We start from the raw sequence: 47,390 nt of genomic DNA on the forward strand, positions 1-47,390 counted from the left end.
CCGGGCCGCGCTGGTCCTCGCGGCTCACCGGGCGAGGCTCGGGTCGCGGCCGCCGTGCCGAGCCGCGCTGGTCCTCGCGGCTCACCGGGCGAGGCCTTCTGTGGGGGAGCCCATCTCCCCCACACCCCCTCTATCGCGTCGGTACCTACGCCTACCGTGTGTCACCTTTTCAAGATTCATGCCCCACCTTTGTATAACGTGTTACTTATTGCTTTGCGTTACCTCTGGCTACTTTTGGTTACTTCGTCTGCCGTTGCTCTAGTTTAGGACGAGGACATGTACCAATGCATAGCCGATATCTGGGGTAAGATCGTCGCCATGCTGCGCATCACTCCGATTTCCGCCGGTGCCGGCGGGGTGGAGTACTTGCTGCGCGCAACGGGGTGCGCGGAGCACGACCACGCGGCGCACACCCGCGAGGCCAAGGACGCCGAGAAGTCGCCGGACGGCGCGGAGTATTTCCTCCGTGCGTCCGGCCACGGCGAGGCCGTTGGGGTGTGGCATGGCAAGGGCCTGGGGATGCTCGGCATCAGCGACGGCGACAAGGTCGACCCGGACGTGATGCGGGCCGTCTACGGGCGCCTGGAGCACCCGGATACCGAGGAGCCGCTCGGCCGTCGCCCGCGCAACTACTCGGTGCTGACCGAGTCGAAGATCGCTGCCGCGCTCGCGAACGAGCCGACCGCGACGGAGGAGCGGCAGGCGGAGATCCGCCGGGAGATGGAGCGTGCGGAGAGGAAGGCGCGTGCGTTCTACGATGTCACCGTCAGCCCCTCGAAGTCGGCATCGGTCTACCGTGCGGCACTCGAAGCCGCGGGTCAGTTCGATCTCGCCGACGCTATGGACGAGGCGCACCGGATCGCCAACGCGGAGATGTTGGCGTTCGCCGAGCGGAACATCGTTTACACGCGTGTCGGCTCGCACACGACGATCAAAGCCACCGGCAAGACGGTCGGCGAGTACGCCGAGATCAAGGGCTTGATCGTCACGTCGTGGGAGCACTCGACCAGCCGCGAAGGCGATCCGCACGCACACATCCACAACGCCGTGCTCAATCGCGTGGAGACGAAAGACGGCAAGATCTACGCGCTCGACGCGCAGGCGTTCAAGTCCATCAAGGGCCAGATGGCCATGGTCTACGAACGCCGCTACGAGGAGGAAGTCACCAAGGCGACTGGCGCCCGCTGGGCATGGCGCCCGGATGGCAAGGCGCGCGAGATCCTCGGCGTCGACCGCGAGCTGTGCGGCAAGTCGTCCGGTCGGTACGCGCAGGTTCAGGCGAACCTGGACAAGCTCCTGGCCGACTACCGCGAGAAGCACGACCGGGAACCGGGCCGGATCGCCATGGCGCGCATGCGCCGCCAGGCCTGGGCCGACGGCAGGCGTTCGAAGTCGCCGCTCTCACCGGCCGCGCAGCGCGAGCGGTACGTCCGCAAGCACGGCGTCGAGACTTTGACCGACGTGGTCACATCGGTGCAGGAAGCCGCCGCGCGGGTCGCGACCGAGGGGCACCCGGACGCGCAGCGCGGGTTCGCGACCGAGGACGAGCTGGTCAAGGCCGCTGTCGAGAACACGCAGTCGCTACACGCGGCCTGGGATGAGACCGCCCTCGCGCTCGAACTCAACAAGCTGGTCGGCGAGGTCTCCTGGGGAGACGAGACCGATGCCGAGATCTCGCGGCTCATCGACCGTGCTCTCGATCCGGAAGGCCCGGCCGGTGTGCTGCCGCTGGTCGGCAACGTGCGCGCGCACGTTCCAGACGCGCTGCGCCACACACCCGGCGGCGACTCGATCTACGCACCCAAGCGCGGCATCATGTACGCCACCCGCGAGCACATGTCCGCCGAAAAGCAGCTGCTTGGCGAAGCCGCGCTCAAGGGCGGCCCCGTGCTCACCGCGGAACGCGCCGCGGAGCTGGAGCTGCAGCTGGCAGAGACGACGTTGCACCCCGACCAGCGCAACGCCGTCATGGGCATCATGACCAGCGGCAGCGCCGCTGACGTGATGATCGGCCCCGCCGGCACCGGCAAGAGCTTCACCGTCGGCAAGCTCGACGAGCTGTGGCGCTCGGAGTTCGGCGCGCCGGTGATGGGCGTCGCGACCTCCCAGCGCGCCACCAACGTGCTCCGCGAAGAAGGCCTCGACGCCCTCAACACCTCGATGTTCCTGCAGGAGTACGGGCCCGGACCCGACGGTCAGGCGCCGAAGCAGACGTTGCCGCGTGGCGTCGCGCTCATCGTGGACGAGGCCGGGATGGCCGACACCAAGCAGCTCGCGAAGATCGCTGAACTGGTGCGCAACGCCGACGGCAAGCTCCTGTACACCGGTGACGACGCGCAGCTCGCCGCCGTCGGGCCGGGCGGCATCCTGCGACTGCTTGCCGCTGACCACGAGCCGTTCGTCCTGGGAGAGGTGCAGCGCTTCAAGGTCGACCCGCTCATCCACACCGAGTACGCCGACGTCCCAGTTCACCAGCTCCCGCTGAGCCCGTGGGAGGGCGAGGCGAGCCTGCGCATGCGTGACGGCGACGCATCCGTGCTCGCCCAGTACGAGCAGGCCGGACGACTGCGCGCCGGCGACATTGCCGAGATGGGCGAGGCCGCGGTGCGCGGCTACATGGCCGACATCATGGCCGGACGCAGCTCCGTCCTGGTCGTATCCAACAACGACCAGGCCGCCGACCTTGGCGGGCAGATCCGAGACGAGCTCGTCGCGCTCGGCAAGGTGGACGCCAAAATTCTCGGAACCCTGCGCGATGAGAACTTCATCGGCGTCGGCGATCAGGTGCAGGCTCGCCTGAACTGGAAGCAGGTACAGTCGACCGACGGCGAGATGCTGGTCAACCGCGAGATCCTTACCGTGCTCGGCAAGAACGAGCGAGGTGATCTGCTGTGCCAGCGGTCCGACAGCGACGCCGTCGTGACCGTGCCCGAAAGCTACTTCAAGCGGCACATGACGCTGGGGTACGCGTCTACGATCCACGCCGTGCAGGGCCGCACTGTCGACACCGCGCACGCGCTCGTTGAGCGCAGCTGGATCCGTAACGGGCTCTACGTGGCGATGACCCGTGGCCGGTACTCCAACATTGCTTACGGCGTGACCGAGGTCGAGCCGGACGCGCACAACCTGGAGCGCTACTCGGTGCAGGCCTCTGACCTGCTGCGCGAGATTCTCTCCTCGGACGGCTCGACGGTCAGCGCCATCGAGTACTGGCGCACCCAGCTCGAATCCGCGGACTCGCTCGAGGAAATGGCGCCGCTGTGGGAGCTGGTCACCCGCGACACCATGGCCGACCGCCACCATGACGTCCTGCTCAGCGCGCTCGGACCCGACCACGTGGATTGGATGACCAAGGAGGACGGCCACGAGCGCCTGCTCAAGGTGCTCCAGCACGTCGAGCTGTCCGGCTACGACGTTCCCAGCGTGGTCAACGCGGTCCTCGGTGACGAGGACCGTCCGCCGCTGAGCAACGCCGAGGACATGTCGGCCGCGCTCGCGTTCCGCGTGCGCAAAGCCATCGACGACCGTGGTCCGCGTCCGGTCCCGAAGTCGTGGCGGGACCGGACGGCGGCCACGCCGGGCACGCGCGGCGAGTTCGTGCGCGAGCTGGGCCAGCTCATGGACGAGCGGGTCGAGATGATGGCGCGCAGCGCCGTCCTGGCGCCGCCGGAGTGGGCGCTGGTGGCTCTCGGACCGATGCCGCCCGAGGACGACGAACGCGCCCGGCTGGGCTGGACGCAGCGTGTCGCGGCCATCGGCGCGTACCGCGAGATGACCGGCATGGACCCCGACCAGATGGGCATCGGGCAGGCTCCCAGCCGCGAGCACGAGCCCGTTCGGCACGTGGCGTGGACGCGCGCCTGGGAGGCACTCGGCCGCCCGGCCGAGACGGCCGACCACCACACCGCGACCGTCGAGGAGCTGCGCGAGCGGATCGTGCGCTGGGAGGCCGAGAAGATCTGGGCGCCGGTGTACGTGTCCGACCAGCTGCAGAAGGCCACCACGCTCGCCGAGGAGTACCGCCGCGAAGCGATGCTGGCCTGGAAGGCCGTCGAGGCCGAACGTCAGATGCTCGGTGACGCCGAGCCGACGCCTGACTTGGCCAAGCTGGTCGCCGACGCCGAGCTCGCGGACCGCCAGTTCGAACGGTTCGCCGAGGCGACCCGGCGCTACGAGCGGCTGCAGACCGCTCGCGATGCGTGGGTAGCACGCACCAGCGACCTGGCCGACTCGGCGGCCTCCGCCGTCGACGAGCTCATCCGACGCGAGGAGGAGCTGGACGCGGCAACGCCGGCGGCCGAGCAGCAGCCGATCTTCGACATCGAGGACGACCGCGTGGTCCTGCCCGACTATGTCGCGCAGGACGCGCTCGAACTCGACGACGGCTACGTCCTGCCACCGGAGCCCGACGCGGAGTACGACGAACCGGACTTCGACGAGCCCGACTACGAGGACACCAGCGAGCAGCCTGTCGAGGACGACCGCACCGTCGACATCCGCGACGAGGTCGAGATTTTCGACGGCGAGCTGATGCCGGTCGAGACCGCCGAAGCGGCCGACGTCGCAGCCCTGCCCGACTACGTGGAGATCGTCAGCGAGGCCCGGAACACCGAGATCAACGACGACGTGGCCGATGACGTCGAGGTGCTCGACGGTGAACTGCTCGACCTCGAACCCGCTGTTCAGGCCGAGCACGACCGCGCGGCCGCCGAGGCGGAAGACCGCGAGATCGTCGACGCCGACGTGATCGAGGAGCACGAGGACACCGCGGCCGAGGTAACCGACGAGACCGACATCCCGCTGCCCCCCGAACCCGAAGTCGACCTCACCGACGAGGTCGAGGAGAACGTCGCGAAGGACGAGACGGCCGAAGCCGAGAAGGACCCCGCCAAGGGCGACTACGGCACCGACTACCGACTCGACATGCCCGAACACGACGCCCAGTACCCGGCGCCGGCCGAGCCGGACGACCCGAACCAGCTGGCGCTGTTCGAGCCGGAACCCACGGCCGAGGACCGCATCAGCGCTGGTCAGGTTCGCCCCGACCTGGACATGACAATGGCCCAGGCCGAGACGCGCGCCGAGCTGAAAGAGCAGATGGCCGGGACGCGGCAGCTGGCCGCCGACTACGCCGCGGCCCGCGACGCCGACACGGACGCCGAACGGCGACGCCAGGAACGGATGCGCGACGACCGCCAAGCTGCGGCGCCCGCCGACCGTACGCACGAGCACCAGGCCAGCGGCGACCGCGAAGCCGTCGCACGCTAGCCGCCCTGCCTATTTGAGCGCACGCAACGTCAGCCGCGCGTTGCGGCACATGAAGATCCGGGGCGTGACCGAGCAGGAAGTCGAGCGGACCCTCATTGCCGACGACGATCCCTGATCGGCGTTTTGTCAGGAGCGAGGCGGCTCATCGGCGGGTGAGGCGAGGCCTTCGGCGACCATCTGCTGCGATACCCGCAGAACGTCTTCAGTAGACATGCCCGCGATGATCGCCAGCTCGTCGGCTGGATACGGCCCGGCACCGTGCTGCTCGACCACACGCCGAATCGCCTGGAAGACGTCCGCGTCATGGATTTCCTTCGTGATCGGCTCCAGCTCGCGCAGCAGCTGGTCCAGCCAGGAGGTGTCCTCGCCGGCGGCCACGCGCCGCGCGCGCTCGATCCGTGTGTTCGCCAGCAGCTCGGCGGCCTGAGCAGCCACGTGGGCAATGAGCCGGTCTCGTTCGGGCTCATCCATGAGTTCCAGGCTGCGCCTCGCTCGCCGAGCTGTCCAGGGGCGTCGCGTCACTTCCGCATCTCTGTGCCGCTTGGTTCCTGGCGCTGCTCGGCAAGTTCGCTGGACAGCAGTTGCAGGCCCTCCACGACGACCTGGTACGCCAGTGTCAGCACCGAGGTCCCGGCACGATCGAGGTGCGCGCGCACGAAATCCTGCGCCTCCGATGGCTGACCGGACATGTGGAAGTGCATCGCCCACCCGATGATGAACGTGGGATCCGGCTTTGGGGTGTAGCGGTAGCCGAGTGGGCTCTTCGGGCTGGCAAACCCGGCCCGCCTCAACGCCTCGCCGAGCAGCCGGGGCACCGCGAACGCGGCCTCGGTGAGCCGCTCCGCTCCCTCTCGGGTGGGCTCAGCGCCGAACAGTTCGACCAGCTGTTCCGACGCGGCGTCCCGATCGTCGATCGCGGTGGTGGCGATCCGGGTCAAGGATTCGTCCAGGGACTCGGGCATCGTCTGATCCTGGCACTCAGTGTGGGCGCTGAGAAGACAGACCGCCCCCGGCCGGTCCTAATCCGAGCCCGCTAGTGAACCCGGTCGAGCGTCGCCTCGGTGCCTACGAGTATCGCGTCGTCGCGAGTTCGCATCCGCTGCGACTCGCGACGCTCCGGGTTCGAAAACAGGCTCTTAGCGAAGTGCCTCACGGCGGCGCCGCTCCTCCGCGTGCAAGGCCTTGATCCGCTCGACCGTGTCGGGGTCGTCGACGACCTGCATGCGACCGTCGACTCGCTTGCGACCCGCCAAGGGCAATCCAGCGCAGTCACGGAGGTGCCGCTGTTGCACTCGGTACTCGTCGCAGATGTAGTCGGCATCGTCGGTTCGGACATAGCGAACGTGCTGGATTCTCCACGCGTTTTCGATCAGGTCCCGCGTTGGCAGAGTCCCGTCCGGCAGCAGGTTGCCGGGCATGATCATGGTCGGTCCTGGCCAGACGAGGTACCGCTCGTCGAGATCACGAGGCAGGTGCGCGTCGTCCGGGATCGTCGAGTAGTCCGGGGTGACCCAGGGCGAGTCGGCGTCGACGTCCGCGGCCGCCGTGTTCGCGGCGTCGACGGTCGAGCGGCGGGCCCAAGGTCCGTCGTTCGGGTCGAACGCTCGCTCGCTGAACGTCACCGGCATATCGCCCAGGATAAGGCCAGGCAGCGGGTACGAACACGCCTTCCGGCGCAGTTCGGCGGGTGAACCCGGGGCGAACCCGGGGCTGCGCTGCAAAAACGTACGTTTTTGCAGCGCAGCCGAGGCGTATACGGCTGATGGCCGCTCGACGGGGTGCCGAGCGGCCATCAGGGCCTTGAGCTGGTCAGTCGTTCGGGTCCGCGCCCACTTCGTCCTCGTACCGTGCGGCGAGTCGGTCGGCCGCTTCTGCTTCGGCGGCGGCTTTCGCCTTCGCCGCGGCTTCCTCTCGTGCTCGACGTTGCCCGATGTCGAGGCGTCGGGCGTGCTCGAAGTGCGGCCACCAGTACTCGGGTTTCGCGAGCTCGCTCGCGGGATCGTCGACCTGGACCGCGCCGGTCATCGGAGTCAGCGGGGCGTACGCGGTCCCCGGCGCAGGCAGGGGCGGAGCCGGATATTGCGGCTGGCCCAGCGGCACCGGCGGGTACGTCGCCGCGCCCTGCAGGGAGGGCGGCTGCAGTGGCGTGCCCTGCTGAGGGGCGAGCGGAGGTGCCTGGCGCGCGCCAGGCAGCGGCTTGCCGAGGTGCATGCCAGGGGAGCACCGCTCCACGGTCGGGGTCAACGTCGAGGCCTCGCGCATGATGGCGTCCCCGATCTCGCGCATGGCATCGGCTCGCCACCGCGTGTACCACTCGGCCGCCATGCTCGGCACGGCGCGCGGCGCCTGCATCAGGTGCCAGTACCGCTTGAGCCACAACAGGTTCTCCACCGCGCCGACGTGTAGAGCCCAGCAGTCAACGAGCTCGCGGCGGTTCGGGTGGAACCGGGCGACGAGGATGTCGCGCACCCAGGCGCCGAGCGCGTCCCAGAGCTTCTCGGCGTCTTCGGCCGGGCAGGTCGCCCAGTTGATGGCCGGGTACTTCGCTTCCTCGGGCTGCTCGGCGAGCAACATGTTGACGTGCTCGCGCATCTCGGCAACCAGCCACGTCAACAGCTCGTTGTTGGGCATGAGCTCGCTCAACATCTGGCCGTGATCGTGCAGCCAGACCTGGTGCCTACCGGTGGTGTCCCGCATCTCCGTCGCGAGGTCGAGCAGCGCGTCGTCGCTGGTCATGCGCTCACCTTCTGCGGCTCAGCCGCGGGCTGGGATGGCTGAGCCGGTCCGTACAGCTGGTTCGAGTCGAGGTAGCCGCGCTCGGGCTCCTTGCCCGCCGCGAGCCGGTCCCGCATCCGCGTCGCCCGGATCTGGCCTTTCTCGTAGCTGACCACGAACGCGCGGGCGCCCGAGGTGATGATCAGGGCGTGCTGCGGTGGCAGCATCCGAATCTCGGCCTGCGGCATGATCCGCTTTTCGCGCTCGGTGGTGTTCTCCGAGACGCTCACGCCGCCGGCGTGCACTGACCGGCCGACGGACTCGATCTCCTCGTCGCGGAACCCGCACAGGTTCGAGATCTTCGTTAGGTCCTCGTCGTTTTTGAGTCCTGCCAGGACAAACAGCGTGCCGAAGACGCTTTCGATCGTGCCCGCGCCGATCGTGCCCCAGCGTTCGCGTAGCTGGTCGAACGTCTGCACCGCCGCGACGAGCCAGATGCCCGCCGAGCGCGCGGTCGCGCCCCATCCCGGCAGGTCGACGGGGGTGATCTTGGCGACCTCGTCGAGGATCATCGCGAAGGTCGGGTCCAAGCGCCGGGCGGGCTGCTCGGCCGCCATGACGGTGGCTTCGCTGTAGATGTAGTTCGTCAAGGCGCTCAGCAGCGGCGCGATGGTGTCGTTCTCGTCCGAGCCGACCAGGTAGAGCGTGCCGCGGTTGCGGATGAACTCGCGCACGTCGAACGTGCTGCCGCTGCCCTTCTGGCACACGGCCGCGACAGCCGGATCGGACATGAACGCCACCGAGGACTGCGCGAGCGACCAGATCGAGCCCCGCATCCTGTCGGCGGGCGAGCGAATCTCCGCCTGCAAGGCGTTGGCCCAGCCCGGCGGCACGTAGGAGGCGAACCGCTGGTCACGCAGCACGGTCAGGGCCTCCTCGTTCTGCACGTCGGCCAGCCAATAGGCCACTGTGGACAGATCGCCGCCGATCAGCCGGGCCGCCATCAAGTACTTCGACAAGATCTCGACGCATTTCTCGCCCCACGAGGCCTCTTGCATGGCCGTGATCGCCTTCGTGCCGTGCACAAGCGCGCGAGCGCGGGCGGTCGCGACGTTGTAGTGCTCGCAGCCGATCACCGGGTCCCAGGTCAACGTGGACGCCACGTTGTCCAGGCGCTGGGGATTGAACAGCAGCACCGGGCCGCGCTCGGCGCGGATCTTCGCGGTGTGCTCGTAGACGTCGAGCTTCGTCGTCGCCGTCAGCACCGCGCCGGGCGCGTCGAGTACCCAGTGGATCAGCTTCGCTGTTTTCCCGGCGCCGGGCGGGCCGATGACCAGGCAGCCCTTCTCGAACGAGCTCCACGCGTCGCGGCGGCGCATCCGCAGGCTCTCGCCGGTCTCGATGCGGCCGAGGTGGCAGCCGTAGTCGGTCGGGCGACGCTTGTAGCCGCCGCGGAACTGCTTGTCGACCAGCGACGGCCGCACCAGGGCACCGAGTCCCCGGTTGCCGCCCTTGACCTTGTTGCTCATGATGACGTTCGCGCCGAGGTGGTCGCGGTAGTCGTTCCAGGTCGCCCAGCCGGGCGCGTGGAACGTGGCGCGGCGCTGGTAGGTGCGGGAGCCGTGCCAGCGGTACTGCGCGACGGCGGCCGCGACGAGCAGCCCGCCGACGCCGGCGCCCGCGCCGGTGACGACCGAGAAGGCTTCGCCGAACCCACCCGCGTAGATCGAGTTCGGGCCGTCGAGCGGAATCTGGTTGAGCGCGACGCATCCCGCGCCCGCGATTCCGCCGACGACGCCCATTTTGACGTCGTCCTTGCGCAGAGACCGGGTGTCCCTGCGAGACTTGTTGCTAGCCATTGGTGTCTCCTCCCCCTTCGAGAGGCCGGTGGTTGTCTCGCCCGGGAAGCACGGACCAGGTGCTCCCGGGCGTCTTACTGATCTAGACCTGCACGTTACGCCTGGTCAGGCGTCAGATGCAGGAGCAAGCGACGTCGCCGCGACCGTGGGCAGCTTCGCCCACCGCGGGTCTCGATAAGTCCGGCTGAGCCCGAATCGGCCCGTCCGGGCGGACTTCCATCCGCGTTGCTGAGCTCGTTGGTCTTCGCCGAGGCCGAGCTGGCGGTCGAGCGCCGCGAGCGCCCGCCGGATCACTGGGCACCGCCCGCGACCTGCGTGCCCTTGATGTGCACGAACGCCAAGAATTCCTGGCCAATCGGCGTGAGCACGAAGAAGAGGAGCGCCAGCACGGTGAGGATCACCGCAGGCGCGGCGTTCCGGCCGAACTTGGTGGTGACCCACGCTGCGAGCGTGAAGGCCCCTGTCAGCCAGTACATGATCGTCATCTCGGTCCCCTTCGGTGTTGCCCTCGCCTTGATGTATCAGACTGTATCAATCTGTATCAGTGATACACAACCCTTGATTCAAAAACTTTCCTGGTCAGTCTGCTGAGGCGAGGTTCACCCTGTGGGCTGTGTGTAACAGCTGATTCAGTCTGATACGGTCTGATACAGACTTGCTGGGGACAAGGGAGAGGGACGCTATGGCCGACGTCATCGAGCTGCAGCGGGGAAACAACAGCGTGCTGGAAGTAGCCCGCATCCTGCGGACCGACATCGAAGCGGGCCGATACCGGCACCAGGAGCAGCTCGCGCCCACGCGCGTGCTCGCCCAGCAGTGCGGAACCAGCATCGCGACGATCAGCCGCGCCCTGGATCTCCTGGTCAAAGAGGGTCTGGTCGTGACGAAGCCCCGCGCGGGCAGCTTCGTCAACATCCCCGGCGCCGACCAGCAGGCCGGCGCCGCACGCGGCCGTACCCGCCAGATCAAGGTGATCGTGGCTGGCTACGCCGGATCCGGAAAGACCGAGGTCGGCCGGATCATCTCCCGGCTGACCGGATGGGCGATGGAGGACAAGGACACCGGCACTCGCCCGGTCGTCGAGGCGATGCTGCGCGCTCTCGGCCGCAGCCCGCACGACCGCGAGTCCGAGGTCTACCTCGAGCAGGTTCGCCCTGCCGAGTACGAGGCGCTGCGCGAACTCGCCCTCGAAAACCTGTCCTGCGGGAACAGCGTTGTGGCCACCGCGCCGTACCTGCGCGAGCTCGCCGACCGACAGTGGTGCCAGCGCGAGCAAGCCGACGCCGACGCCCTCGGCGTCGAATTGCGCGTCATCTGGGTTCGCACCGACGCCGACAGCATGCTCGTCTACCTCAAGCGCCGCGGAGCCGCCCGCGACACCCACAAGCTCGAACACTGGGACGAGTACGTGGCGAACGTGCGCTTTGACTTCACCCCCGAGATGCCCCACCACGTACTGGACAACTCGATACAGGACCCGCCCCTGCAAACCCAGGTCGAGCAGCTGCTGGAACGCTGGGGCGTACCGACCCGCTGATGACCAGCGGGTCCGTTGCGAGGAGGAACCCGCCGTGCGCGTCCTGGTCAGCAGCGAACCCGATGACGAAGCGGGCGCGAAGCTGCTCGCCGAGCTGCCAGAGGTCGAGGTGATCCGCTACGACCCGACCGCCGAGCAGCTCGACGCCGAGCAGCGGACCGCCCACGTGCTCATCCCGCCGTACCGAGGCAGCCACCGGCCAATCCGCCTGCTCACGCAGCTTCCCGACCTCGTCCACGTGCAGCTGCTCACCGCCGGCGCCGACGAATGGTCCGGCGACGTCCCCGCCGACATCCAGCTCGCCACCGCACGCGGCGCCGTCGTCGGCCCCGTCAGCGAATGGGTGCTCTCGGCCGCGCTGACGCTCTACCGGCAATGGCCGAACCTCGTGCGATACCAGGACACCGGCACCTGGGCGCACCGCCGCCCTGGCACGGCCGCCGAGACGGTGGCAGGCAAGAAAGTCCTCATCATCGGCGCGGGCGCGATCGGTATGGGCGTGGCCGACAAGCTGGCCCCTTTCGACGCCCAGACCACGCTCGTCGCCAGCACCGCCCGCGGGCCGGTGCACTCCCCCGACGCGCTCCCCGATCTGCTGCCGCAGCACCAGATCGTCGTGCTCACCCTGCCGCTCACCGCCGAAACGACCGGCATGGTCGACGCCAAGTTCCTGGCAGCCATGCCCGACGACGCGCTGCTCATCAACGCCTCACGCGGCCGCATCGTCGACACCGCCGCCCTGGTCAACGAGCTGTCGACCGGTCGAATCCGGGCAGCGCTCGACGTCACCGACCCCGAACCACTGCCCGCAGACCATCCACTGTGGACATGTCCGGGCGTCATCATCAGCCCGCACATGGCGCGCACCGTGCCCGGAACCAACCGCCTCTGCTACGCCGTCGCCGCCGAGCAAATCAAGGAAGTCATCTTCGGCGGCACGCCCACCAACGTCGTGACTACTCGCCGCACGAAATAACGGCCCGCCAACACAAAGAGCCCCGGAGCACGATGCTCCGGGGCTCTTCTGCTCGACCGACGAGCGGCCGCTCGTCAGCTACTGCGCGGCACGCAAAAGCGTCACCTGCGTAGAAGGCGCCTGGTCAAGCCCTGGCCCGGCGATCTGCAGATCGCCGCGGACGATGGCCTTCATCAGGTCGCGGATCGAGTTGGCGATCGGCTTGGACACCTTGAGGTGCGTGGCGAGCTGGCCGCCGGCGGGAACGCCGCAGCCGTCGGGCGCCGTCGACGGCTGCAGGACGCCCTCCTCCAGCAGCGCGAACGCGCGCTGAGCTTGCCCGAGGAGGACGAGGTTCGTCTCGCTCAGGGCGAACGTCGGCTTTGGCTTGGTGGCCGCCACCAGCGTCAGCGACAGGCTCCTGGTCGACCAGTTGTAGACCCACAGCAGCACGGCCACCGCCAGCGGCGGCACCATGTACTCGAATGCTTTCCCGAGATTCCCGTGCGCAATCTGCGGGATCGTGTTCAGCCCAAGCGAGACGAGCGTCAAGACGAGTTCGAGCGCATAACCGCCGAACCGGCCGAGCCGTCCCGCAGTCCGCTCGTCCACCTGCTGCCAGCGGCTCATCGTCGCCGAGGTCAGCATCAGCACCAGCAGACCGCCGAGCAGCATGCCGTCGATCCCGTACGCGATCCAGTACAACGGTTCGCTCATGTCGTTGCTCGGTACGAGGTTGTGCTGAACATTCACGCCTGACCACGCCATACCGATCGCCACCAACGCGACCAGGGTGCGCTTCGTCCACGCCAGCTGGCGCGCCAGCTGCGCGGTCTTGATGTCATGGCTGGTCAAACGCTCCGACTGAGCCGCCGCTCGGTCACGCCAGCGGTTCATGTCAGCGTCGGCGTAAGCCTGCTTCAACTGCTCACGAGCCTTGAGATTCTCGATCTTCCGCGCCTGGCGATCCTCCGCCCACGCGCGACGCGACGCCGCCCGTGCACGACGACGCCGCTGACCACGCACGAGAGCGCGCTCATGCGAGGTCAGTCGAGATTCCCGCTTCAGCTCCTTCTCAGGCAGCACCTGCCGCCGGAGCTCGACCAGTTCGGGCTGAGCGGCCACTCGGATTCGGAGCTCGGCGAGCTCCTCCGCGAGCCCGACGGACCCTCGTTTGTCCAGTGACTTTCCCTTGGACTCGCCTTCGTCAGCGGCGGAAATGTTTCCGCTGGTAGTGAAGGCCCTATCATCAGTTACGGACATCGTGGAGCACCCTTTCCTTTGTCCACGCTCCGGACCGGTGTGCCTGCACCGGCCCGGAGCATCTCCTCATTACGAACCGCGTTTTTGTGCCCTCGCCGGGACGAGCTTGTAGATCCACGTCGGCGTTACGTTCCAGGCCTTTGCAAGGTCCTCGGTCGAAACTTCCGCAGCTCGGGATTCCTTGATTGCTTGCCGGACATCACGCCTGACAACGTCCTCCAGGAGCTCGGTGAGGCGACGCATCCGTGCGATTGCCTCCCATGACCGCTCTCCCGCTGGTGGAACAGCGAGTTCCGCGATCAGGGCGTTTTCACGACGACTGGCCTCGCTCGCCGTTGGCCCCTCTGCCATCTACCCTCCATTCAACCTGACTCAGGTTATATTCTCTCAAGATCTTCTGCAAGCTGCGTGCGCGCCCTGACGTACACGCGTCAATCTGGCTGTACCTGGTCAGAGCCTGGAAATGGCACTCCGCGATCGGCAAGGTAGTCCTCAAGAGCTGCCGCGACGATGTCCTGGATGTCGACGTCGAAGTCTGCGGCGTAGTGCTTGACCGCTCGTCGGAGCCCTCGCGTCATCTTGCAGTTGAACGAGATCAAGTCGTCATCCGAGACCGGCCCGCGAGCGTTTCGTCGTCGTGCATTCCGCGTGATTGGCGGTGGCGGAGCGCCGCGTCGGCGCCGCGGCCGCTTGACCTTCTCCTCGTGAATTTCCTTCTCGTCTTTCGTGTCCGCGGCCGGGCCGTCATCGTCCTGGTTCGTTGGTCCGGGCGGCACCTGGTCGATGGGCTCCGAGGGCGGGATGGGGTCAGGTTTCGGTTCGACTGCCTCCGGTTCCTCCACCGGCGGAGGCGGCGGAGGCGGCGCGAACAGGTCATGATCTTCAAGCTTCGACTGTCGGCGAGGTGGTTCCATCAGACGGTCAATTCCTCGTCGTGCACCCACCGCGCTACGAATCTGCGGTAACTGCGCGCCAGAACCCGCAGTCGAGCCTCTTTCGACTCATCCATGCCTTTGCCTGCAGACAACGTGGCCTTAATGGAGCTCCAAAGGGGAATCTTGTCCTTATCCCACACCGGGCCAGCCTTGAAGTTGTCCACGATCACCTGGAGCCAGTACTTCTCGGGGCCCGTGTTTCGCCACCTGCTGATCAGCACGCCTGACCAGGACAAACCGGGGTTGTAGTGCTCCTTAGCCGTCTTGACTGTGTCGGCCAGCATGGCGAGGCCATCCGCTGACCACTCGTCGGCTTCGGATACGGCGAACACGTCGTCGGCAGCGACCAGGGCATTCATCAGCAGAATGCCAAGTGCCGGCGCGTTGTCGATGAGTACGAGGTCGTACCTGCCCAGCACGGGCTGAAGTGCCTGCTTGAGCCGACTCTCTCGTCCATAGGACGAGGCGTTGATGAGCTTCTCGGCTTTTGCCAGTGGCTTGAGCGTTGCCGGGGCGAGGTCGACTGAGCCGAATCGCTCTGGCTCGCTGTCCGGTACCTTCACGCGCGACCAGATGGTCTTGATGACGACATCAGCGAGGGCTTCGGGCTCATCCTCGTCGGGCAGGATGGCGTCAGCGATCGTCAGCTGCTTTGGCACGAGAGGTTCCGCGGCAAGCGATGTGGTCGTATTGCCTTGGGGATCGAAGTCGATGACCAAGACCTTCAGGCCACGAAGTGCTGCGGCGCGAGCCAGGTTGAGGATCGTCGTCGTTTTCCCGACGCCACCCTTTTGCATTGCGGCCGCGACCACGCGCGCCCGCTTCAATAAGCCTCTGCTCATCGACGGATCCTCTCCCGTGCGTCAGGCCGCCGTTGCGTCAGGGCGCTGACCAGCCTTGGTGTCAGTGCGCCGTGACAGCTTCGCCTATACGCGCCTCTGCGCCAAGACGCCAAGCCGTTATTACGTCGGGACGTTTTTACCGCTAAACGTCGAAACGTAGAACAACGGACGCGCTTAGCCAGATAGACGCATACACGTCTATCTGGCTGATGCAGGTCAGAGGCGGTTTAGTCGCCCTTGCGCCATCCGCACGCGTCAATGTAACCTGACTCAGGTTGAATAAAATTTCATCTTGCGGCCTCGAAGCCGTGCGGCGAACACAGCTTCGAGGCCTTGAACGTCCGCCAACTTGAATCGAGGACGCCCGTGACAAGTATGCCGTCTGACCAGGTGCTTGACTCCAAAACCAGGCTGACGCTCTGCGTCGAGCTTGCTCCACCCGTGCTGCTCACCGGCACGATTCTCTGGGCTGGGATCGAGTGGTGGGGGCCGTTGTGCTTCGTGGCCACCGTCCCTGCCGCGTTTGCTTTGCGGCAGGTGTTCCGCACTTATCAGGCTGAGCGCCGTTGGAAGATCACCCGTTGGCTCGCCGCGGAGGCGCGGTGGCGGAAGAGTTCGGCGGTTGCCGAGATTGAGAGCGAGAGTCACCGTCCGCTGGTCGTCGATGGCGCCGTCGTTGAACGGGTTCGACCGTGAACGCCCGCGACGCCGATCGTCGCGCACGTCAGCGCCTGGTCAGCAGGGGTGAGTCATCCGCGCAGGCCGAGGTGCCGGCGTCCCGCCCGGCAAACCGCGGCGTAGTTCCTCGCGATCCCGTTGCGGGCCAGCTCGACCTGCTAGCCGACATCGAGCCGCGCCCGCGCTGACCCAAGGAGACTTTGATGTTTGCTTCCTACGTTGTTCCTGACAGGCAGTTCAGCGAGGTCGCCAAGCTAGACAGCTTTGGCCTCATCAACGACGTCGAAATCGCCCAGCTCGACTCTGGCGACTGGCGCATCAGCCCGGGCGACACCGCCACGGCCGCCGAACTTGAAAACCGCTACGAGACCTGGCACCCCGAAGTGCATGGCAGGGACCACGTAGTCGAGGAGTATTTCGACTACGAGCCCGAACTCTAACCTCTTGGGTGCGTGGACGCTGACCAGCTCACACGCACCCAAGAGACTTCGGCGTAGGTTGCAAAAACGTGCGTTTTTGCAACCTACGCCGAAGTTGACGCTCCCGGCGCCTGCACAGAGATGAGCCAGCTTCGCCTGCCGGGCGACGAGATTCACCGGCCGATACGGAGCAAGTTGATCACTCGGAAGTGGACGATCAGGTTCGGCGAGTCGCGGCGCGCCTCCCCATTTCATGTACAGGGAACCGATAGAACAGGCGGCATGGAACGACCTAAGGGTGGGCGGCCGCCGCGGTTCGCCGCCGACGTCGAGTTGAAGTGGGTCAAGGCGCGGATGCCGGTCGAGCTTGCCGATGCGTTCCAGAACGAAGCACGCAAGAACGGCATGACCGTGCAGGACTTTCTTGGCCATCTGGCAGAGAAACTGACCGGTGTGCCTTATGACCCTCAGGGAGGTCTGCCGCTGAGCGCGTAGACGCGAAAACGCCCCGAGGAGGGCCAACTCCGCAGGGCGCTTAGCGCTAATTAAATAACTTTTCAATTTTCACGACGCCGGACTTCTTTTCCCGAGGAGCCACCGGGCTTTGTCGTGTCCTGCCAAGCTGAGGTCACCATACCAAACGACACTCGGCCTGGTACCCCTTTGCTGTCGCGCGACACGCGGCCAAGCATCACGGACCAGGCCACGCTTGTATCCACACCCTGTTTCACCTGCGGTTCTCCCGAAGGGGTGCTGCGGCCGTTGCCGCTGCGCGTCACCTATCCGGAGGCCTGCACGCTGTGCGGGCCGTGCTGGGCCACCATCGGCGGCGATGCGGACGCGAGCGAGATCGGGCCGACGCCCGAGTTCGCGCTTCCGGTCCGCGCTCCGCACAGCCAGGTCGAGTATTCGACCCTGTTCGCGGCCGAGCCCTGGGTGCAGAAGCTACGCCGCGACGCCCGCGAGAAGCTGCTTGCCCTGGTCACAGCCCTGAGGGACTGGGCGGACTGGTCGACCTTCGAGACCTGGCCGACATGGGCGCGGCTGTGCGAAGCGAGCGGCTGGGCCCGTTCGACGATGGCCGGCTGGCTGCGCCAGCTCTGGGTCACGGGCTGGATCGCCCGCATCGAGCCAGGCAGCACGCCCGAGCACCGCCCGATGGGCTCCCCCGAGGCCGCCGAAGGCAACCGGGCCGCCGTCTACGGGCTCCGCATCCCCGCGTCTGTCGACCGCGCTCTCCGGGCCGCTGAGCGGGCCAAGATGGCCGCTGACGCCGACGCGATCGCCGAGGAACTTGCCCAGCTCAGCGCGTCCGGGGAAGAAACCTGGACCCCTTCTTTGTCTTTTGATCTTGAAGAGTTAAAGATAGAACTCAACCACTTACGTACGCGCACGAGCGAACTTGTGGACAACTTCGGTTCCTGTCCCGAGGTGGAAAAGATCGAGGCGCTTCGCGCCCGCTTTGACCGGAAAAACCCTGGCTATCGGTTCTCGGATACGGCTCCCCGCGGTCGCGCGGAGATGCTGGTTGCCGCCTCTGAGCTGCAACGTCAGCACTCGGTGCTGGGTCGGCTGAGTCCGCGCGCCATCCGGAGCCTCGCGCGTCCGTACTGGCGTGCTGGGTGGACGAATCGGTGTCTGCTTTGGGCTTTGCGGTATCAGCCGACCGGCTGGGTGCCGCTCAAGAGCCTCGCCGAATACGCTGTTATACACTCGCAGGGCTGGGTCCGGACGCGGCTTGCCGCCTGGACCGACGAGCGCGGCCGACCCCTGCCCGGCCGCGGCGCGCTGAAGGCGCGACACCACGACCAACCGAGGGAAGAGTTCCGCCGCGACCAGGAGAAATACGGCGTGCAGGGCGCCAAACTCGCGCGAGAAAACAGCTGTATCAGCCCCGACATCGTGGCCACGCACGGCCGCAGGTGCGCCGAGCAGCTGGCCGCCGAGCAGCGCGCTGATCAGGTCCGCGAAGCGGTTGTCGCACAGGCACGCGAAGCCGAGGCCGCCAGAAAGGCCGCTCAGCACGAGGCCGAGGCCGCCGAGCGCGCGGCTCTGCAGGCAGCACTGATCGAGCAGGCGCGCGAGTACGCGGCGCGAGAACAGCCCGACGTGCAGCTGTCCGCCACGTTGCTTGCCCACCTGCAGCGGACGGCACCCGCCGAGCCGGTGGACCCGGCGGAACGGCTCGCTCGAGCCCGCGCCCGTGCCCACGCCGAAGGCCACGGCGATGTCCGCTTCGGCTTGAAGCTCAAGCCCCGGCGAAGCCGCAATTTCCCCTGGTCAGAGTAGACAAGGCAGAGCTGCTCCCCAGGGACGATCGAGTCGGCGCCGGGCGGCTGACGCGGCGCAGGACGCCCGTGTTGGTCAGATCGGGAGCGTGTCGCCGGCACGCGGGGGACTGAGACCTCCGGGTGGGTGGCCTCCCCTCCGGTCACGGTCGGGATGGTCGCCCGCGCCGCTCCGCAGTCCTCACCCAGCGGGAAGCGGCCTATCAGGTCCTGGTGGGGCGCCGCGCACGATCCGCCCAGGTGAACCGGCAAAAGCACCCGGTCCACCCGCCCGGACGACACCTCACCCCACCAGGACCTGATCGAGGGCGGCCAGCAGGTTGACAACTACAGAGCGGCACACGCGGCCCGACCATCCCGACCGCGCCCTGCGGTCCATCCACCCACCCGGAGGTCACTATGTACGACGTCGACACGCTCCCGATCTGCCCTGGTTGCTGCCTCCCTTACCACCCTGACCAGCACGGACTCACCGGCTTGTGCACCACCTGCGGCGAGGCGTACCGCTGGGGAACCCAGCTGATCACCGACGCCGAGCTGCGCTCGATCGAGCGGCACGTCGACCCCGAGGTCGACATCGAGCAGTGCCCGGTCTGCAGCGGCAGCTACACGCCCAGCGGCACCGCGACCGACTTCTGCACCCAGTGCCTGAGCCGGGTGGTCCAAGGCCAGCAGATGACGGCCAGCCTCACCCGCCGGTGAGGCTTCGGCCGCGTGCCGCCCCACCCGCGCGGCGTTTGCTTGCGGTATCGGGCCTGGTCAGAGCGCTAGGTGCAACGCGGCCGTGCGGTTGTCGCACCAGGATGTGACGGTCCATCTCTCCTGATCGAACTCGGCGGCCGCGGCGCCGATGCCGTCAAGCTGGACCTGCTCGACGTCGAGGAGCAGGCCAGGCTCGTGCCGCACGCGGCTGGACATGACCCGGACCGAGAACAGCCGCACCGACATCGAGCGGGCTCCCGGCGCGGTGCGGGCCAGCAGTGCCCGAGCATCAGCTGCGGCGACGACGGGCGCGTCCGGCTCGTATCCCCGGCGCAGACCCAGCGTCACCAGCGCCTCAGCCGGGTGTTCGCGGTGTCGGGGAACCCAGTCATGGACGTCGCGCAGCCGGGCGGCTACGGCGGCCGCCGCAGGTATTTCGACGGTGCCGTGCTTGATCGACAGGTCGCGCAGCAGGATCACCTCGGGCACGGCCCCGCCGCGCCCGAGGATCGCCGCGGTGATCGAGGTGTCCAGGTGGTGGGCGGCGGCACGAATTTGGGTGCAGACCGTGTCGTAGTCGTCGAGCGGCACGCGCAGCGGGCACCACCAGGCGCCCGGCGCCGCCGCCGCTTCCACGTACCGACCCGCTGTGTACCGGCCCGCCGACGTCTCGATGCTCATGGACACCAGGAAACCGTGCCGAGACTGCTCACCGCACGCGTTGACCAGGGGCTGTCAGGTAATTGGCCAAGATCGACGAGCAGACAGGCGCGAGCAGGGCGGCGAAACCGGGCTAGTCCTGGCGACGGCGGCCGCGGCCGGGACGGCCGGCCTCCCAACGCCGAATCTCCGCCTCACGACCGGGCGCCCAGCCTGGTGTTCGTCCGGTGACGGCATCCGGCGACGGGAACGGATGCGTTGCGGCGTACCGAGTTCGCCACAGGCTGACGGTGGCGCCCGCGACGCCGAACCAGGCGCCGATCGTGTTCATGTCCAAGTACCTCAGCACGGTGCCCGGCGTGGCCGGTTCGGCGTCGAGCAGGTAGTCCTGGCCCACCACGGCGGACAATTCGGTGGCGTGACGAATTGCGGTGGCCGATTTCCACTCGCTGCGTTCCTGCGGATCTTCGGGCGGGGGAATGTCGAACATTACGGCCTCCGAAATGGCGTTGTCGAACGTATCGACAACGCTATCGGGTTGCTGATTCTGGTTGCGCACGCCCCAGGGTTCCAGCGCGAACGTTTCTGTGTGTGGGTGGTGGTGTGGTGTCTGGGTTTGGCAGGCTGGGTGCCGTTTTCTCGCTGCGCAGGCAGAGCCGAGCACACCGCACCGGGCACTGCGGGCCATCCAGCAGGGTGAACCGGAAAAGCGTCGGTCCACCCTGCTGGACGACCACTCCGCGCCCGGCACGGCGCGCTCCCTAAACGGTGCGCAGCGAGGAAACGACCCCCAGCCAGGGCCAAACCCTGACACCACACCGAGTTTCAAACACGGGCCCCGAGGGGCCCGACGGGCCTCAGCCCGAACCCGACCAGGGCCAGCCCTGGACCCGCCAGGGCGCTGCCCTGGACCCGGCACGCTCGGAAACAGGGGAAAAACAAAAACAAAGAGCAAAAGCAAACCCGACCAATATGCTTGACGTGTACACGTCAAGTCGCTATAGTGGAACTAACAACGGAACAAGAAGGAGCTGGGAACAATGGCAGGCGACACGGTCATTACGGTTATCGGAAACCTTACTTCGGACCCTGAACTGAGGTTTACCCCGTCGGGTGCGGCGGTCGCGAACTTCACGGTCGCGTCGACTCCGCGCACGCTGGACAAGGCGTCGGGGGAGTGGAAGGACGGCGAGGCGCTGTTCCTGCGCTGCAACATCTGGCGGCAGGCGGCGGAGAACGTGGCGGAGAGCCTCACGCGTGGCGCGCGTGTGGTGGTGCAGGGCCGGTTGAAGCAGCGGTCGTTCGAGACCAAGGAAGGCGAGAAGCGCACCGTGGTCGAGCTGGAGGTCGACGAGATCGGGCCGTCGCTGCGCTACGCCACCGCGAAAGTGAACAAGGCCAACCGGAGTGGCGGGGGCAGTGGTGGAACTCCGGCGGGGGACCCGTGGGGATCGGCACCGGCGCCGGCCACCGGGGGCACCACCTCCGGATTTGCCAACGAGCCGCCGTTCTGACCAGGAAGGACATCGCTCAATGACTGGGTACGACGAGTACGACATGGTTCGGGATCTGCGGTTCAGCCGCGAGGAGGCCGTCCTGTTCAAGGGCTACACCGAGGAGGAGAAGCAGCAGATCCTCGACGCCCGCGCGCCGGGCGGCCGCGGCTACTGGGGACTGCCCGAGGTCGAGCGGAAGCGGCTCCAGGCCGAGTCGGACCGCGCGGAGCAGGAGGTGATCGACCACGACGAGCGTGTGCTCACCGACCGCGAGAACGCGGACGGGCGGGAGATGGAGGAGCTCGAGCGCGAACGGCGACGCCGGGGAGATCCCGAGCCGGAACTCGGCGGGCCCGCACCGGACCCGTGGGTCTAGCAGGACAGCACGGCAAGATGAGGCAGCGGACGAGGGAGGACGACGTGGTGCGGATCTTCGGGTGGACCATCAGCGCGAACAGGCTGACCAGCACAGAAGCCGTGCGCAGAGCGCGCAACGAGGCGGCGATGACAGCGAGCGTCGGCACCGCCGCACTGCCCGGCGCCGGAGTGGCCGCATCGCGGATCCACCAGGACGAGGTGAGCCTGGCCGTCACGATCGTGAGGCAGGCGCAGAAAGGGCAGTGGCGGCGCACCCTGCGCGGCCGCACCGAGCATCAGTACGACACGGAGGCGTTCTCGGCGACCTTGCGGCAGCGGCTCGGCGCCGCGACCGCCGTCGGGGAACCGCAGTTCGCGCCGATCTTCCTGGCGGAGATCGAGATGCTGACGCAGGCCACCACCGACCTGATCGAGATGAGCACGCTTGAGGTCGAGTCTTTGGCGGGCGCCGGCCGTGCGTTGGTGGAGGATCTGCACCTGCGGCTGGGGCACGCCGAGGCGATCGAACATCTCGGCCAGGTGGCGGTGTTCGCGAGCACCGCCACCAGCCAGCCGCGCCTGCCACCACCGGCACCAACCCCATGACCAGGGCCGATATCCACCCGACACGGCGAGCACCACGCAGAGGCGAAGCAGGAGACATGAGCACCACCAGCGCGGCCGCAGGCCGCTACGACGGACAGGCCCAGCTCGACGCCGCGGCCGCCGCGCTGTGGACGGCGATTCGGGCCGGGCATCCGGAGCTGCCCGAGCTGGCGCCGGGGCTCAACGCCCGGTATCCGGCCGAGCCGGTGCCGAGCACCGCCGAGCTGGTCGCGATCTCGGTCCTGCGCGAGGCCGTGCACGAGCTGGCCGCCGTACGCGGGGTGAGCGTGGTCAGCAGGGGCGGGCGCTACCACAACCGCACGTTCTCCGAGATCGCCGCCGAGCTCGGCCTGGTGGCCGAAGGCGACTCGAAGGCCCCACGAGGCTGGGCGACGCTGAGCCTGGCACCGGAGACAGCCGCTCGCTTGCGTCCCGAGCTGCAGCAGGTCGACGAAGTGCTCGCCGCCTACCCGCCGCCGGTCGCGGCCGAGGAACCCGCGAAGCAGAGCCGCGACGGCCGCCGGGTGGCGGCGGTGTGCCACTGCTCGCCGCCCTACCGGGTGTGGCTGGGGTCGTCGACGCTCGACGCGCAGGTGGTGATGTGCGCGCGATGCGCCCGAGAAGGGCGCCCGCCGCTGTTCGTGGACTCGAAAACCCTCGATGTATAACGTCATATTCGGCGAGGCGTTAAGCGTCGCTTAGCTCTGGCTTCCCTTTGAGAAAACCGCTCTGGGTGGCCGCTGACCAGGTCGCTAACATTGTCGTGTACACGTCAAGTGTAAACACTGCAATTTCTATCGAAGAAAGGTGCTGGTCATGACTGTCTACGTTGACGATTTTGGATTACCTGCGCAGGTCGGCAGGGTGCGAGCGCGGTGGTCGCACCTGATCGCCGACAGCCAGGACGAGCTGCACGAGTTCGCCGAGCGACTTGGGCTACGCCGCGCGTGGTTCCAGGACCCGGTGATCAACGGCAAGCCGAAGGCCGAGCCGGGAACCCGCCTTGCGGAGAACTGGCACTACGACGTCACCGAGTCCAAGCGCCGGCAGGCGATGGCCCTGGGCGCCCAACCGATCGGCTGGCGGGAGCTGCCCGCGGTCATCGACGCCCGGATCCAGCGCGACGCGGCCGCGAAACACGGCGCTGACCAGGGTGAACCGCGATGAGCACCGACGCCGGGAAGCTGCAGGCCGCGCCGGACGAGGTCGAGTTCGAAGCGGAGCGGGTTGCCCGGCAAGCCGCGGAGCTCGACCACGAGCTGCAGCTGGAGCCGGAATGGTGATCCTGCTCGGCGGCGCGGGAACGGAGGTGACCTGACAAGGGATGCCCGACGGCGGTCACGACCGCGATTTTCGAGAGCTTCAGATCTTCGCTCAGTAGCAAAAACCCTGGTCAGAGGTGGCCTCACCTTCCACAGATCGACCACCTCCGGCCGGGCCCAACACACTCCCGAAGGAGCGCACGCATGTTTACCACCCTCGTCCTGCTGGCCGACGGCGACAACGACATCGAGGCCCTGGCCGACGCGGTCGGCGTCCTGCGCCGCTGATCACGCCTCCCTCTCACCGCGAGACAACGAGAGGAGGTGAACCGACATGAAAGTGCACGTCCCCGTGGACTGCAGCGTCAGCGGACATCCGTACGCGAGGTACGTCAACGGGCAGTGGATCTGCACCGAGTGCGGTCAGCCCGCACGATTCCACGCCACCGCCGACGCCGTGTTCTAGCGGATGGGCCAGGTCATGACTGGCCCATCCGTCGGCCACGGTACCGGCAAGGCACTGCGGCGGGCGGGGTCATATCCGCCCGCCGCTTCCCGAATTCGTCGAGACGAAGGAACTTCCCCATGAACCGCACGACCGCCCCCAGCCGCGCCGCGGTGCTGATCCTGACCTGGATCGGTGCCACCATCGGCCACGACGGCGGCGACTACCTCGTCCAGCGCGACAGCGACGCCCAGGTCAAGCAGGCGCGGACGCGTGCCGGGCGTACCGCCCTGGCCGTGCACTGCCTTACCTACGGCGCCACCCAGGCCGCGGCGAAGGCCGTGCTTTACCGCGCCGCCGGCGTCCGCGTGCCGTTGCGCGCGCAGCTCGCGGGCGGACTCGCCGAGATCCTGCTGCACGCCGTCATCGACGACGGCCGCCTGCTGCGCGCGTACGCCCGAGTGGTCGGCAAACTGCCGTTCCACGATCTCGCGGCCGCAGGGGTGAACGGCCGCATGCTGCTCGACCAGGCAGCGCACCGCAGCGTGCAAATCCCGGTGGGGACGCTCATCACGACGGCGATGGCCTGCTCAAGCCGCACCTGACCTCGCTTTTCGGCCCGAGACGGTCAAAACCCGGGCTGAGAAACACAAAACCGCTGTTCAAACCCATCTCAAGGCGCGCCGGAACCCCGGCGCGCCTTTTGTTTACGTATCGTCTAATACGAAACGAAATACGATACGTAATACATATTGACGAAACGATACGAAATGTGCGAGAATATGACCCATGGCGACAGATGAAGTGGACGCGACCGATCCGGCGACGTGGGCGGATCCGCCGGAGCGCGGGCGCTGCTGGTTTCTCGGCTGCACCAACGAGGTGCCGTACCAGGGCGGCCGTCCGTCGAAGACCTGCGACCAGTGGGTCGACGGCCTCAAGCACACGCGGCTGAACAAGTCGCTGGCCAAGCGAGGCCGCCTCCGCGTGCCCGCGCCCGGCTCCGGGCCGATCGGTGCACCTGCGGCCCCGGCGGAGGCCGCGGACTCGGCCGAGAGCGGCGAGCGGAAGCCTGTGACGACGGCGCGTCAGACCTACGGGCAGACGCTGCAGCAGATCCAGGCCGTGCTCGGCAGCCTGCCTCAGCTGGTCGACCGGGTGGAGGTGGCCGCCCGCATCGTCGCTGACCAGGAGCAAACCGTCGCCGAGATCGCCGCGGTGGAACGTGCCGAGCGAGCCAAGGTCGACGAGATCGCCGCCGAGCGCGACGAAGCCCGGGTGCGCGCGCAGGCGAGCGCGAATGAGGCTGAGGCCGCGAAGAACGCGCAGGCCGCCGCCGAGGAGGTCGCCGAACAGGCCCTTGAGGCCGAGGAGCAGCTCGCCGCCGAGCGCGACGCCGCCCTGACTGAGGCACGGGAAGCGGACGAGCGCCAGCAGGCCGAGCACGTCCGCGCCGAGAACGCCGAGGCGCGGGCGGCGACCCTGCAGGCCGAGCTGGACCGGGTCACCGAGCGCGGCCGCGAGCTGAACACCGCCCTGGAAGCTGCCCAGGCCAAGGTCAGCGACCTGCACGGCCAGCTGGGCACCGCGACGGAGAAGGTCGCCAACCTCACCGAGACCCGCGACAAGCTGACCACGACGCTCACCGAGACCCGCGACGAGCTGACCGAAGTCAAGGAGCGCGCGGCCGCCACCGAGGAGGCAGCCACTCAGCTGCGCGCCGAGCTGGTCGAGCTCCGGCGCCAGAAGACCGAAACCGACACCAAGCTCACGGAAAGCCGCCAGGAACTCAGCCAGGCACGTCAGCAGCTCGACGACGCGCGCGAGCGGGCGACGAGCGACACGGCCACGATCTCGGAGCTGCGCGGCGAGATGTCCCTGGTCAAGGCCGAAGCTGCACACCAGACGACCCGGGCCGAAACCGCCGAGACGACGCTGGAATCCACGCAGGCCATGCTCGCCGACACCACGGCGAAGCTGACCGAAGCGGCGACGTCGCTCGCCAGCGAGCGCGCGACACTGACCGCGACCCAGGCTGACCTGCGTCGCGAGACCGAACGCGCCGCATCGGCGGAAAGGTCGCTGGAGGCAGTCCGCGGGGAACTGGCCGCGGCCACGGCCGCGCTCGACACCGCTCGCCGGGAGCAGCTCGCCGAGATGCGCGCGTGGACGACCCGTCAGCAGGCGAGCGGCCAGGCCGATGACCAGTGACGATGCCTGAGCGCGGGGGAAGGGGACGGCGGTGTCGCTGACGTCGCAGCTGTATCGCGGTGAGCTGGGGAAGTGGTGCGCGCGCAACCTGCGCACCGAGAACCTGATCGCCGACGTAGCCCGCCACCTGCGCATGGCGGGGAATCCGGAGCCTGTCCGGCCGTCGGGGAAGGTCGAGGCCGGGCACTGGGCGGCGGTGGGTGGCGCGTTCGGCGCCCGCCTGGCCCTGCTGGTGGACGGCGCCCCGCCCTACTACGCGCTACTCGGTGCCGTCCGGGCCGGACTGGCCGGCCGCGCCTGGTGCGAACAGGCGCACCTGCTGTTCCCGACGCACCGGGAGTTCCCGACGGACTCGGCGGCCCGCTGGTCGCAGTACCGGCCGGGCAGCCGCGGCTGGATCGACATGGGCGGCACCATCGACCCTGGTCAGCCCACTGGCCACGAGCCGGTGCTGACCGACTTCCTGCGGCGCACGGTCGCGGTGCTCGAGGAGCACGCACCGCCGGGCGCGCTCGGCTCACCGGGGGTCGAAGCCAGTCTTGCCCGGTCGTGCTGGGTGATCTCCGGCTGGGAGAGCAGCTACCGGGGCGGGCGCCTGCCCGACGACCTGGCGGCCGCGCACGCCCAGCCCGGATACGACGCGACCACGCTGCGCCAGGTGATCACCGAGCCGGTCCTGGCCGAGATGGTCGAGCTGGCGCGGGTCCTGCACACCAGCCGCACCATCGAGCGGTGGCGCGGCCCGAGCGGCGCCGGCGCCGATGGCCCGCTCGGCATCAGCGGGCCGGTGATTGTGCCCCACTGGGCCGACGGTGATCTGGTCATCGGCGGCGGCACGCTGCTCGACGTCAAGACGGCCGTGCGCGTTGACCAGGACGACACCGTGTCGAGGTGGCTGTGGCAGATCCTGGCGTACCTGTGGCTGGACACCCAGGACCTCTACGAACTGACCTCCGTCGGGCTCTACCTCGCTCGCCACGGCGTGACCGTGAGCTGGGGCAGCGATGCCTTCCTGTCGTCCCTGCTCGGCGGGAACGGCCGAGACGACGCCGCGCGCGAGCAGTTCCTGCAGCTCGCCGCCCGCGTGATCCGCGAGGAGGGCGGACACCCGCCTGCCCCCTGGAAACGCCGCACCACCAGGCGGCTGGGCGACGGCTGAGCCATGGCGGCCCATGAATCCCATTCGATCTCAACGGGATGTTTTGGGGTACACTGAGGGGCATGCGAAAAGGACAGGTGTCACTTCGGCTCGACGAGGTCATGCTGGACGCAGTCGAGGGCATCGCGGCGAGCCAGGGGCACGACCGCGCCGACGTTCTCCGCACGGCGGTACACGAGTACGTGCATCGCCACGCTCCGGCGGGCTGGAACGAGCGCTATTTCGCCATGAGCCAGTTCCAGCCCATGCGCCAGGGCGCGCTGGAGATGCTCACGCAGCTTCGCGTTGCGTGGACGGAGCAACTGCGCCAGCCGGACGGCCTGGAGACGGCCAAGATGTTGCAGTGGCTCGGCGCGGTGCTGGTGGAGGTGTGGCTCATCGCTCGGGAGCTTGAGCCGTCCGTGATCGCGCACAGCGAACCAGGCAGCGCTCCAGCCGAGACGCTCGGCGAGGTGATCGCCGCGGTGGACGCGATGAGCAGGCCCTTGTTCAATGCGGCACGGTTGCTTGACCTCGCTGACCAGGACAAACACAGCGCCGACTAGAGGCGGCAGGCACACACCCGCGGTGGCGGCATTGCCCCCCTTTCGCTGGTATCCCGGCACTCCGTCCGGAACGCGCGTCAGCACTCCAGTGCGAAAACGTACGTTTTTGCTCTTAAGGGGGGTTGAATCTCCTGCCCTGGTTCAGCGGGGCAGGGACGAGGGATGCGGCCACGTGCGAACGGCCGCGACGACGTCGGCGACGGTCCCGACCGCCTCTTCCAGCAGGACGGGGTGCTCCACCGGCTCGAAGGGATCGGCGTCGTCGAAGGTGTCGTCGGCGCGGTACGCGGCCGCGTCGTGCTCGCTGTAGACGAGCACGACGTCGGCGAGCTCACGCCAGGCACGGCGGTAGTGCAGGGTCACCGAGCGGCCGTGGTCGCCGAAGATACGCCGGCCACCGAATCCCAGCCGTCGGAGCGTCCGCAGGTCGTCAACCGGGCTGCTCATGGCTGGTCCGGCTTGTGTGTGGCCGGGCGCGGCCGCGCGCCGACTTCCCACTCGACCAGCGCGTGGTCATCGTCCGGGGCGCTGGTGGCCCACAGCAGTGCGAGGCTGACCGGGACGAAGTGATCAGATCTCCGTGCCGGAGTCGCAGACAGGCTCAGCGATCCGGACCACGACCGCGTTGTGGCCGCCGTCGGACAGCGTCACCACGTCGGTCATCGACCCGGTGCTCCGTACCAGCGATTTCTCGCCGCGGTCGTTCAGCGGCACGAGCTGCCAGCCGATTTCGACGGCGTGCGCGATGAGCGAGTCGATGTCTTCTTGCTTCACGACGTGCCTTCATTCTTTTGTACTGCAAGGGTTTTCGCGGCGTCGTCCGCTGTGGTCTCCATGATCTCGGCGGCCGCGTGAGCGAGGGGGTCAGCTGTCGCGCGTAGCTCGAAGGCCCGCGCTCGCATGCGAAGGACGGACTCGGCCAAGGCCGCGCGGTGTGCGACTGCGACCTCAGGCGTCGGCTGGAGCGACGATTCGGTGCCGGGGCGCATCACCGGTCACCGTGATCCTGCGGGTTCCAGCGGGCGGCGCGTTCCTCGCGGAACAGGTCGAAGTAGTCGATGAGCGCTTCGTTCGCCTCGTTGTCGCCTGCGTCGGCGTTGGCGAGGAACTTCTCGACCGCGAGGTCGACCGCGGCCTGGGCGCCCAGGCGGCTGGGGCCGAACAGGCCGTGCGGAAGTTCGTCGGGGTTAACCGGGTCAGGCTCGTCCGGGAAGATGATCGTGGGGTGATCGCTCATCGGGAGACCGCCCGCGCGATCACGAGGGCTTGCCAGCCTTCGCCGGGCAACTTGGAGATGGCGGTGATCTCTCGCCCGGAGTCACCGACGCAGGCGACCGCCAGTGTCACGGCGAAGAAGCGTGCGGCAATGTCGAGCAGGAGCCGCCGAGCCTCTCGGCGATCGTGTGTGGCGTCGACCAGCACGGACCGGCCAGCTTCCAGGTGCGCCGAGAGCTCCCGGTGCAGGTCGTGCGGATCGGTCTGGTCGTCCTTGACCAGGACGACCACCAGGTCGTCGCCCAGGCTCTCGACGACGCGGTTGATCACCGCTCGGCGAGCACGGGCGGTGCCGATGAGGGCTACGAGCACCGGACGCTGAGCGCCGATGGTCGCCGCGGTCGGCTCGACGGCGGAGTGCACCTCAATCATGCGTCGCGGCTCTCGGTGTCGAGGACGAGGACGGCGTCACGGAGCAGTCCGCGCAGGCGTCCGGCCTGCAGTGGGGTCATCTCCGCGAGAACATCGCCGTGGCCGTCGACGAGGACGACCAGGCGCTCGTCGCGCAGGGCTTCGACCCGCACCCCTTGGCACTGCCGGGGGATGCGGGGAGCCAGGGCGCTACTGACGCCGGTGGCGGTGCGTGCGGTGAAAAGTCGCATGGTGCGGTCCCTTGTTCCGCGTGATGGCTTGGAAAGCGACGGCCCCGCTCGTCTGGTCCACAGGCGGGGCCGCCGCCTGAAACACCCCAGCCAGCCGGGGGGAGTCGCCTAGGGGGAGGGGCGACCACGACTGACCAGGGCATATGGTGGAAGGTCTCGTGTACACAACCACCGTGTACAACTGTACCTCGTGTAATTGTACGAGGTACAGAAGCCCAATGGGGTGAACCTGTGCGCGCGCTCTTGCCCCGGAGCGCACACGGGCCCCCGGTTGCCGGGAGGATGAGCGGGTGGAATTCGACGGCACCGCATCAATGCTGGCGTGGTACATCGCGATCGAGCTGCAGCGACTGCGCAGCGAGAGCGGGCACACGATGGCCCAGGTCGCCGAGCGACTTGGCTGCTCGACCAGCCACATCAACCACATCGAGAAAGGCCGCGATCTTCCCAAGCAGCCCGAGATCGAGGTGTTGTTGGAGTTCTACGGCCTGGGCGAGCGCATCCCGTCGTTCCTCGAGCTGCTCAAGGCTGCTCGCCGCGGCGACGACTGGTTCACCGGCTTCGCTGGCGCGTCGCCTGAGTGGTTCGACCTGTTCCTCGGACTCGAAGCCGCGGCCGAGCAGCTGGAGAGCTGGGATCCCGGTGTCATTCCCGGGCGGTTCCAGATTCCCGAGTACACCGAGCATGTCATTCGCAGGCTGCGACCGGACCTCACCGACGCCGAGGTGCAGCGCCGGATTGCGCTGCGCCAGGCCCGTCAGGAGCTTCTGACCAGGCCGAACGCGCCTACCGTGTGGGCGATCATCGACGAGTCGGTGCTGCACCGCGGCATTCCCGCACCGGCGATGCGCCGGCAGTTGCTGCACCTGGACCAGATCGCCGAGCAGCCGAAGGTCCAGCTGCGGGTGTGGAAGATGAGTTCCGGCCCAGCTCCAGGTCTGCACGGCCCGTTCGTGATGATGTCCCTGCCGCACCTGCCCGGACTTCCCGCCGTCGTCTACACCGACGGACCGATTCGCGGCACGTACCACAAGGAGCCGGGCGAAGTCCTGGTGTACCGGAACATCCTGACCCAGCTGCACGCCGACGCCGCTCACCCGGAAGAATCACGAGCGATCATCAGACGGCGAGCTGAGGAGCTGGCGTGACCTACGAAGAGGCACTCGACTCACTCGGTCGAGTACCTGACGAGGGCTGGTTCAAGAGCCCGGCGAGCGACGAAAAAGGCGACTGCGTCGAGGTGTGCTTCCTGGTGCCGGGCTGGGTCGCGGTGCGCGACTCGAAGAACCGCGCACGTCCCGCGCACCTGTTCACCGAATCCGAGTGGAACGCGTTCGTCGCCGGCGTGCAGGCCGGAGCGTTCGACCTCGCGCAAGCGGGCTGACCAGCTGGTTGGTTCCCGTCGCTGCCCGACGTCTACCGACATTGAGGGTTCGGCGGCGCAGCAGCCGACACAGGTTCGGTGCTCCCGCTCGGTGTCGTTGGCGGGGTGGGCGGCTTGGCATCGTCGGACCGCTGGACACCGGTGTGAAGGTTCGTCCTCCTGGCCCGCACTGGGCATGGACTCCCGAAGGGCAGCATGCCCACTACGGGATCCCTTCGGGACCGCCGATGGTTCTGGCCCAGCCGATCCGGGGGACAAGCCGCTTCGCGGTCGGCTTCGCCGATCCCCCCGATCGGCCGAGCCAGAACCCCCGACGGCAAGCCCCGTAGCGGGCATGCTGGGCTGCGCCCGTCCACACCCCGCACAGACCAGGAGGACTCCGATGATCCACACGCGACTGCAGCTCGACCCCGGCGCCCAGATCAGCCTCCGCTCCGGCCGCGACGGCGCCGTCGAGATCGTGGTCCTCGACCCCGCCAGCGAGGCCTTGTGCGTCATCGAGATGTCGCCCAAGCAGCTCGCCGCCCTCTGCGAGGAGGCTTCCGTCCAGTAGCGGAGGAGTCCCGCCCCCGGCCACTCGGCCGGGGGCACTTCACGTGCCGCAGCACGTGGTTGGCCTGGTGGATCGCTCGCGGCACGGTGGTCGACACCGCGCAGAGTGATCGCCGAAAGACCTAGTGACCAGCGTGTTTACTCGGTTACCCTCGATAGTGGAGATCGTGGTCGAGATCGAGGGGGCACGGATGCCGGACAGGCCGGAGGCGAGCGCGGGCGGATACCGCGAGCTGGAGCCCAACGACGGCTATGCCGCCGACAGCTGGCAGGAGTTCACGCCGTGGCGCCCAGGCGACCCGTCGACGGCCGGTGAGGCGCCGGCCAGCTACGCCGCCGACTACCAGGACGACCGGATCTACCGGCCATCCTCCGGCGGTTACAGCGACGGCCGCGGCCCCGTCGACACCGACACCACCAGCGGCAGAGGCGGCACGGCGGACACGCCGAAGCGTTCCTGGCGCTGGAGCGAGGACAGCCGCAAGCTCAAGGCAGGCGACAACGTGCGCGCGACCCGCGGCATGGGCAGCGGCATCTTCAACACCGTGCACGACGGCACCAAGGGTCGGATCGTCTCGACCGAGCACACCCTGCTCAACGGGGAGCGTGGCACCGTCGAGTTCGACAACGGCTACGTCATGCGCAACGTCAACCTCTCCGACGGCACTCTGGAGCGACGCGGCTGGTTCGACTAGCCGGTCGCGCCAGCACCGCCCGGCAAGAGCACGCCGGACCGGAGCACCCTGGAGTTGACCAGGGCTGTTACCTGCGTGGGTGGTGGTGTGGTGTCTGGGTTTGGCAGGCTGGGTGCCGTTTTCTCGCTGCGCAGGCAGAGCCGAGCACACCGCACCGGGCACTGCGGGCCATCCAGCAGGGTGAACCGGAAAAGCGTCGGTCCACCCTGCTGGACGACCACTCCGCGCCCGGCACGGCGCGCTCCCTAAACGGTGCGCAGCGAGGAAACGACCCCCAGCCAGGGCCAAACCCTGACACCACACCGAGTTTCAAACACGGGCCCCGAGGGGCCCGACGGGCCTCAGCCCGAACCCGACCAGGGCCAGCCCTGGACCCGCCAGGGCGCTGCCCTGGACCCGGCACGCTCGGAAACAGGGGAAAAACAAAAACAAAGAGCAAAAGCAAAAGAACCGGAAACCCGCTGGTGTGCGGGAGTGGACTTCCCAGCCCCCAGGAAGCCCACTCGGCGAAGCCGGACGCTAGCTGCGTCTGTTGAGCAGGACCAACGCCACCGTCAGCTGTGCGACGGAGACGGTCAGCGCGGCGACTTGCAGCCAATTTCCGATTGTCATTTCCTCACCCCCTCTGCGTTCTATAACAATGTTATAGAACGCAGAGGGAAAAGTCAATTCTCTTGACAAATTTAAATGTCGCCTTTTTTGTTTGACGTGTACACGTCAAGTCTGGTATGATATTTATATCGGGCGGACAAGGAAAGGGGTTGGACATGGCGAAGCGGGCGAGCGCGTCGACGCTGGTGGAGTCGGTGGCCGGACTGGCCGAGGAAATCCAGAAGGCAGCGGTTGCCGAGACCCGCGAGGACGTCGCGCAGGGGATCGAGGAGCACTTTCTGCGCGAGACGAACCGCCGCACGTACGGCGGTAAGTCCGCGGACGAGTCGATCCGCGAGGCCCTGGCCGAATACCCGTCGCTGCGCGAGGTTCCGCAGCTGCAGGACGCTCTCGCCCGGTTCGAGGGCGCCGAGATCCCGGAGGACTTCCGCGCCGGCGTCTTGTTCGCGGTGAAGCTCGTCGCCGACCTTGACTACGAGTACTGATCACCTGATCGGTCCGGTCGGGGACATCCTGGCCGGACCGCAACTCACCCATTCCCAGAGGAGTAGAAAATGGCATTCATCGTGGTCAAAGGCGCGTACGCCGACCAGATCAACCTGCACGTGTTCGAGGAGCGCGACGGGGAGAACGGCGCCGACCGGTGGGCCGATCGCTTCAACGCCGCGGTGCCCTGGCAGCACGAGGACGACCGTGCCCGTGTCGAGGAGATCGGCCTGACGCGCGCCGGCGAAGTGCCGGATCCGATTCACCCGGTCGTCGTCGACGGCAAGGTCGTCGAGCGAGGCTTCTACATCGAAGGCTGCTAGGGGCAAGCGAAATGGGCTCCCACCTGCGGAAACACTCGTATGGAGGAGCCCATTTTGCTTGCAAAAACGTACGTTTTTGCACTACCATGAAGGGGTGGCGATGACCGAGAGGGGCACGGAGATGGCGGACGCGGCGGCAGGGATGCGGGCGATCGTGACGGAACTGAGCGACCAGTTCTTCGAGCGGGCCGACGTGGTGCGCGCGCTCGCGGTGTCCGTGCTGGCCGGGCAGCACTCGCTGATCCTCGGTCCGCCCGGCACGGCGAAGTCCGAGCTGGGTCGTGAGCTGACCAGCCGGTTCGAGGGAGCGCGGTACTGGGAGGTGCTGCTGTCGAAGTTCACCGACCCCAAGCGCCTGTTCGGTCCGGTGGACGTGGCCGCGCTGACGCGAGGGGAGTACACCCAGGTGTTCGCCGGGCGTGCCACCGAGGCGCACATCGCGTTCGTCGACGAGATCTTCAAGTGCTCGGCGGGCGCGTTGAACGAGATGCTCGCGTTCCTCAACGAGCGGCTCTACCACCCCGAGAACGGCGGAGACCCGATCCCGTGCCCGCTGGTCAGCGCGATCACGGCGTCGAACGAGCTGCCGAGCACCGAGGAACTGGCCGCGGTCTACGACCGGCTGCTCGTGCGCCTGGAGGTCGGCTACCTGACCGACCCGAGCAACTTCGCGAAGCTGGTGCGCTCGGCGGTGACCGCGGCCGCGCCGACGACCCGCACGACCGTCTCGCTCGACGAGCTGCAGCACGCCGTCAGCGTCGAGGTGCCCGCGGTGGACGTGCCGGATGGCATCGTGGACGCGGTGTGTCAGCTACGCGCCGAGCTTCGCCGCAAGGAGCTCGTCATGTCCGACCGGCGGTGGAAGCAGTCGATCCGCCTGCTGCAGGCGTCGGCCTGGCTGGACGGACGCACGGAGGTCACCGACCGCGACCTCGAAGTGCTGCGGCACGTGCTGTGGGACTCCACGACCCAGCGTCCGACGGTCGAACGGGCCGTGTTGATGCTGGTCAACCCGGATGCCCGCGAGGCTCTGGACTTGCTCGACGCGATCGAGGAGCTGGAGGCCGAGCTGAACGCCAAGGTGGGGCAGAGCACCGAGTCGTTGTCGGACTGGGCGGTCAAGGAAGCCAACGGCAAGCTTGCCCGCGCGGGCAAGCGCCTGGACGTGATGATCGCCGACGCGCAGACGGCCGGGCGGTCCGTGGAGACCTTGGAGCGGGTGGCGCGTCGTCGCAAGGCCGTGCACGCGCGGATCATGGTCGAGGCGCTCGGGGTCGACGCCAGCATGGTGCAGGTCTGACATGGGCGCCCTGACCGCACTCAAGGACCTGACCAAGCGCGCCGGCCGTTGGCTGGGCCTGGGCGGCGCGGCGAAGGCGCGCGCGGCCGCGCCCAAGGTCACCGCCGCCGTGCACGGCGACCGGTTCGACGAGATGACCTGGAAGGACACTCTCGGACAGGCTCACCATCTGCGCGAGCTGGCCGACGACCTGCACGAGCGCTACGACTACTCGGCCGACTTGCTGCGTGACGCCTTCCTGGCCACCTACAAGGCCGAGCCGACGCTGCGCGAGCGCGCCGACATGGATTCGTCGCGGCTGGTCAACCACCAGGTGATCAGTGCCCTCATGAGCTCACCGGAGTTCGCCGAGCTTCGGCGCGACACCGTCGGCGACCCGTACGCGGCCGCGATGGCGCTGCTCGCGCAGGAGACCCAGCTGCGGCAGCTGCTCGAGCAAGCCCGCGCCGCGCAGGAGGCTGCCGACGACGCCGAGCAGGCGCGCCAGGACGCGCAGGACGCCGCCGAGCAGGTGGAGCAGGCGATGCGCAACGCCCAGGATGCAGCCGACGAGGACGGCGAGGTCGACGAGGGCACGGCGGCAGCGGTACTCGCGGCGATCGAGCAGGCCGAGGGCGCCGACAGCGCGGCCGGTCAGGCCGACCGCGATGCTCAGGCCGCTCTCGCGGCGGCCGCCGGCGTCGTGCGCGCGCTGGTCCGGGCGGGCATGAAGGAAGCCGTCGAGCAGGTGCAGGCCGAAGTGGCCGCCGCGGCCGCGTGGGGCGTCGAGCCGGGGCAGCTGGACCGGATGTCCTTCGAGGAGCGCGACGCGTTGGCCCGGCGGTTGCAGAACAACCGACTGGCCGAGTTCGCCAGCCTGATCGGACGGTTCCGGCAGATGGCCACCGGCGAGCGCGCACGCAAGATCGAGCACGTGCCCGGCGAGCTCGTCGGCATCACCCTCGGAGACGACCTGACCAGGCTCATCCCGTCGGAACTGGCCAGTCTCGGCGTGCCCGCGCTGCGGGCGGTATTCGCCGCTCGCTACGCCGAGCAGCGCCTGATGACCTACGACTCGCGTGGGGAGACCGAGGCCGGGCAGGGCGCGATCATCGCGTGCATCGACTGCTCCGCGTCGATGGCGGAGCCCTACGTCGCCGCGAGCGGTGAGCACTCCGGGGAAGTGGTCACCGGTGAGGCCTGGGCGAAGGCCTGCGCGCTCGCGTTGCTCGACCAGGCGCGCCAGCAGCGCCGCGACTTCGTCGGCATCTTGTTCGCCAGCGCCACGGAGGTGAAGGTGTTCGAGTTCCCCGCGAACCGCCCCGTCTCGATCCCCGCCGTGCTGGAATTCGCCGAGCACTTCTTCTGCGGCGGCACCGATTTCGAGGCGCCACTGTCCGCGGCCGCCGAGGTCTTGCAGGCCGGGTACAACGACGCCAGTCGAGCCCGTGGCGACATCGTGTTCATCACCGACGGCCTGGCCCAGGTGGGCGAGGACTGGATGCGCGCGTGGAACGAGACGAAGGCCGAGCTGGAGTTCCGCGTCTTCGGCGTGCAGATCGAGAACCGGGCCTACAGCTTCATCCCGGCGCACTACGCCACCGATGTGCTGGGCGCCTTGTGCGACAACCTGCGCACGCTCGACGACCTCACCGACGTCCGCGCCGCCGCCGACCTGTTCCGCGTGATCTAGCCGGGGTGAAACCCGCACGATAAGTAGGGCTTGAGCTGGCATTTCCTGTCCGGCTGGCCTACACTGAGAAGTGCAAAAACGTACGTTTTCGCAACGAGAGGCGAAGTTGATGACCAACCCGGTAGCAGCCGAGGACATCGAGCCGGAGGCCGACGAGCCGCCGACCGGCGACGCGGTTTTCGACCGCTACACCGAGTCGGTCAGCGACGGGACCACGCCGCTGCTCGGGCATCTGGTGCTGTATTCGATCGTGGACAGCGAGGTCACCCAGCCGCAGCTCGCGAACTGGTTTCGCCAGCTCGGGCTCGACCAGCAGATGGTGCCGCCCGAGTTGCGCGCGGTCGACGCCTTTGAGCGGATCACCGGCCGGGACGGCGTCCGCGAGGTGTACGCGCTGGACGGGGAATCCGAGCTCGCCAAGCGCCGCCGGCGCCGCGAGCCGCCGGAACGTCAGGCCACGCTGATGATCCGCAACGTTGCCCGGGACAAGCACCGCATCGAACGGCATATCGTGCGCGAGGTCCGCGACCAGACGGAGGTCAAGCTCAGCTACGACACGCACCTGGGATCGGTGGTGTTCGAACGCGACAACGCGCCGAGCAGCGGACCCGGTGACGGTCAGCTGGTTGTCACCCCCGACAACAAGGCGATCAACAAGCTTCCCGAGGCCGAGCGGAAGATCGTGCGCAAGATGCTCGGCGAGATCGAGTCGAGCTACCAGTGGCACCTGAACTTCCTGACCGGCGACAAGCTGCGATCGATGATCCGCCGCTACATCGAGTCGCTCAGCGCGGTCCGCGTGCGCAAGACCGGCGGGGTGTACTTCGTGTACCACCAGCACTCGGCGACCCTGGGCCGCCTGCGGCAGCTGGTCGAGAAATTCGGGTCAGGCAGTCACCTGGTCCGCGTGCCGCTCGCCGACCAGGACGAGATGCGCGAGATGGTCGTCACCGCGGTCACGACCAAGGCCGCCGAGGACCTCAACAAGCTCAGCGCCGAGATCGCCGCCGCCCAGCGCAACGGCGTCAGCGACGAGGAGATCGCCGAGCTCTACCGGCGATTCCGTGACGTGCAGGCCGCCACCACCGACCACTCGACCCGTCTGTCGACCAGCCTGGACGACACCGAGGCCGCGATGAACCTGGTCAAGGCCCAGCTCGGCAGCCTGCTGGCCACCGCCGGCACCGAAGACGCCGACGAGTCGGCCGCCGCGCCGAGCGTCACCGACGGCCCGCAATGCCAATGGGACACCCATCAGCCCGGTCAGGACCGCGCGGCCAGCGATCGGATCCTGTGGGACAACGGCGGCGCCACCTACGTGTGCGCCGACTGCGCGACCAAGGTGGAGGCCTCCGACCAGGACGGCTACCAGATGATCCCAGTCAGGCCGGGGAAGTAGCCGCCGTCGAGGCAGATGCCACGCGCGGCGGTCGCGACCGCCCGCTCGAATCCGAGAAGATCGCCCAGATGTTCAGCTTCGCGACGAAAGGAACCACGTGACCGGCAACGACGACACCAACCACTGGACCGGAGCCGGATGGCAGGTCCGCCGTACCGCAGGTCAAGGCCAGACGATCTCGGTACGCGTCGACCGCCAGCTCGACCCCGACGAGTCCCGCGCACTCTCGACCGCACTCGGGCACGCCGCCTGGAGCGCCGACGACCAGCCAAGCACCGCCGACTGGACACACGCCCTGCTGATCGCACTGCTCGTGCGCGCCGGGGGAAGCGTCACCCTCAGCCTGGAGGACTTCGAAGCCGACGCGCTCGGCGGCCCCGACGGTCAGCACTACGGCTACACGACCCTGGCCGGTCCCGACGGGCTGACCGTCGCGGTCACTCCCGCACCAGCCCGCAGGAGCTGACCACGACGCCGACACCGGCGAACACGCTCGCCATCGAGATCACGCGGGCTGAGCTGGACACGATCGAGAACATCCTGACCACAGCCTGGAACGCCGAACACCAGTCCATCCGGTCGGATCGCCGCGGCGAGAGCCCAGTCCCGGCGATGATGCGCGCGCTGCACATGCGCGCGGGCGCCGCACGCGCGGCCGCTGAGCACGCCGGCGTCGAGCCGACCGGCAAGATCCCGTTCCTGGAGAACGAGATCGAGACCGTCGAGAACGCCGTGCGGACCCTTGACCGCCTCGGCTGCGGGACGGGCCTGTGGACCGTCAACCGGCATGTGCTGCTTACCCAGCTGCAGGAACGGCTCGGCTACGCCTACGCGGTCGAGCACCTGGGCGGCACGCTGCCGGTCATCCGCAAGCAGGGTGCATGGCTCGGTTACCTAGACCGCGGGCGACTGTCCGCACCTGAAAATTGTCGACAGGTGCTGAGATGCCTCAAATAACCGTGACGTTCGGTGCACGGCAGAATCGAGCAGCATGAGGGATTTCGGGACGCGTCAGTGGTCTGGGCTAGGCGCACGGCTTCACGTGTCCGTGCCCGTGAACGACGCGGTGCGCAGGCTCGCGGCCGTGTACGAGCCGATGCTGGCGACCTACTCCGAGGTTCTTCGCGTGGTGCCACCCGCGCAGCTGCACCTGACGCTGGGGTGGCTGCCATTGCCGCGCGCGGCCGACGTCACCGCGGCCGAGCGCGAACAGGTCCGGAGCGCGCTCGAGCGTGTCTTCACCGAGGACTTCCGCGACGGACTTGTGTGGTGCGGGCCCGCCGTGCAGACCTCCCACGGGGTCCGACTCGATGTCACCCCCGACCGCGTTGTCCGGCTTCGGATGCGCCAGGTCGCCGGCGTCCTGGCCGACGTCTTCGGCACCGAGGTACCCGAACCGCTGCACGACCCGCACATCGCACTGGCGTACGGCACTGCCGACGTGCGCACTGAAGACCTCGCCGACGACCTGCTCCTGACCACCGTGCCGGGCACGGGAATCAGGCCATCGCGGGCGCCACTGCTGTTCACCAACCCCTGCGACGTCGTCATCTACGACGCGGACACGTTCGCCACGCCCCCGCGAGACTGGACGAACGTGATGCCGGTGTACCCGGAACACGTCGGGGACTGCCAGCGAGAAAAGCCGTACCCAGTCGACATGGATCGACAAACCAGCGCCGAAGATCTGCTCGGTGGGTGGCGGGAGGACATCGACTGTGTCAACGCCAATGCCGAGCTTCCGTCGGGTGAACGGCAGGTCGGGCCGCGGTTGGGTCCGATGTTGACCGCGCTCGCGCAGCAGGCCCGGTTTACCGAGATCGCCTACAACGAAACGCCCGATGTCACCGACAACAGAATCGACACCCCGTTTTTGGCTACCGAGGTCGCCCGGACCATGCTGCACAAGGCCTTGAGCATCCACGCCGCGGAAGCCAGCTACGCCGAAATTGACGCCCTCACGGCAGCGCTGCTCGGCCGGATCACGCCCTGGAACGGCGGGCACTCAGTCTGAGTGCTCAGCCGAGCCACTGCACCAGCAACGGGTGCACTTCGTCTCGCTCCTCCAGGATCAGGTACACGAGTTGCCCCGCCTGACCAGGGCCGAAGTGCCACCGGCGGACCGGGCCGTCGGGGTTGTCCGCGTGCTGGGGGTCCCCGTTCCACGGCGTCACCGTAAGGGTTTCGAGCAGATCGGCGAACTCGGCCAAGGCCTCGACGGGCAGCTCGGCAACCTGCGCCAGCACTTCGTCGTCAGGGACGATGCGGTACATCTAGTCGCTCAGTCGCTCCTGGATCGCTGCCTGCAAGTCCGCAACAGGCCGGGCATTCGGATTTTCGCCAGTCTGCAGGATGCGCTCGGCCTTGGCGAGCAGCCGGAAGTAGGCGCCGGGATCCCGCATCTCCGTGTAGGCGATACCGCGCCATTTCTGCAGGAGCCGGTGCACCCCGGCGAGATCCTTGGAGGCCTTCGCCTGGTCGAGCGTGACGTCCCACTCACGATCGAACATGGCGAGCAGCCGCGGCGACAGACAGGCGCGGATCTCGCCGGGGTCCGCCGCCGGCGGGACCGGCACGCCGGACGCCATCGGAGCAGCGGGGGAGGCCATGGGACCACGATAGCGTCCCGTGACCTCCGCGCATGCCAAACCTTTCAAGCCACGATGAGGAATCGGACGGTTTGCCGTAGCGTGAAGGCGTGTCCCGTCGGGGGACACGCAGTACCTACGTTTCCTGTCGGAGGAACACCATGGCTTTAAGCCGTCTTGCTCGGGAATTCGCTGCCGAGATCGCCAATCATGACTGGTCAGATGCCCCATTTCGAGCCGATCGGGCTGGGCACAACCGAGCACACGATAAGACTTCCGCTCCAGTGCTCGACCCTCGTCAGACCGACACTGTTCGAATGAACGTCATGTGGGTAGCTGCGCAGGTTCTCGGGCACGCGGACCCGAAGTTCGATGAGTACGAGTTCGCCGAGGCGTGCGGCGTCGGCATCCTTACCCGCTCAGGGCATCGTGACGGCAGTATCAGCGCCGGTCTCCGCAAAGCCGCTGATGGCCGGTACTGCCGACCTGGAACCTGGGAAGCTCCGCTCGACTGACCTGACGCTGACCAACACCAAGCACCAACGTATAACGCCGTGTACGACGTGGCGGGAGGCGCAGGCGGGCCCGGCTTTCTCACGAACCGGGCCCGCCCTGCTCAGCGAGATCTGGCGCTACGCCGCCAGGTCCCACTCGCGCAGGTACTTCGCCGCCAGCCCGCGCAGGCACGCGCCGAGTGAGCGCCGGTTGGTGTTCGCCCGGAGCCTGAACGCCTTACCGCGGCGGGTGTCCCAGATGACCGGCTTGGCACCCGGAAGCGCCTGATCGATCACCTCTTCCATGAGGCACAGGAGGAAGTCCGCGGTCGCCTGGTCGAGAGCGGGTTCCTTCACGTACGGGAGCACGAGCTCCTGTTCCCCGGTGCGCAGCCGCAGGCCGATGAGGTTCCGGACCACGATGGTCAGGTCACCGTCCGACCAGCGCGGCGTGCGAACCCTGATCCCGGTCGCGCCCTTCGGGAGCAGCTTCAGGAAGCCGGCGGCGCACTCTTCGTACGCCGTCGCCGTCCAATCGGTCCGCGCCGCGGCCCAGGCGACCGCCTTGTCGAGCTCGACCTTTGGATCGGGCGCGTTCACCGCGCGCCGCATCGCGGCCTGGAGGGTGCTGTACGCCGCCCAGGCCATCGAGTCCTTACTCAGGTACCGCTCCTTGTGCTGCTTGGCCAGGTTGACGGCCTCGCGCGGCGTGGCGCGCGCGTAGTCGAGGAACGGCTGTCCGCCGATTTCGACCTTACTGTTTGTGTTCAATTGGTTCCTTTCGGTGTTGTGCCCGGACACCGTGGCGGACCTCACGCCATCTACCAGTCACGATCGGGCTATGTCCCGTCTTGACATACCCCCCGATGAGGGGTTAACTTCAGAGTGCGAAGTCTTCAGTTAGATAGAGTGGCCGGACTTGTAATTATAGAGAACCGGTCTATTATACCGCACGAGCTCGGGCTTGTCAAGGGCCCGAGCTCGTTGCTGTATGCGCGCACCGGACGGGCGTCCGGCTTCGCTGGACTGCCACTCCTCTCGCATAAATGATCAGTTGTGCGAGTTCTGAGAATCCGCCCGACGGCGCGAGGAACCCGCAGGTCGCGATTCGCAAAACGCCTCTCAAAACGATAGGGTTCTGCGACACCCTTTTGAGAGGCTTCGCATGGATCTCACGCCCGAGGACGCCGCCGACAAAGTCGAGCGGAACTCCTGCCCGACGTGCACCGCCCCCGCGGGCAGTCCGTGCCGGACGCGCGCGGGCAAGGTCGCGGCGAAGTACCACACGGCGCGCTTCGTCCTGGTGCCCGCGCTGCGTGAAGATCTCGCGGTCGCCGCACCGGCGGACCGGCGACCCGGAAGCCGGTGGGTGCCAGGCCCGCCCGTCGAGCAGGCCACGGTCCCTGCCGTCGCGGCGCCGGCGGTCCGGATCGGCTACGCCCGCTGTTCGACCGCCGAGCAGGATCTCGACGTGCAGGTCGCCGCCCTGCGCGCGGCCCAGTGCCGCCGGATCTTCTCCGAAAAGATCAGCTCGCGGATCAAGCACCGGCCCGAATTCGAGGCCGCGCTCGCGCTCGCGAGCGAATTCAAGACGGCCGCGCCCGAGCAGGCCGTGATTCTCACCGTGCACGAGCTCAAGCGGCCCGCCCGGCACGGCGCCGAGCTCATGGCGCTCGCGGCGCACCTCGAGGCGCACGGCATCCAGCTGGAGCTGCTGACCGGCCCGCTCGCCGGGATCTACGACCCGAACGGCGTCGGCGCGATGCTGTTCGCCATCCTGGCCACGGCGGCCCAGCTCGACCGCAACTACATCCGCGAGAAGACCATCGAGGGCCAGGCGGCCGCGGCCGCCCGGGGCAACCACGGCGGCCGCCCCAAGGTGATCGACGAGGACTCGCTCACCTTCGCCTTGGCTTTGCGCGACAAGGGTGTGCCGATGCCCGAGATCGCCGGGAAGCTGACCATCAAGACCGGCAAGAACGCGGGCCGGAGCCCGTCCGTTGCCTCCCTGTACAGGGCACTCGCCGACGCCCAGGAGGAACCCGCCTCGTGACACTGGTGGCTCACGCTCACGGCGGCGGTCACGTCGACCCGCCGCCGGTACGGTTGCGAGCGTGACCAGCAAATCCGAGAAGCCTCCGGTGCCCTCTAACCGCGCTCAGGCAGAAACCTTCTTCGGCTACGCGCAGGAGAACCTCGCCGACGCCGAGGAAACAGCGTCCGGCACCCTCGATCAGCTGAGTGAGCTGGGATGGGCACAAGCCCACCTGCTCAAGGCGATCTACTTCGAGCTGCGCCATGGTCACGACCGCGCGGCCGAGACCGCGGCCGCGCTGGACGAGCACGCCGACGCGATGGACCACCTCGGTAGCGACATGCGCGGACTCGGCGACGCGCTCAGCCGCCACCGCTGACCACCGCGCGCCCGGCGAGCGGGTCCGCCCTGGTCAACGCCGGTGCGACTTTGCACGACGTCCTGCCACAGTGATCGAATTGGGCGCATCATGGAGGCATGAGCGACGGGGGCGGAGCCGGGACGACGGCCGCGATCGTGCGCCGCGAGATCCGGTGGCAGGGGTTGCTCGGCTGTGCCGTGACCACGCTCGCGCTGTGGGTGTTGTCGAACTGGGAGATGTGGGGCTGGGTCTACGGGATCGGCGTGATCATCGTGCTCGCGCTACCCGGGATGCGGAAGATCGTGCCGGAAGCGTGGTCGCCGCTGATCGCCCTGATCGTGGTCATGTGCTGGTTGACCAGCGTGACCGAGGTCGTGCAGTGGGGCATCGCGTACGGACTCGGGATCCTCGCGGTCAGCATCGCGAACCTGGTCCGCAAGCGGTTCAGCTGGGGCGAGTGGGTTCCGTACGCGACGCTTGCCATCGGCGCCGGCCTCTTCGTCACGTCGACCACGGTCGCGATCGTGAACGGAGTGCACCACTCCGACGACCTGGCCGCCCAGTACGCCGCCGATCACGAGTACCAGGTGGCGAAGCTGCGCCCGCGCAGTCCGCGCGGGGTCGTCTCCGGCCTGATGAGCGCGGCCGTACAAGACGATCCGAAACGCGGCTGCTTCCTGTTCGATCCGACGTCGGCCGCGCAGTTCGCCGCCGCGCACGGCGCGCCGGACTGCACGGCCGCGATCGGCCACCTGCGGTCCCTCGTGCAGTACCCGAAGGACTGGATCAACAACATGTGGATCCCGGCCGACGCCGAAGCGTTCCCGAGCAAGAACCTGGCCAGGCTCGACGCGTGCCGCCTCACCTTCGACTCGGCCCTGTTCGACTATCACCCGAACCCCGGGCCGCAGCTGGGCAAGTTCACGATGACCCAGCAGTACGGCCAGGGATGGCTGGTCACGGCCTATGAGCCGTGCCCGAAGCAGTAGCCAGCCGAGCGCACTACGTGGCAGCATGCCGGAATGGCACGACGTCGCACTCGCCTTGACTGGCGCGCCCTGCTGGCCGCCGCCGGCGGCCTGGCCGTGCTCCTGGTCGGCATCGACCTTGACTTCGGATTCGTCACCTCCGTGTTCCTCGCGCTGGTCGCTGCGGCCATGGCGTTCGCGGCACTGCGTGCCCGCGGCCGTCCGCGTCAGGTGACGCGCGCGGCCACGCCGAACGCTCGGCCCCGCATCGTCGTTGGGCACGACGTCGTGACACTCTGCCCGGTTGGCGGCGGATCGGTCGACGTGATCCCGCAGGGCAGCCGCGGCCGCGTCACCGGCAGCGGCTGGGGAACGTTCACGGTCGCGTTCACCGTCCACGGCCCGCTCGGCATCCGGGTCGTTCCCGTCCAGGTACGGCCCGAGCAGGTCGACCGGATCTGACCAGCACCGCGCCCCGCCGCCTCCGACCTGGTTACTCTGGTCAGGTGCGCGGCGGACACGCGCACCGACAGGAGGGTGTGACCAGTGGCCACGGCGAAGAAGCAGTCGGCGCAGGCCGGAATTCTCGCGGAGATCAGGAAGAACCAGGCCGCGCGAGCGAGCGCGGAGCAGAAACGGAAAGCGGCCGAGGCGGAGGCGCTCGCTGAGTATGCCCGCGCCGCCGGCGCGGCCACGGACCGGCGCGAGAAGGTCGCGAAGAAGGTCGCCGCGCTCGAAGCCCAGATCGCCAAGGTCAAGGCAGACGCGGACAAGGCCGCGGCCGCCGACGAGCCTGATCAAGCGGCCGCCCTGCGCAGGCTCCGGGATCTGGGAAATGCCGCCGAGGACATCGGCCAGCTGGTCGGGCTCAGTGCCAAGCGGGTCCGCGCGCTGATGAAGGTGGGCGAAGAGAACTCGCCGCCCGCACCGGCGAAGTCGGCGGCACAGAGCGCCGCCAGCTCGAAGCCCGCAGCCGCGAAGTCGGCAGCTGCTCAAGCGCCCGCTGCAGACGACGCAGCAGCTGAGCAGGCGTCTACGTCGAGCGAGCCAGCGACCGCGATCTCGTAGCTACCAGCAGCATCACGTGCCGGGTGTCCTTCGGGGTGCCCGGCACCACTGTTTCCGGCCGTCCGGTTCTATGCGGAATCTGGACTTGCCCAGGTCGCGGGTGAGCGGGCCGCTTGATAGAGCTGTTCGACGTCACCGGGCGCGAGGATCGGGCCGCGAGCGCGCAGCCAGCGCGTCAGGGCGGGCAGCCCGATGACCCGGACGCCGTCGTCGGTGAGGAAGTCGCCGACCTCCCGGTCGCTTGCCAGCACGACCAGTGGCACGACGGGAAGAGTGCGCTCACGTGGGTAGTACGGGGTCAGGCAGCGCCGCGCATACTCGGCCGCTTTCCTCGCGCTGCTTACCTCGGAGGTTCGCGCCACATGACGACCTACCGCAGCCATGGTGAACACCCCAGCCGGGCCGATTACGAGGTGATCGGCTGTGACTCCCGCTGTACCCAGCGGTACGTCATGAAGCACGTACCAGGGACGGTGCGGGGCACGTAGCCGTGACCACCAAGGCCGGGCAAACTGCCCAAGTTTTCGACTCACGCCCGCTTCGGCGCGGGCATGGTTTCGTGCCGCCGTCGCAGCGCTGTCGCGCGAGAAGAGTCGCGCGAGACTCGCGCGGATGGGACGTCGCGCGTCGATCGAGCGCGCGGTCGAGCGCGCTCGCGCGCCCGCTTCGTTGTCGGCCAGGTCGAGGTGCGTGGTCTGCGGCTTCCGGCGCGGTTGGGGGAGCGGCGGATTCGTCGCCGCCGTCGGCGTGGCCGCCGACGGCGGCGACTGCAGCGGGATTCCGGGACCATCGTCGGTGCCCGGCACGAGCGTGCCGGGGGTCACTGGAAGTGGCGTCCACGTCCCTGCGGTGCGTGGGGATGGCTCGGCTGGCGTGTCGAGGTCCAGCTCACCCGTGCCTGCCGGAAGCGCCTCCAGTGGTGGAGGCTTTCCTGGTGTGGTCGTCGGCGTGTCGACCTGGCCCTCGTGCCGCGGATGGGCCGGGCGTGGCTTGAGGAACGCGTCGACGAGCGCCTCGAACTCGGCGCGGCGTGGCGCGGGCACCTGGTGGGACAGGCCGGTCTTGACGTCGAGGTAGCCGAGAGCACGGCCATCGCTGCCGGTCACGTAGAGCCGCTCAGCCCGTCCGCGACGCCAGCGCCGAACCTGGTCACCGGGGCGGCCACGGCTCACCATCGCCGCACCTCTGCGGAGGAGGAAACCTCCCCCGCACCCCCTCCATCCGGCCGCCGTGCCGGGCCGCGCTGGTCCTCGCGGCTCACCGGGCGAGGCTCGGGTCGCGGCCGCCGTGCCGGGCCGCGCTGGTCCTCGCGGCTCACCGGGCGAGGCTCGGGTCGCGGCCGCCGTGCCGGGCCGCGCTGGTCCTCGCGGCTCA

The 47,390-nt window shown here is 68.1% G+C and carries 57 protein-coding genes; 36 read left to right on the top strand and 21 right to left on the bottom strand.

The window, feature by feature from the left end; translation table 11 throughout:
* Positions 1 to 318 precede the first annotated feature (318 nt).
* Positions 319 to 5,268 carry a MobF family relaxase gene (mobF, locus tag ACFV15_RS32180; protein WP_378355055.1) on the top strand — a complete coding sequence of 1,650 codons (4,950 nt, stop codon included), beginning with the start codon at positions 319 to 321 and terminating at the stop codon, positions 5,266 to 5,268.
* Positions 5,269 to 5,394: 126 nt separating this feature from the next.
* Here mobF and ACFV15_RS32185 read toward each other — a convergent pair whose 3' ends face one another.
* From ACFV15_RS32185 to ACFV15_RS32210, 6 genes are all read right to left on the bottom strand, one after another.
* Complete coding sequence (locus ACFV15_RS32185; protein ID WP_378355057.1) at positions 5,395 to 5,739, bottom strand: hypothetical protein; 345 nt, start codon at positions 5,737 to 5,739, stop codon at positions 5,395 to 5,397.
* A 47-nt stretch (positions 5,740 to 5,786) separates the two neighbouring features.
* The gene (locus ACFV15_RS32190; protein WP_378355058.1) at positions 5,787 to 6,230 is read right to left on the bottom strand and encodes a hypothetical protein; all 444 of its coding nucleotides are present in this window, start codon (positions 6,228 to 6,230) and stop codon (positions 5,787 to 5,789) included.
* Positions 6,231 to 6,404: 174 nt separating this feature from the next.
* Positions 6,405 to 6,896, bottom strand: coding sequence for a hypothetical protein (locus ACFV15_RS32195; RefSeq protein ID WP_378355060.1), 492 nt, complete (start codon positions 6,894 to 6,896; stop codon positions 6,405 to 6,407).
* Between the two features lie 181 nt (positions 6,897 to 7,077).
* Positions 7,078 to 8,004 carry a hypothetical protein gene (locus ACFV15_RS32200; protein WP_378355062.1) on the bottom strand — a complete coding sequence of 309 codons (927 nt, stop codon included), beginning with the start codon at positions 8,002 to 8,004 and terminating at the stop codon, positions 7,078 to 7,080.
* Entirely contained in the window at positions 8,001 to 9,842 is a 1,842-nt protein-coding gene (locus tag ACFV15_RS32205; RefSeq protein WP_378355063.1) for a type IV secretory system conjugative DNA transfer family protein, read from the bottom strand. The genes ACFV15_RS32200 and ACFV15_RS32205 overlap by 4 nt, the downstream gene beginning before the upstream one ends.
* A gap of 290 nt (positions 9,843 to 10,132) precedes the next feature.
* Complete coding sequence (locus ACFV15_RS32210; RefSeq protein WP_378355064.1) at positions 10,133 to 10,327, bottom strand: hypothetical protein; 195 nt, start codon at positions 10,325 to 10,327, stop codon at positions 10,133 to 10,135.
* Positions 10,328 to 10,524: 197 nt separating this feature from the next.
* Between ACFV15_RS32210 and ACFV15_RS32215 the strand changes: the two genes are divergently transcribed.
* On the top strand, positions 10,525 to 11,379 hold the full coding sequence (locus tag ACFV15_RS32215; RefSeq protein ID WP_378355065.1) for a GntR family transcriptional regulator: 855 nt from the start codon (positions 10,525 to 10,527) through the stop codon (positions 11,377 to 11,379).
* Positions 11,380 to 11,413: 34 nt separating this feature from the next.
* Positions 11,414 to 12,355, top strand: coding sequence for an NAD(P)-dependent oxidoreductase (locus tag ACFV15_RS32220; RefSeq protein ID WP_378355067.1), 942 nt, complete (start codon positions 11,414 to 11,416; stop codon positions 12,353 to 12,355).
* Between the two features lie 78 nt (positions 12,356 to 12,433).
* Here the strand turns inward: ACFV15_RS32220 and ACFV15_RS32225 are convergent, their stop codons facing one another.
* From ACFV15_RS32225 to ACFV15_RS32235, 3 genes are all read right to left on the bottom strand, one after another.
* Positions 12,434 to 13,597, bottom strand: a complete 1,164-nt coding sequence (locus ACFV15_RS32225) for a hypothetical protein (RefSeq protein WP_378355068.1) — start codon at positions 13,595 to 13,597, stop codon at positions 12,434 to 12,436.
* 431 nt (positions 13,598 to 14,028) lie between these two features.
* On the bottom strand, positions 14,029 to 14,511 hold the full coding sequence (locus tag ACFV15_RS32230) for a hypothetical protein (protein WP_378355069.1): 483 nt from the start codon (positions 14,509 to 14,511) through the stop codon (positions 14,029 to 14,031).
* On the bottom strand, positions 14,511 to 15,374 hold the full coding sequence (locus ACFV15_RS32235) for a ParA family protein (protein ID WP_378355071.1): 864 nt from the start codon (positions 15,372 to 15,374) through the stop codon (positions 14,511 to 14,513). Before ACFV15_RS32235 ends, ACFV15_RS32230 begins: the two co-directional genes overlap by 1 nt.
* 375 nt (positions 15,375 to 15,749) lie before the next feature.
* Between ACFV15_RS32235 and ACFV15_RS32240 the strand changes: the two genes are divergently transcribed.
* The 5 genes from ACFV15_RS32240 to ACFV15_RS32260 all read left to right on the top strand — a co-directional run bounded on the left by ACFV15_RS32240 (position 15,750) and on the right by ACFV15_RS32260 (position 19,461).
* Complete coding sequence (locus ACFV15_RS32240; RefSeq protein ID WP_378355073.1) at positions 15,750 to 16,070, top strand: hypothetical protein; 321 nt, start codon at positions 15,750 to 15,752, stop codon at positions 16,068 to 16,070.
* A gap of 185 nt (positions 16,071 to 16,255) precedes the next feature.
* On the top strand, positions 16,256 to 16,492 hold the full coding sequence (locus ACFV15_RS32245; RefSeq protein ID WP_378355075.1) for a hypothetical protein: 237 nt from the start codon (positions 16,256 to 16,258) through the stop codon (positions 16,490 to 16,492).
* Between the two features lie 261 nt (positions 16,493 to 16,753).
* The gene (locus ACFV15_RS32250; protein ID WP_378355076.1) at positions 16,754 to 16,966 is read left to right on the top strand and encodes a hypothetical protein; all 213 of its coding nucleotides are present in this window, start codon (positions 16,754 to 16,756) and stop codon (positions 16,964 to 16,966) included.
* Between the two features lie 267 nt (positions 16,967 to 17,233).
* Positions 17,234 to 18,760 carry a hypothetical protein gene (locus ACFV15_RS32255; protein WP_378355077.1) on the top strand — a complete coding sequence of 509 codons (1,527 nt, stop codon included), beginning with the start codon at positions 17,234 to 17,236 and terminating at the stop codon, positions 18,758 to 18,760.
* A 398-nt stretch (positions 18,761 to 19,158) separates the two neighbouring features.
* On the top strand, positions 19,159 to 19,461 hold the full coding sequence (locus ACFV15_RS32260) for a hypothetical protein (protein ID WP_378355079.1): 303 nt from the start codon (positions 19,159 to 19,161) through the stop codon (positions 19,459 to 19,461).
* Between the two features lie 57 nt (positions 19,462 to 19,518).
* Here ACFV15_RS32260 and ACFV15_RS32265 read toward each other — a convergent pair whose 3' ends face one another.
* Positions 19,519 to 20,142: a hypothetical protein gene (locus ACFV15_RS32265; RefSeq protein WP_378355081.1), complete on the bottom strand. Its 624-nt coding sequence runs from the start codon at positions 20,140 to 20,142 to the stop codon at positions 19,519 to 19,521.
* 112 nt (positions 20,143 to 20,254) lie between these two features.
* Positions 20,255 to 20,680: a hypothetical protein gene (locus ACFV15_RS32270; RefSeq protein ID WP_378355082.1), complete on the bottom strand. Its 426-nt coding sequence runs from the start codon at positions 20,678 to 20,680 to the stop codon at positions 20,255 to 20,257.
* Positions 20,681 to 21,161: 481 nt separating this feature from the next.
* Here ACFV15_RS32270 and ACFV15_RS32275 point away from each other — a divergent pair, with 481 nt between their 5' ends.
* The 10 genes from ACFV15_RS32275 (at position 21,162) to ACFV15_RS32320 (ending at position 28,202) form a co-directional block, all read left to right on the top strand.
* Positions 21,162 to 21,635, top strand: coding sequence for a single-stranded DNA-binding protein (locus ACFV15_RS32275; protein ID WP_378355084.1), 474 nt, complete (start codon positions 21,162 to 21,164; stop codon positions 21,633 to 21,635).
* Between the two features lie 19 nt (positions 21,636 to 21,654).
* The gene (locus tag ACFV15_RS32280; RefSeq protein WP_378355085.1) at positions 21,655 to 21,993 is read left to right on the top strand and encodes a hypothetical protein; all 339 of its coding nucleotides are present in this window, start codon (positions 21,655 to 21,657) and stop codon (positions 21,991 to 21,993) included.
* Positions 21,994 to 22,010: 17 nt separating this feature from the next.
* On the top strand, positions 22,011 to 22,580 hold the full coding sequence (locus ACFV15_RS32285) for a hypothetical protein (RefSeq protein ID WP_378355086.1): 570 nt from the start codon (positions 22,011 to 22,013) through the stop codon (positions 22,578 to 22,580).
* A gap of 56 nt (positions 22,581 to 22,636) precedes the next feature.
* Positions 22,637 to 23,248, top strand: a complete 612-nt coding sequence (locus ACFV15_RS32290; RefSeq protein ID WP_378355088.1) for a hypothetical protein — start codon at positions 22,637 to 22,639, stop codon at positions 23,246 to 23,248.
* A 148-nt stretch (positions 23,249 to 23,396) separates the two neighbouring features.
* Complete coding sequence (locus ACFV15_RS32295; RefSeq protein ID WP_378355089.1) at positions 23,397 to 23,747, top strand: DUF4031 domain-containing protein; 351 nt, start codon at positions 23,397 to 23,399, stop codon at positions 23,745 to 23,747.
* Positions 23,748 to 24,176: 429 nt separating this feature from the next.
* Positions 24,177 to 24,308 (top strand): hypothetical protein, encoded by a 132-nt coding sequence (locus tag ACFV15_RS32300; protein WP_378355091.1) that lies wholly within the window; start codon positions 24,177 to 24,179, stop codon positions 24,306 to 24,308.
* 119 nt (positions 24,309 to 24,427) lie between these two features.
* Positions 24,428 to 24,892 carry a hypothetical protein gene (locus tag ACFV15_RS32305; protein ID WP_378355093.1) on the top strand — a complete coding sequence of 155 codons (465 nt, stop codon included), beginning with the start codon at positions 24,428 to 24,430 and terminating at the stop codon, positions 24,890 to 24,892.
* A 184-nt stretch (positions 24,893 to 25,076) separates the two neighbouring features.
* Complete coding sequence (locus ACFV15_RS32310; protein WP_378355095.1) at positions 25,077 to 26,498, top strand: hypothetical protein; 1,422 nt, start codon at positions 25,077 to 25,079, stop codon at positions 26,496 to 26,498.
* A gap of 31 nt (positions 26,499 to 26,529) precedes the next feature.
* Complete coding sequence (locus ACFV15_RS32315) at positions 26,530 to 27,657, top strand: hypothetical protein (protein ID WP_378355096.1); 1,128 nt, start codon at positions 26,530 to 26,532, stop codon at positions 27,655 to 27,657.
* A gap of 62 nt (positions 27,658 to 27,719) precedes the next feature.
* On the top strand, positions 27,720 to 28,202 hold the full coding sequence (locus tag ACFV15_RS32320) for a hypothetical protein (protein ID WP_378355097.1): 483 nt from the start codon (positions 27,720 to 27,722) through the stop codon (positions 28,200 to 28,202).
* A 141-nt stretch (positions 28,203 to 28,343) separates the two neighbouring features.
* On the opposite strand, the gene ACFV15_RS32325 is transcribed toward ACFV15_RS32320, so the two are convergent.
* The 5 genes from ACFV15_RS32325 to ACFV15_RS32345 all read right to left on the bottom strand — a co-directional run bounded on the left by ACFV15_RS32325 (position 28,344) and on the right by ACFV15_RS32345 (position 30,079).
* The gene (locus ACFV15_RS32325) at positions 28,344 to 28,649 is read right to left on the bottom strand and encodes a hypothetical protein (RefSeq protein WP_378355099.1); all 306 of its coding nucleotides are present in this window, start codon (positions 28,647 to 28,649) and stop codon (positions 28,344 to 28,346) included.
* A 123-nt stretch (positions 28,650 to 28,772) separates the two neighbouring features.
* Complete coding sequence (locus tag ACFV15_RS32330; RefSeq protein WP_378355100.1) at positions 28,773 to 28,976, bottom strand: hypothetical protein; 204 nt, start codon at positions 28,974 to 28,976, stop codon at positions 28,773 to 28,775.
* Between the two features lie 214 nt (positions 28,977 to 29,190).
* Complete coding sequence (locus tag ACFV15_RS32335) at positions 29,191 to 29,439, bottom strand: hypothetical protein (protein ID WP_378355101.1); 249 nt, start codon at positions 29,437 to 29,439, stop codon at positions 29,191 to 29,193.
* The gene (locus tag ACFV15_RS32340; protein WP_378355102.1) at positions 29,436 to 29,849 is read right to left on the bottom strand and encodes a hypothetical protein; all 414 of its coding nucleotides are present in this window, start codon (positions 29,847 to 29,849) and stop codon (positions 29,436 to 29,438) included. The genes ACFV15_RS32335 and ACFV15_RS32340 overlap by 4 nt, the downstream gene beginning before the upstream one ends.
* Positions 29,846 to 30,079 (bottom strand): hypothetical protein, encoded by a 234-nt coding sequence (locus tag ACFV15_RS32345; RefSeq protein ID WP_378355104.1) that lies wholly within the window; start codon positions 30,077 to 30,079, stop codon positions 29,846 to 29,848. The genes ACFV15_RS32340 and ACFV15_RS32345 overlap by 4 nt, the downstream gene beginning before the upstream one ends.
* Positions 30,080 to 30,369: 290 nt before the next feature.
* Here ACFV15_RS32345 and ACFV15_RS32350 point away from each other — a divergent pair, with 290 nt between their 5' ends.
* The 10 genes from ACFV15_RS32350 to ACFV15_RS32395 all read left to right on the top strand — a co-directional run bounded on the left by ACFV15_RS32350 (position 30,370) and on the right by ACFV15_RS32395 (position 38,968).
* Positions 30,370 to 31,227, top strand: a complete 858-nt coding sequence (locus ACFV15_RS32350) for a helix-turn-helix transcriptional regulator (protein WP_378355105.1) — start codon at positions 30,370 to 30,372, stop codon at positions 31,225 to 31,227.
* Positions 31,224 to 31,463, top strand: a complete 240-nt coding sequence (locus tag ACFV15_RS32355) for a DUF397 domain-containing protein (RefSeq protein ID WP_378355106.1) — start codon at positions 31,224 to 31,226, stop codon at positions 31,461 to 31,463. Before ACFV15_RS32350 ends, ACFV15_RS32355 begins: the two co-directional genes overlap by 4 nt.
* A 382-nt stretch (positions 31,464 to 31,845) precedes the next feature.
* The gene (locus ACFV15_RS32360) at positions 31,846 to 32,016 is read left to right on the top strand and encodes a hypothetical protein (protein ID WP_378355107.1); all 171 of its coding nucleotides are present in this window, start codon (positions 31,846 to 31,848) and stop codon (positions 32,014 to 32,016) included.
* Positions 32,017 to 32,182: 166 nt separating this feature from the next.
* Positions 32,183 to 32,710: a hypothetical protein gene (locus ACFV15_RS32365; protein ID WP_378355109.1), complete on the top strand. Its 528-nt coding sequence runs from the start codon at positions 32,183 to 32,185 to the stop codon at positions 32,708 to 32,710.
* Between the two features lie 767 nt (positions 32,711 to 33,477).
* A complete protein-coding gene (locus tag ACFV15_RS32370) occupies positions 33,478 to 33,807 on the top strand; it encodes a hypothetical protein (protein ID WP_378355111.1) in 330 nt (109 codons plus the stop codon).
* Positions 33,808 to 33,876: 69 nt separating this feature from the next.
* Positions 33,877 to 34,131 carry a hypothetical protein gene (locus ACFV15_RS32375; RefSeq protein WP_378355112.1) on the top strand — a complete coding sequence of 85 codons (255 nt, stop codon included), beginning with the start codon at positions 33,877 to 33,879 and terminating at the stop codon, positions 34,129 to 34,131.
* A gap of 100 nt (positions 34,132 to 34,231) precedes the next feature.
* The gene (locus ACFV15_RS32380) at positions 34,232 to 35,431 is read left to right on the top strand and encodes an AAA family ATPase (RefSeq protein ID WP_378355114.1); all 1,200 of its coding nucleotides are present in this window, start codon (positions 34,232 to 34,234) and stop codon (positions 35,429 to 35,431) included.
* A 1-nt stretch (position 35,432) separates the two neighbouring features.
* On the top strand, positions 35,433 to 37,103 hold the full coding sequence (locus ACFV15_RS32385; protein ID WP_378355115.1) for a VWA domain-containing protein: 1,671 nt from the start codon (positions 35,433 to 35,435) through the stop codon (positions 37,101 to 37,103).
* 109 nt (positions 37,104 to 37,212) lie between these two features.
* On the top strand, positions 37,213 to 38,502 hold the full coding sequence (locus ACFV15_RS32390) for a DUF6744 family protein (RefSeq protein ID WP_378355117.1): 1,290 nt from the start codon (positions 37,213 to 37,215) through the stop codon (positions 38,500 to 38,502).
* Between the two features lie 97 nt (positions 38,503 to 38,599).
* Entirely contained in the window at positions 38,600 to 38,968 is a 369-nt protein-coding gene (locus ACFV15_RS32395) for a hypothetical protein (protein WP_378355118.1), read from the top strand.
* On the opposite strand, the gene ACFV15_RS32400 is transcribed toward ACFV15_RS32395, so the two are convergent.
* Positions 38,940 to 39,134 carry a hypothetical protein gene (locus tag ACFV15_RS32400; protein WP_378355120.1) on the bottom strand — a complete coding sequence of 65 codons (195 nt, stop codon included), beginning with the start codon at positions 39,132 to 39,134 and terminating at the stop codon, positions 38,940 to 38,942. The two genes, ACFV15_RS32395 and ACFV15_RS32400, sit on opposite strands and share 29 nt — an antisense overlap.
* Here ACFV15_RS32400 and ACFV15_RS32405 point away from each other — a divergent pair.
* Both ACFV15_RS32405 and ACFV15_RS32410 read left to right on the top strand, forming a co-directional pair.
* Positions 39,115 to 39,459 (top strand): hypothetical protein, encoded by a 345-nt coding sequence (locus ACFV15_RS32405; RefSeq protein ID WP_378355122.1) that lies wholly within the window; start codon positions 39,115 to 39,117, stop codon positions 39,457 to 39,459. The two genes, ACFV15_RS32400 and ACFV15_RS32405, sit on opposite strands and share 20 nt — an antisense overlap.
* An 85-nt stretch (positions 39,460 to 39,544) precedes the next feature.
* Complete coding sequence (locus ACFV15_RS32410; RefSeq protein ID WP_378355124.1) at positions 39,545 to 40,516, top strand: hypothetical protein; 972 nt, start codon at positions 39,545 to 39,547, stop codon at positions 40,514 to 40,516.
* 4 nt (positions 40,517 to 40,520) lie between these two features.
* On the opposite strand, the gene ACFV15_RS32415 is transcribed toward ACFV15_RS32410, so the two are convergent.
* Positions 40,521 to 40,775, bottom strand: coding sequence for a hypothetical protein (locus ACFV15_RS32415; RefSeq protein WP_378355125.1), 255 nt, complete (start codon positions 40,773 to 40,775; stop codon positions 40,521 to 40,523).
* Complete coding sequence (locus ACFV15_RS32420; RefSeq protein WP_378355126.1) at positions 40,776 to 41,111, bottom strand: DUF6247 family protein; 336 nt, start codon at positions 41,109 to 41,111, stop codon at positions 40,776 to 40,778.
* Positions 41,112 to 41,407: 296 nt separating this feature from the next.
* Here ACFV15_RS32420 and ACFV15_RS32425 point away from each other — a divergent pair, with 296 nt between their 5' ends.
* Complete coding sequence (locus ACFV15_RS32425; RefSeq protein ID WP_378355128.1) at positions 41,408 to 41,605, top strand: hypothetical protein; 198 nt, start codon at positions 41,408 to 41,410, stop codon at positions 41,603 to 41,605.
* A 117-nt stretch (positions 41,606 to 41,722) separates the two neighbouring features.
* Here ACFV15_RS32425 and ACFV15_RS32430 read toward each other — a convergent pair whose 3' ends face one another.
* The gene (locus ACFV15_RS32430) at positions 41,723 to 42,355 is read right to left on the bottom strand and encodes a hypothetical protein (protein WP_378355130.1); all 633 of its coding nucleotides are present in this window, start codon (positions 42,353 to 42,355) and stop codon (positions 41,723 to 41,725) included.
* A gap of 394 nt (positions 42,356 to 42,749) precedes the next feature.
* Between ACFV15_RS32430 and ACFV15_RS32435 the strand changes: the two genes are divergently transcribed.
* The 5 genes from ACFV15_RS32435 to ACFV15_RS32455 all read left to right on the top strand — a co-directional run bounded on the left by ACFV15_RS32435 (position 42,750) and on the right by ACFV15_RS32455 (position 46,016).
* Positions 42,750 to 43,637 carry a recombinase family protein gene (locus tag ACFV15_RS32435; RefSeq protein ID WP_378355132.1) on the top strand — a complete coding sequence of 296 codons (888 nt, stop codon included), beginning with the start codon at positions 42,750 to 42,752 and terminating at the stop codon, positions 43,635 to 43,637.
* A 61-nt stretch (positions 43,638 to 43,698) separates the two neighbouring features.
* On the top strand, positions 43,699 to 43,998 hold the full coding sequence (locus tag ACFV15_RS32440; RefSeq protein WP_378355133.1) for a hypothetical protein: 300 nt from the start codon (positions 43,699 to 43,701) through the stop codon (positions 43,996 to 43,998).
* Between the two features lie 98 nt (positions 43,999 to 44,096).
* Positions 44,097 to 44,969, top strand: a complete 873-nt coding sequence (locus tag ACFV15_RS32445) for a hypothetical protein (RefSeq protein WP_378355134.1) — start codon at positions 44,097 to 44,099, stop codon at positions 44,967 to 44,969.
* A gap of 33 nt (positions 44,970 to 45,002) precedes the next feature.
* On the top strand, positions 45,003 to 45,410 hold the full coding sequence (locus ACFV15_RS32450; protein WP_378355135.1) for a hypothetical protein: 408 nt from the start codon (positions 45,003 to 45,005) through the stop codon (positions 45,408 to 45,410).
* An 84-nt stretch (positions 45,411 to 45,494) separates the two neighbouring features.
* A complete protein-coding gene (locus ACFV15_RS32455) occupies positions 45,495 to 46,016 on the top strand; it encodes a hypothetical protein (protein WP_378355137.1) in 522 nt (173 codons plus the stop codon).
* A gap of 68 nt (positions 46,017 to 46,084) precedes the next feature.
* Here ACFV15_RS32455 and ACFV15_RS32460 read toward each other — a convergent pair whose 3' ends face one another.
* Positions 46,085 to 47,191 (bottom strand): hypothetical protein, encoded by a 1,107-nt coding sequence (locus ACFV15_RS32460; protein ID WP_378355139.1) that lies wholly within the window; start codon positions 47,189 to 47,191, stop codon positions 46,085 to 46,087.
* Between the last annotated feature and the right edge of the window lie 199 nt (positions 47,192 to 47,390).

This window comes from Amycolatopsis sp. NPDC059657 (assembly GCF_042734395.1).
Taxonomy (GTDB): Bacteria; Actinomycetota; Actinomycetes; order Mycobacteriales; family Pseudonocardiaceae; genus Amycolatopsis.

What these genes read in the sequence shown, in the direction of transcription:
- mobF (WP_378355055.1), top strand. Translation starts at nt 319, where the DNA reads ATGCTGCGCATCACTCCGATTTCCGCCGGTGCCGGCGGGGTGGAGTAC.
- ACFV15_RS32185 (WP_378355057.1), bottom strand. Translation starts at nt 5,739, where the DNA reads ATGGATGAGCCCGAACGAGACCGGCTCATTGCCCACGTGGCTGCTCAG.
- ACFV15_RS32190 (WP_378355058.1), bottom strand. Translation starts at nt 6,230, where the DNA reads ATGCCCGAGTCCCTGGACGAATCCTTGACCCGGATCGCCACCACCGCG.
- ACFV15_RS32195 (WP_378355060.1), bottom strand. Translation starts at nt 6,896, where the DNA reads ATGCCGGTGACGTTCAGCGAGCGAGCGTTCGACCCGAACGACGGACCT.
- ACFV15_RS32200 (WP_378355062.1), bottom strand. Translation starts at nt 8,004, where the DNA reads ATGACCAGCGACGACGCGCTGCTCGACCTCGCGACGGAGATGCGGGAC.
- ACFV15_RS32205 (WP_378355063.1), bottom strand. Translation starts at nt 9,842, where the DNA reads ATGGCTAGCAACAAGTCTCGCAGGGACACCCGGTCTCTGCGCAAGGAC.
- ACFV15_RS32210 (WP_378355064.1), bottom strand. Translation starts at nt 10,327, where the DNA reads ATGACGATCATGTACTGGCTGACAGGGGCCTTCACGCTCGCAGCGTGG.
- ACFV15_RS32215 (WP_378355065.1), top strand. Translation starts at nt 10,525, where the DNA reads ATGGCCGACGTCATCGAGCTGCAGCGGGGAAACAACAGCGTGCTGGAA.
- ACFV15_RS32225 (WP_378355068.1), bottom strand. Translation starts at nt 13,597, where the DNA reads ATGTCCGTAACTGATGATAGGGCCTTCACTACCAGCGGAAACATTTCC.
- ACFV15_RS32230 (WP_378355069.1), bottom strand. Translation starts at nt 14,511, where the DNA reads ATGGAACCACCTCGCCGACAGTCGAAGCTTGAAGATCATGACCTGTTC.
- ACFV15_RS32235 (WP_378355071.1), bottom strand. Translation starts at nt 15,374, where the DNA reads ATGAGCAGAGGCTTATTGAAGCGGGCGCGCGTGGTCGCGGCCGCAATG.
- ACFV15_RS32240 (WP_378355073.1), top strand. Translation starts at nt 15,750, where the DNA reads ATGCCGTCTGACCAGGTGCTTGACTCCAAAACCAGGCTGACGCTCTGC.
- ACFV15_RS32245 (WP_378355075.1), top strand. Translation starts at nt 16,256, where the DNA reads ATGTTTGCTTCCTACGTTGTTCCTGACAGGCAGTTCAGCGAGGTCGCC.
- ACFV15_RS32250 (WP_378355076.1), top strand. Translation starts at nt 16,754, where the DNA reads ATGGAACGACCTAAGGGTGGGCGGCCGCCGCGGTTCGCCGCCGACGTC.
- ACFV15_RS32260 (WP_378355079.1), top strand. Translation starts at nt 19,159, where the DNA reads ATGTACGACGTCGACACGCTCCCGATCTGCCCTGGTTGCTGCCTCCCT.
- ACFV15_RS32265 (WP_378355081.1), bottom strand. Translation starts at nt 20,142, where the DNA reads ATGAGCATCGAGACGTCGGCGGGCCGGTACACAGCGGGTCGGTACGTG.
- ACFV15_RS32275 (WP_378355084.1), top strand. Translation starts at nt 21,162, where the DNA reads ATGGCAGGCGACACGGTCATTACGGTTATCGGAAACCTTACTTCGGAC.
- ACFV15_RS32280 (WP_378355085.1), top strand. Translation starts at nt 21,655, where the DNA reads ATGACTGGGTACGACGAGTACGACATGGTTCGGGATCTGCGGTTCAGC.
- ACFV15_RS32285 (WP_378355086.1), top strand. Translation starts at nt 22,011, where the DNA reads ATGAGGCAGCGGACGAGGGAGGACGACGTGGTGCGGATCTTCGGGTGG.
- ACFV15_RS32290 (WP_378355088.1), top strand. Translation starts at nt 22,637, where the DNA reads ATGAGCACCACCAGCGCGGCCGCAGGCCGCTACGACGGACAGGCCCAG.
- ACFV15_RS32295 (WP_378355089.1), top strand. Translation starts at nt 23,397, where the DNA reads ATGACTGTCTACGTTGACGATTTTGGATTACCTGCGCAGGTCGGCAGG.
- ACFV15_RS32300 (WP_378355091.1), top strand. Translation starts at nt 24,177, where the DNA reads ATGAAAGTGCACGTCCCCGTGGACTGCAGCGTCAGCGGACATCCGTAC.
- ACFV15_RS32305 (WP_378355093.1), top strand. Translation starts at nt 24,428, where the DNA reads ATGAACCGCACGACCGCCCCCAGCCGCGCCGCGGTGCTGATCCTGACC.
- ACFV15_RS32310 (WP_378355095.1), top strand. Translation starts at nt 25,077, where the DNA reads ATGGCGACAGATGAAGTGGACGCGACCGATCCGGCGACGTGGGCGGAT.
- ACFV15_RS32320 (WP_378355097.1), top strand. Translation starts at nt 27,720, where the DNA reads ATGCGAAAAGGACAGGTGTCACTTCGGCTCGACGAGGTCATGCTGGAC.
- ACFV15_RS32325 (WP_378355099.1), bottom strand. Translation starts at nt 28,649, where the DNA reads ATGAGCAGCCCGGTTGACGACCTGCGGACGCTCCGACGGCTGGGATTC.
- ACFV15_RS32335 (WP_378355101.1), bottom strand. Translation starts at nt 29,439, where the DNA reads ATGAGCGATCACCCCACGATCATCTTCCCGGACGAGCCTGACCCGGTT.
- ACFV15_RS32340 (WP_378355102.1), bottom strand. Translation starts at nt 29,849, where the DNA reads ATGATTGAGGTGCACTCCGCCGTCGAGCCGACCGCGGCGACCATCGGC.
- ACFV15_RS32345 (WP_378355104.1), bottom strand. Translation starts at nt 30,079, where the DNA reads ATGCGACTTTTCACCGCACGCACCGCCACCGGCGTCAGTAGCGCCCTG.
- ACFV15_RS32360 (WP_378355107.1), top strand. Translation starts at nt 31,846, where the DNA reads ATGATCCACACGCGACTGCAGCTCGACCCCGGCGCCCAGATCAGCCTC.
- ACFV15_RS32370 (WP_378355111.1), top strand. Translation starts at nt 33,478, where the DNA reads ATGGCGAAGCGGGCGAGCGCGTCGACGCTGGTGGAGTCGGTGGCCGGA.
- ACFV15_RS32375 (WP_378355112.1), top strand. Translation starts at nt 33,877, where the DNA reads ATGGCATTCATCGTGGTCAAAGGCGCGTACGCCGACCAGATCAACCTG.
- ACFV15_RS32380 (WP_378355114.1), top strand. Translation starts at nt 34,232, where the DNA reads ATGACCGAGAGGGGCACGGAGATGGCGGACGCGGCGGCAGGGATGCGG.
- ACFV15_RS32385 (WP_378355115.1), top strand. Translation starts at nt 35,433, where the DNA reads ATGGGCGCCCTGACCGCACTCAAGGACCTGACCAAGCGCGCCGGCCGT.
- ACFV15_RS32390 (WP_378355117.1), top strand. Translation starts at nt 37,213, where the DNA reads ATGACCAACCCGGTAGCAGCCGAGGACATCGAGCCGGAGGCCGACGAG.
- ACFV15_RS32405 (WP_378355122.1), top strand. Translation starts at nt 39,115, where the DNA reads ATGATGCGCGCGCTGCACATGCGCGCGGGCGCCGCACGCGCGGCCGCT.
- ACFV15_RS32400 (WP_378355120.1), bottom strand. Translation starts at nt 39,134, where the DNA reads ATGTGCAGCGCGCGCATCATCGCCGGGACTGGGCTCTCGCCGCGGCGA.
- ACFV15_RS32415 (WP_378355125.1), bottom strand. Translation starts at nt 40,775, where the DNA reads ATGTACCGCATCGTCCCTGACGACGAAGTGCTGGCGCAGGTTGCCGAG.
- ACFV15_RS32420 (WP_378355126.1), bottom strand. Translation starts at nt 41,111, where the DNA reads ATGGCCTCCCCCGCTGCTCCGATGGCGTCCGGCGTGCCGGTCCCGCCG.
- ACFV15_RS32425 (WP_378355128.1), top strand. Translation starts at nt 41,408, where the DNA reads ATGAACGTCATGTGGGTAGCTGCGCAGGTTCTCGGGCACGCGGACCCG.
- ACFV15_RS32435 (WP_378355132.1), top strand. Translation starts at nt 42,750, where the DNA reads ATGGATCTCACGCCCGAGGACGCCGCCGACAAAGTCGAGCGGAACTCC.
- ACFV15_RS32445 (WP_378355134.1), top strand. Translation starts at nt 44,097, where the DNA reads ATGAGCGACGGGGGCGGAGCCGGGACGACGGCCGCGATCGTGCGCCGC.
- ACFV15_RS32450 (WP_378355135.1), top strand. Translation starts at nt 45,003, where the DNA reads ATGGCACGACGTCGCACTCGCCTTGACTGGCGCGCCCTGCTGGCCGCC.
- ACFV15_RS32460 (WP_378355139.1), bottom strand. Translation starts at nt 47,191, where the DNA reads ATGGTGAGCCGTGGCCGCCCCGGTGACCAGGTTCGGCGCTGGCGTCGC.